The 57,671-nt window shown below is 35.0% G+C and carries 58 protein-coding genes, 1 pseudogene and 1 other annotated feature (1 of these 60 cut by a window edge); of the genes and pseudogenes, 24 read left to right on the forward strand and 35 right to left on the reverse strand.

Features of this window, described 5'->3' with window-relative positions:
- Positions 1–264 precede the first annotated feature (264 nt).
- From panF to AC2CGN_RS18990, 3 genes are all read right to left on the reverse strand, one after another.
- Positions 265–1,710, reverse strand: coding sequence for a sodium/pantothenate symporter (gene panF / locus AC2CGN_RS18980; protein WP_484515565.1), 1,446 nt, complete (start codon positions 1,708–1,710; stop codon positions 265–267).
- A complete protein-coding gene (locus AC2CGN_RS18985) occupies positions 1,710–1,973 on the reverse strand; it encodes a YhdT family protein (RefSeq protein WP_286926823.1) in 264 nt (87 codons plus the stop codon). The genes panF and AC2CGN_RS18985 overlap by 1 nt, the downstream gene beginning before the upstream one ends.
- Before the next feature lie 113 nt (positions 1,974–2,086).
- Positions 2,087–2,716 carry a type 1 glutamine amidotransferase family protein gene (locus AC2CGN_RS18990; RefSeq protein ID WP_484515567.1) on the reverse strand — a complete coding sequence of 210 codons (630 nt, stop codon included), beginning with the start codon at positions 2,714–2,716 and terminating at the stop codon, positions 2,087–2,089.
- Positions 2,717–2,975: 259 nt separating this feature from the next.
- Here AC2CGN_RS18990 and AC2CGN_RS18995 point away from each other — a divergent pair, with 259 nt between their 5' ends.
- Positions 2,976–3,353, forward strand: coding sequence for a VOC family protein (locus AC2CGN_RS18995; RefSeq protein WP_484515569.1), 378 nt, complete (start codon positions 2,976–2,978; stop codon positions 3,351–3,353).
- A gap of 72 nt (positions 3,354–3,425) precedes the next feature.
- Here AC2CGN_RS18995 and AC2CGN_RS19000 read toward each other — a convergent pair whose 3' ends face one another.
- The gene (locus tag AC2CGN_RS19000; RefSeq protein WP_484515571.1) at positions 3,426–5,120 is read right to left on the reverse strand and encodes a methyl-accepting chemotaxis protein; all 1,695 of its coding nucleotides are present in this window, start codon (positions 5,118–5,120) and stop codon (positions 3,426–3,428) included.
- A 545-nt stretch (positions 5,121–5,665) separates the two neighbouring features.
- On the opposite strand from AC2CGN_RS19000, the gene AC2CGN_RS19005 reads away from it, so the two are divergent.
- Positions 5,666–6,217: a sigma-70 family RNA polymerase sigma factor gene (locus AC2CGN_RS19005; protein ID WP_429981939.1), complete on the forward strand. Its 552-nt coding sequence runs from the start codon at positions 5,666–5,668 to the stop codon at positions 6,215–6,217.
- A complete protein-coding gene (locus tag AC2CGN_RS19010) occupies positions 6,214–6,792 on the forward strand; it encodes a hypothetical protein (RefSeq protein ID WP_429981940.1) in 579 nt (192 codons plus the stop codon). Before AC2CGN_RS19005 ends, AC2CGN_RS19010 begins: the two co-directional genes overlap by 4 nt.
- 66 nt (positions 6,793–6,858) lie before the next feature.
- On the opposite strand, the gene AC2CGN_RS19015 is transcribed toward AC2CGN_RS19010, so the two are convergent.
- Complete coding sequence (locus tag AC2CGN_RS19015) at positions 6,859–7,677, reverse strand: alpha/beta fold hydrolase (protein ID WP_484515574.1); 819 nt, start codon at positions 7,675–7,677, stop codon at positions 6,859–6,861.
- A gap of 215 nt (positions 7,678–7,892) precedes the next feature.
- Entirely contained in the window at positions 7,893–8,873 is a 981-nt protein-coding gene (locus AC2CGN_RS19020) for a diaminopimelate dehydrogenase (protein WP_484515576.1), read from the reverse strand.
- A gap of 282 nt (positions 8,874–9,155) precedes the next feature.
- On the opposite strand from AC2CGN_RS19020, the gene AC2CGN_RS19025 reads away from it, so the two are divergent.
- A complete protein-coding gene (locus AC2CGN_RS19025; protein ID WP_429979948.1) occupies positions 9,156–9,479 on the forward strand; it encodes a hypothetical protein in 324 nt (107 codons plus the stop codon).
- Positions 9,480–9,657: 178 nt separating this feature from the next.
- Here AC2CGN_RS19025 and yeiL read toward each other — a convergent pair whose 3' ends face one another.
- The gene (yeiL, locus tag AC2CGN_RS19030) at positions 9,658–10,320 is read right to left on the reverse strand and encodes a transcriptional regulator YeiL (RefSeq protein WP_429979949.1); all 663 of its coding nucleotides are present in this window, start codon (positions 10,318–10,320) and stop codon (positions 9,658–9,660) included.
- A 95-nt stretch (positions 10,321–10,415) separates the two neighbouring features.
- On the opposite strand from yeiL, the gene AC2CGN_RS19035 reads away from it, so the two are divergent.
- Complete coding sequence (locus tag AC2CGN_RS19035) at positions 10,416–11,567, forward strand: MFS transporter (protein ID WP_484515578.1); 1,152 nt, start codon at positions 10,416–10,418, stop codon at positions 11,565–11,567.
- 54 nt (positions 11,568–11,621) lie between these two features.
- Here AC2CGN_RS19035 and AC2CGN_RS19040 read toward each other — a convergent pair whose 3' ends face one another.
- Positions 11,622–12,797 (reverse strand): oxalate decarboxylase family bicupin, encoded by a 1,176-nt coding sequence (locus AC2CGN_RS19040; RefSeq protein WP_484515654.1) that lies wholly within the window; start codon positions 12,795–12,797, stop codon positions 11,622–11,624.
- A 190-nt stretch (positions 12,798–12,987) separates the two neighbouring features.
- On the opposite strand from AC2CGN_RS19040, the gene AC2CGN_RS19045 reads away from it, so the two are divergent.
- The gene (locus AC2CGN_RS19045) at positions 12,988–13,557 is read left to right on the forward strand and encodes a GNAT family N-acetyltransferase (RefSeq protein ID WP_286924940.1); all 570 of its coding nucleotides are present in this window, start codon (positions 12,988–12,990) and stop codon (positions 13,555–13,557) included.
- A 129-nt stretch (positions 13,558–13,686) separates the two neighbouring features.
- On the opposite strand, the gene AC2CGN_RS19050 is transcribed toward AC2CGN_RS19045, so the two are convergent.
- From AC2CGN_RS19050 to AC2CGN_RS19070, 5 genes and pseudogenes are all read right to left on the reverse strand, one after another.
- Positions 13,687–13,956, reverse strand: coding sequence for a GNAT family N-acetyltransferase (locus tag AC2CGN_RS19050; protein WP_286924941.1), 270 nt, complete (start codon positions 13,954–13,956; stop codon positions 13,687–13,689).
- 15 nt (positions 13,957–13,971) lie between these two features.
- A complete protein-coding gene (locus AC2CGN_RS19055; protein ID WP_286924942.1) occupies positions 13,972–14,178 on the reverse strand; it encodes a (4Fe-4S)-binding protein in 207 nt (68 codons plus the stop codon).
- Positions 14,179–14,470: 292 nt separating this feature from the next.
- A complete protein-coding gene (locus AC2CGN_RS19060) occupies positions 14,471–15,217 on the reverse strand; it encodes an alpha/beta hydrolase (protein WP_484515581.1) in 747 nt (248 codons plus the stop codon).
- A gap of 87 nt (positions 15,218–15,304) precedes the next feature.
- Positions 15,305–15,724: a DUF981 family protein gene (locus AC2CGN_RS19065; RefSeq protein WP_484515583.1), complete on the reverse strand. Its 420-nt coding sequence runs from the start codon at positions 15,722–15,724 to the stop codon at positions 15,305–15,307.
- Positions 15,725–15,746: 22 nt separating this feature from the next.
- Positions 15,747–15,986 (reverse strand): annotated as a pseudogene (locus AC2CGN_RS19070) (LysR family transcriptional regulator); the annotation flags it as partial.
- Positions 15,987–16,192: 206 nt separating this feature from the next.
- On the opposite strand from AC2CGN_RS19070, the gene AC2CGN_RS19075 reads away from it, so the two are divergent.
- The gene (locus AC2CGN_RS19075; RefSeq protein WP_484515585.1) at positions 16,193–16,939 is read left to right on the forward strand and encodes an SDR family NAD(P)-dependent oxidoreductase; all 747 of its coding nucleotides are present in this window, start codon (positions 16,193–16,195) and stop codon (positions 16,937–16,939) included.
- Between the two features lie 136 nt (positions 16,940–17,075).
- On the opposite strand, the gene AC2CGN_RS19080 is transcribed toward AC2CGN_RS19075, so the two are convergent.
- On the reverse strand, positions 17,076–18,509 hold the full coding sequence (locus AC2CGN_RS19080; protein ID WP_429985399.1) for an aminotransferase-like domain-containing protein: 1,434 nt from the start codon (positions 18,507–18,509) through the stop codon (positions 17,076–17,078).
- Positions 18,510–18,617: 108 nt separating this feature from the next.
- Between AC2CGN_RS19080 and AC2CGN_RS19085 the strand changes: the two genes are divergently transcribed.
- On the forward strand, positions 18,618–19,220 hold the full coding sequence (locus AC2CGN_RS19085) for a LysE/ArgO family amino acid transporter (protein ID WP_429985400.1): 603 nt from the start codon (positions 18,618–18,620) through the stop codon (positions 19,218–19,220).
- Positions 19,221–19,775: 555 nt separating this feature from the next.
- Here AC2CGN_RS19085 and ileS read toward each other — a convergent pair.
- The 7 genes from ileS to AC2CGN_RS19120 form a co-directional block, all read right to left on the reverse strand.
- Positions 19,776–22,868 (reverse strand): isoleucine--tRNA ligase, encoded by a 3,093-nt coding sequence (gene ileS / locus AC2CGN_RS19090; protein WP_484515588.1) that lies wholly within the window; start codon positions 22,866–22,868, stop codon positions 19,776–19,778.
- Positions 22,869–22,926: 58 nt separating this feature from the next.
- Positions 22,927–23,167 (reverse strand) — a binding site (T-box leader).
- A gap of 292 nt (positions 23,168–23,459) precedes the next feature.
- On the reverse strand, positions 23,460–23,864 hold the full coding sequence (locus AC2CGN_RS19095) for a hypothetical protein (protein ID WP_484515590.1): 405 nt from the start codon (positions 23,862–23,864) through the stop codon (positions 23,460–23,462).
- The gene (locus tag AC2CGN_RS19100; protein WP_484515592.1) at positions 23,857–24,597 is read right to left on the reverse strand and encodes a hypothetical protein; all 741 of its coding nucleotides are present in this window, start codon (positions 24,595–24,597) and stop codon (positions 23,857–23,859) included. The genes AC2CGN_RS19095 and AC2CGN_RS19100 overlap by 8 nt, the downstream gene beginning before the upstream one ends.
- Before the next feature lie 75 nt (positions 24,598–24,672).
- On the reverse strand, positions 24,673–25,620 hold the full coding sequence (locus tag AC2CGN_RS19105) for a DUF3221 domain-containing protein (protein ID WP_484515594.1): 948 nt from the start codon (positions 25,618–25,620) through the stop codon (positions 24,673–24,675).
- Positions 25,613–26,131 carry a sigma-70 family RNA polymerase sigma factor gene (locus AC2CGN_RS19110; protein ID WP_429987383.1) on the reverse strand — a complete coding sequence of 173 codons (519 nt, stop codon included), beginning with the start codon at positions 26,129–26,131 and terminating at the stop codon, positions 25,613–25,615. The genes AC2CGN_RS19105 and AC2CGN_RS19110 overlap by 8 nt, the downstream gene beginning before the upstream one ends.
- A 20-nt stretch (positions 26,132–26,151) precedes the next feature.
- Positions 26,152–26,514: a hypothetical protein gene (locus AC2CGN_RS19115; protein ID WP_484515596.1), complete on the reverse strand. Its 363-nt coding sequence runs from the start codon at positions 26,512–26,514 to the stop codon at positions 26,152–26,154.
- 125 nt (positions 26,515–26,639) lie between these two features.
- Positions 26,640–27,086: an Lrp/AsnC family transcriptional regulator gene (locus AC2CGN_RS19120; protein WP_286924953.1), complete on the reverse strand. Its 447-nt coding sequence runs from the start codon at positions 27,084–27,086 to the stop codon at positions 26,640–26,642.
- A 140-nt stretch (positions 27,087–27,226) separates the two neighbouring features.
- Here AC2CGN_RS19120 and AC2CGN_RS19125 point away from each other — a divergent pair, with 140 nt between their 5' ends.
- Positions 27,227–27,811, forward strand: a complete 585-nt coding sequence (locus tag AC2CGN_RS19125; protein ID WP_429985409.1) for a DJ-1/PfpI family protein — start codon at positions 27,227–27,229, stop codon at positions 27,809–27,811.
- A 512-nt stretch (positions 27,812–28,323) separates the two neighbouring features.
- On the opposite strand, the gene AC2CGN_RS19130 is transcribed toward AC2CGN_RS19125, so the two are convergent.
- From AC2CGN_RS19130 to AC2CGN_RS19140, 3 genes are all read right to left on the reverse strand, one after another.
- The gene (locus AC2CGN_RS19130) at positions 28,324–29,877 is read right to left on the reverse strand and encodes a DUF6612 family protein (RefSeq protein WP_484515598.1); all 1,554 of its coding nucleotides are present in this window, start codon (positions 29,875–29,877) and stop codon (positions 28,324–28,326) included.
- 192 nt (positions 29,878–30,069) lie between these two features.
- A complete protein-coding gene (acnA, locus tag AC2CGN_RS19135) occupies positions 30,070–32,775 on the reverse strand; it encodes an aconitate hydratase AcnA (RefSeq protein ID WP_484515600.1) in 2,706 nt (901 codons plus the stop codon).
- Positions 32,776–33,358: 583 nt separating this feature from the next.
- Complete coding sequence (locus tag AC2CGN_RS19140; protein ID WP_484515602.1) at positions 33,359–33,673, reverse strand: DUF4288 domain-containing protein; 315 nt, start codon at positions 33,671–33,673, stop codon at positions 33,359–33,361.
- A gap of 282 nt (positions 33,674–33,955) precedes the next feature.
- On the opposite strand from AC2CGN_RS19140, the gene AC2CGN_RS19145 reads away from it, so the two are divergent.
- Complete coding sequence (locus AC2CGN_RS19145; RefSeq protein WP_429981948.1) at positions 33,956–34,402, forward strand: GNAT family N-acetyltransferase; 447 nt, start codon at positions 33,956–33,958, stop codon at positions 34,400–34,402.
- A 403-nt stretch (positions 34,403–34,805) separates the two neighbouring features.
- Here AC2CGN_RS19145 and AC2CGN_RS19150 read toward each other — a convergent pair whose 3' ends face one another.
- The 4 genes from AC2CGN_RS19150 to AC2CGN_RS19165 form a co-directional block, all read right to left on the reverse strand.
- Positions 34,806–35,534, reverse strand: a complete 729-nt coding sequence (locus tag AC2CGN_RS19150; protein WP_484515604.1) for a CPBP family intramembrane glutamic endopeptidase — start codon at positions 35,532–35,534, stop codon at positions 34,806–34,808.
- Between the two features lie 216 nt (positions 35,535–35,750).
- Positions 35,751–36,500 carry a GNAT family N-acetyltransferase gene (locus AC2CGN_RS19155; protein ID WP_484515606.1) on the reverse strand — a complete coding sequence of 250 codons (750 nt, stop codon included), beginning with the start codon at positions 36,498–36,500 and terminating at the stop codon, positions 35,751–35,753.
- Positions 36,501–36,623: 123 nt separating this feature from the next.
- The gene (locus AC2CGN_RS19160) at positions 36,624–37,979 is read right to left on the reverse strand and encodes a serine hydrolase domain-containing protein (protein ID WP_484515608.1); all 1,356 of its coding nucleotides are present in this window, start codon (positions 37,977–37,979) and stop codon (positions 36,624–36,626) included.
- Positions 37,960–38,457: a MarR family winged helix-turn-helix transcriptional regulator gene (locus AC2CGN_RS19165; protein ID WP_429987456.1), complete on the reverse strand. Its 498-nt coding sequence runs from the start codon at positions 38,455–38,457 to the stop codon at positions 37,960–37,962. The genes AC2CGN_RS19160 and AC2CGN_RS19165 overlap by 20 nt, the downstream gene beginning before the upstream one ends.
- A gap of 589 nt (positions 38,458–39,046) precedes the next feature.
- On the opposite strand from AC2CGN_RS19165, the gene AC2CGN_RS19170 reads away from it, so the two are divergent.
- The 7 genes from AC2CGN_RS19170 (at position 39,047) to AC2CGN_RS19200 (ending at position 45,003) form a co-directional block, all read left to right on the forward strand.
- Positions 39,047–39,274 (forward strand): hypothetical protein, encoded by a 228-nt coding sequence (locus tag AC2CGN_RS19170; RefSeq protein WP_484515610.1) that lies wholly within the window; start codon positions 39,047–39,049, stop codon positions 39,272–39,274.
- Between the two features lie 788 nt (positions 39,275–40,062).
- Complete coding sequence (locus AC2CGN_RS19175) at positions 40,063–40,467, forward strand: VOC family protein (protein ID WP_429987458.1); 405 nt, start codon at positions 40,063–40,065, stop codon at positions 40,465–40,467.
- Between the two features lie 670 nt (positions 40,468–41,137).
- On the forward strand, positions 41,138–41,440 hold the full coding sequence (locus AC2CGN_RS19180) for a PadR family transcriptional regulator (protein ID WP_054770725.1): 303 nt from the start codon (positions 41,138–41,140) through the stop codon (positions 41,438–41,440).
- Positions 41,437–41,880, forward strand: a complete 444-nt coding sequence (locus tag AC2CGN_RS19185; RefSeq protein WP_429981955.1) for a hypothetical protein — start codon at positions 41,437–41,439, stop codon at positions 41,878–41,880. Before AC2CGN_RS19180 ends, AC2CGN_RS19185 begins: the two co-directional genes overlap by 4 nt.
- Positions 41,881–42,089: 209 nt before the next feature.
- Entirely contained in the window at positions 42,090–42,287 is a 198-nt protein-coding gene (locus AC2CGN_RS19190) for a hypothetical protein (protein ID WP_286924965.1), read from the forward strand.
- 590 nt (positions 42,288–42,877) lie between these two features.
- A complete protein-coding gene (locus tag AC2CGN_RS19195; RefSeq protein ID WP_054770727.1) occupies positions 42,878–43,219 on the forward strand; it encodes a hypothetical protein in 342 nt (113 codons plus the stop codon).
- Positions 43,220–43,590: 371 nt separating this feature from the next.
- Positions 43,591–45,003, forward strand: a complete 1,413-nt coding sequence (locus tag AC2CGN_RS19200; RefSeq protein ID WP_484515614.1) for a VanZ family protein — start codon at positions 43,591–43,593, stop codon at positions 45,001–45,003.
- 82 nt (positions 45,004–45,085) lie between these two features.
- Here the strand turns inward: AC2CGN_RS19200 and AC2CGN_RS19205 are convergent, their stop codons facing one another.
- Both AC2CGN_RS19205 and AC2CGN_RS19210 read right to left on the reverse strand, forming a co-directional pair.
- On the reverse strand, positions 45,086–45,481 hold the full coding sequence (locus AC2CGN_RS19205; RefSeq protein WP_429987460.1) for a DUF2178 domain-containing protein: 396 nt from the start codon (positions 45,479–45,481) through the stop codon (positions 45,086–45,088).
- Between the two features lies 1 nt (position 45,482).
- A complete protein-coding gene (locus AC2CGN_RS19210; protein WP_484515616.1) occupies positions 45,483–45,689 on the reverse strand; it encodes a helix-turn-helix transcriptional regulator in 207 nt (68 codons plus the stop codon).
- A gap of 367 nt (positions 45,690–46,056) precedes the next feature.
- On the opposite strand from AC2CGN_RS19210, the gene AC2CGN_RS19215 reads away from it, so the two are divergent.
- From AC2CGN_RS19215 to AC2CGN_RS19230, 4 genes are all read left to right on the forward strand, one after another.
- A complete protein-coding gene (locus tag AC2CGN_RS19215; protein WP_484515618.1) occupies positions 46,057–46,200 on the forward strand; it encodes a YjcZ family sporulation protein in 144 nt (47 codons plus the stop codon).
- Positions 46,201–46,361: 161 nt separating this feature from the next.
- Positions 46,362–47,015: a pentapeptide repeat-containing protein gene (locus AC2CGN_RS19220; protein ID WP_484515620.1), complete on the forward strand. Its 654-nt coding sequence runs from the start codon at positions 46,362–46,364 to the stop codon at positions 47,013–47,015.
- Between the two features lie 194 nt (positions 47,016–47,209).
- A complete protein-coding gene (locus AC2CGN_RS19225) occupies positions 47,210–47,782 on the forward strand; it encodes an AAA family ATPase (RefSeq protein ID WP_484515622.1) in 573 nt (190 codons plus the stop codon).
- A 715-nt stretch (positions 47,783–48,497) separates the two neighbouring features.
- On the forward strand, positions 48,498–49,364 hold the full coding sequence (locus tag AC2CGN_RS19230; RefSeq protein WP_484515624.1) for a hypothetical protein: 867 nt from the start codon (positions 48,498–48,500) through the stop codon (positions 49,362–49,364).
- A 304-nt stretch (positions 49,365–49,668) separates the two neighbouring features.
- Here AC2CGN_RS19230 and AC2CGN_RS19235 read toward each other — a convergent pair whose 3' ends face one another.
- The 3 genes from AC2CGN_RS19235 to AC2CGN_RS19245 all read right to left on the reverse strand — a co-directional run bounded on the left by AC2CGN_RS19235 (position 49,669) and on the right by AC2CGN_RS19245 (position 51,207).
- On the reverse strand, positions 49,669–50,184 hold the full coding sequence (locus AC2CGN_RS19235; protein WP_429981961.1) for an SRPBCC domain-containing protein: 516 nt from the start codon (positions 50,182–50,184) through the stop codon (positions 49,669–49,671).
- Between the two features lie 30 nt (positions 50,185–50,214).
- Complete coding sequence (locus tag AC2CGN_RS19240; protein ID WP_429981962.1) at positions 50,215–50,559, reverse strand: ArsR/SmtB family transcription factor; 345 nt, start codon at positions 50,557–50,559, stop codon at positions 50,215–50,217.
- A gap of 279 nt (positions 50,560–50,838) precedes the next feature.
- On the reverse strand, positions 50,839–51,207 hold the full coding sequence (locus AC2CGN_RS19245) for a DUF6713 family protein (RefSeq protein WP_429981963.1): 369 nt from the start codon (positions 51,205–51,207) through the stop codon (positions 50,839–50,841).
- A 611-nt stretch (positions 51,208–51,818) separates the two neighbouring features.
- On the opposite strand from AC2CGN_RS19245, the gene AC2CGN_RS19250 reads away from it, so the two are divergent.
- A complete protein-coding gene (locus AC2CGN_RS19250; protein WP_484515627.1) occupies positions 51,819–53,525 on the forward strand; it encodes a methyl-accepting chemotaxis protein in 1,707 nt (568 codons plus the stop codon).
- A 224-nt stretch (positions 53,526–53,749) separates the two neighbouring features.
- Here AC2CGN_RS19250 and AC2CGN_RS19255 read toward each other — a convergent pair whose 3' ends face one another.
- Positions 53,750–54,763, reverse strand: a complete 1,014-nt coding sequence (locus AC2CGN_RS19255) for a S66 family peptidase (protein WP_484515629.1) — start codon at positions 54,761–54,763, stop codon at positions 53,750–53,752.
- 307 nt (positions 54,764–55,070) lie between these two features.
- Between AC2CGN_RS19255 and AC2CGN_RS19260 the strand changes: the two genes are divergently transcribed.
- A complete protein-coding gene (locus AC2CGN_RS19260) occupies positions 55,071–55,532 on the forward strand; it encodes a GNAT family N-acetyltransferase (protein ID WP_429981966.1) in 462 nt (153 codons plus the stop codon).
- Between the two features lie 54 nt (positions 55,533–55,586).
- Here the strand turns inward: AC2CGN_RS19260 and pdxR are convergent, their stop codons facing one another.
- On the reverse strand, positions 55,587–56,993 hold the full coding sequence (gene pdxR / locus AC2CGN_RS19265) for a MocR-like pyridoxine biosynthesis transcription factor PdxR (RefSeq protein WP_484515632.1): 1,407 nt from the start codon (positions 56,991–56,993) through the stop codon (positions 55,587–55,589).
- 140 nt (positions 56,994–57,133) lie between these two features.
- Here pdxR and AC2CGN_RS19270 point away from each other — a divergent pair, with 140 nt between their 5' ends.
- A protein-coding gene (locus AC2CGN_RS19270) for an FMN-binding negative transcriptional regulator (RefSeq protein WP_484515634.1) crosses the window boundary here: on the forward strand, positions 57,134–57,671 show its 5' portion. It continues 89 nt past the right edge of the window; only the first 538 of its 627 coding nucleotides appear in the window; the start codon lies at positions 57,134–57,136; its stop codon lies off the right edge, out of view.

Consider the following 57,671-nt stretch of genomic DNA (forward strand, 5'->3'; position numbering starts at 1 on the left):
CATGATGTTTTTTGTGCGAAAGCGTAGTGCTAACGTAGCGGCAGCAACATGATGTTTTTTGTGCGAAAGCGTAGTGCTAACGTAGCGGCAGCAACATGATGTTGGTCACTCAGTTGTCTGTTGTTGTTGTTGCTGTCGCTTCACTTTCGCACAGATAAAACCGTGTTGCTGTCGCTTCGCTTTCGCACAGATAAACAGTGTTGCTGTCGATTCACTTATTCTCATAAAAGTGCTTTCGATACAACAAACATTTGCTGAAAGAAGTTAAATAAATAACTTATCTTCCTTAAATTTATGATTTGTTAATAAACTTACAATTACAAAGATGAATAAAGAAGCGACAATTGGGATAGTCACAGTATGCATTCCGAAGACAGACGGGTAAAAACGATCAATAATAATATATAAAATCATGCCTGAAAACATTGACGCAATAGCACCGTACTTATTAGCCTTCTTCCAATATAGTCCTAATACAACGGTCCAAATAAAGACCGCTTCAAGTCCACCAAAGGCAAATAAATTCAACCACACTAATAAATCTGGTGGATTCAACGCAAAAACGATAACTGCTAAACCGATAACAGTCGTGACAATAAAGCTGGCCCGCTTAATTTCTGTATCATTGGCTGTCGGTTTTATATAATTTAGGTAAATATCCTTCACAACAGTGGAGCTTACAAGCATCAATAAAGCGTTGACCGTTGACATTGTGGCTGCCATTGGTGCAGCTAAGACCACACCTGCTAAAAATGGCGGTAAAACCTTTAAGGTCAGTAGCGGCATTACCTTGTCCCCAATCTCAATTCCTGGTAAAACCGGGCGTGCTAGAACACCAATTAAATGCATTCCAAACATGATTGTCCCAATGGCAATAGTGCCAATGATAATGGCTAAATGCATGCTTTTTGAATCCTTATAGCTCATGGCACGAACTGCGATTTGTGGAAGCCCAACAACGCCAACACCAATTAAAATCCAAAATGTAGAAACATATAATGGCGTTAATTCTCCGTCCGCACCAAATGGAGAGACGAAATTTGGATTTTCCACAACAAGTGATGCCATAATTCGATCGATCCCTCCACCAGCAACAATTGTCCCAATTAATAATATAATCGTTCCAATAACCATAATAGAGCCCTGCACCGTATCTGTTAATGCAACAGCACGAAAACCACCGATGATGACATACACTAAAACGGAAATGGCAAAAATAAAGAGTGCTGCTGTATAGTTTAAGCCTGTTAATGATTCTATAAGACGTGCACCACCTACCCATTGTGCCATCATAGCAGAAAATAAAAAGACAATAATACTAATTGCTGATAAGATGACAATTACATGACTTTTATAGCGCTCTCGTAAAAAATCAATTAATGTAATGGCATGATAACGTCTTGCAAGAATGGCAAATTTCTTCCCTAAAATCATTAGCACAAAATAGCCGGCAGGAAGTTGTGCCATTGCTAGCAATACCCAACCTAGACCTTTCGTGTAAGCAACGCCTGGACCACCAATAAAACTACTTGCACTACCATACGTTGCTATCATGGTCATCGCTAAGAGAAAACCGCCCATTTCACGACCACCCAGAAAGTACTCCTGCAAAAATGAATTGGAGGAACGTACATGCTTATTAGCCCAGACGCCAATGCCAAAGATAATAACTAAAAATAATAGCAGTGGAAAAATAACTTGCCAATGCATTATCGATCCACCTCCTCATCCTCAAATGGTACCTCTTTGAAGAAGAGTTTCATCACAAGCCAAATGAGAAGTATCATAAAGCCTGTCCCTGCGATACAGCTATAGAAAAACCATGCAGGAAAACCGAAAACATACGTATAGGTTGTCGGATCACCAGAACCTAGACCATAGGCAAAGCCAAACCAAATGGCAAAGTTGATAATGACAAGCACGACACCAATAAGCGCCTCGCGATGCGCAATTTTAAAGCGTTGATCTTTCAAAATAAAGTCCCCCTAACCTACTCTATTTTACTGATATATATCCATTATGGGAACCTTTGTGAAAAAATAATTGCTGGCAAGACAGCGATCATCGCTTTTATTCCTTCCATTTGCTATTCAATAGAATTCATTAAATCAAAAAAGTATTTTGGTTCTTGTGTCTGATACAGCTTAAACCATGCATGTAATGTTTCGGGTGCAAATACATCCAGCAATTTCAATACATGTATGGAAAATTCCAAAGGAGCTATTCCTGATGCAGTAATTAAATTACCATCAGTTACGGCTGGTTTTATTTCATAATATTTTTCTCCACTATAATTAGGACAAACCATTTTTAAATATTCTAGATGATTGCTAGTGTGTCTTCTAGAGTCCAATAACCCCTCATTTGCCAGTCTCACTGTTGCACCACAAATTGCAGCAACAACAATTCCTTCCTTTAAAAATGTAGATACCTTTTTCAGGATGGGGTCATGTATCGATTCCATCCAAGTATTTCCTCCTGGAAGTACAAAAACATCTGAATTTTTTAAAATACACTCATCAATAGAAACGCTTGGTATTATTTTCAATCCTCCCATTGTCGTAACAGCATTTTTATCAATGCCTACTGTAATCACCCCTAAAGGTACTAGTTCCTTTTTAAAATACCTTCCTGAATTTAGTTCAGCAATTAAATAGCCTACCTCCCAGTCTGACATTGTATCAAATACATACAAATATACGTTTGCGTTCATCATAGACACTTCCTTTTGTAATTAATATCCCAATTATAAAAAAACATTACTGACATCCGCTGTCAGTAATGTTTTCAGTTGGTTCATATAGAACAATGAGAAAAAATTTTTTACGTCGTGCTTTACATCGTATTTCCAACTTTATACAGCAAACCTCTCAATTAATGGTACACAATACAAAAAAATGAACTGCGCAAGTTAGACTTTCCAATTAAAATTCAGTAGAATGATGACAAAATAAAGATTTACGAGGGGGTTGAATATGCATATTTCACATATTGATCATTTAGTTCTGACAGTTAAAAATATTAATGAAACATGTACATTTTATACAGAAGTATTAGGTATGAATACCGTTACATTTGGAGAAGGAAGAAAGGCACTTAGTTTCGGGCAACAAAAAATAAACTTACACGAGGTAGGCAAAGAGTTTGAACCTAAAGCTACAAAAGCTACTTCTGGTAGTGCTGATTTATGTTTGATTACTGATTTTCCTTTATCTGAAGTGGTAAACCATTTAAATAAGTTAGGTGTTTTAATTGAAGAAGGGCCCATTAAAAGAACAGGAGCAGTTGGCTCCATAACATCTGTTTATATTCGGGATCCAGATGGAAATCTAATCGAAGTTTCTAACTACTAGGATCTAGTAATAAAAAAGCCACCTAACCCTCAATAAAATTTAGAGGTGTTAGGTGGTTTCACAATTTAACTTTTAATAATTAAATTTCTTTAATAAGCCCTGAAGCTCATCTGCCTGCTGAGCCATCTCCTTTGCCGAAGAAGCCATTTGTTCTATGGAGGCTAGTTGCTCCTTAGCAGTGACTGTTACATGCTCTGAACTATCCGTTGCTCTACTAGCAATACGAGCCATTTCTTCTGAGGAAGCTGTTACTTCTTCTATACTCGCTGACATTTGCTCAGTCACCGCTGAAATGTCATGAAGCTGTGTACTTACTCCTCCTATGGACTGCATAATTTTTTGGAATGCCTCTTTTGTTTCATCAACAACTTCCATTCCGGCAGCAGTTTCCTTCGTATTACTCGAAATAGCCGTAATCACGTTGGTAGTATCGTGTTGAATCGAAAGTATAAGAGCCGCAATTTGATCTGCTGATTGCTTCGATTGCTCAGCTAATTTTCGTACCTCATCTGCTACTACAGCAAAGCCCTTTCCTTGTTCCCCTGCACGTGCTGCCTCAATTGCAGCGTTTAAGGCAAGTAAGTTCGTTTGATCGGCAATGCTTGTTATCACATCAACAATATTGCCTATTTGCTGGGATTGTTCACCTAATATCCGTACCTGTTTCTCTACATGATCAGATGAATCATTAATAATTGTCATTTGCGACATCACGCGATTTAAGGAATCATTTCCCTGTGCTGCCTCTTGTCCCATTACATCAGCAGCATCTGACACAGTTGAAGCAGTTTCAGCCACTTGCTGAATACCAATCGCCATTTCCTGCATGGCTGTTAAGCTCTCCGCTGTTGTATGTAATGTCGTTTTAGAGCCTTGAGTTAAATCTTGTAGGGTTGAGGCTAGTGCTCTTGTCATTTCTGCTGATTGCTCTGACTGAGACGTTAAGGTATCAGAGGATAAATCAACCTGTTGAGATGTTTGGGCAATTTGTTGCATTAAGCTCTTTAAACTCGTCAGCATTTTATTAAAGGATTGTGCAAGCTCGCCTGCTTCATCCCTTGAATTAATTTGTAGCTGTTTTGTAAGGTCCCCTTCTCCTTCTGCTATATCTCGAAGTTGACGATTCATTTCCTGAAGTGGTCTTACAAATGCTCTTGTGAAAAGGAAGCTACCTAAAGTTGCAATAGCGGCTCCAATAAACATGACAATAAACAGCTTGCCAATAAATGCGAAAATAATCTGTTGAACCTCATCTATCGTTTCACCCACAAACCACATCCCAATAATATCGCCATTTGCATCTTTTATAGGCGCATAAAGTGTTAAATATTTTGTTCCAACAACATCCGCTTCACCTATAAATGTATTGCCTTTCTTCATTACCTCTTCAATAACTTTAGGATCAGCATCCTTGCCAACTAAGCGGTCTCCATTGAGCTGTAAATTAGTAATCAGCCCTTTTGTACCTTGAAAAATCGTTACACCACCTTCGATGCTTTCTCCTACTTCATCCACAAAATTCACTTGGTCAACCATTTTCGTATTACCTTTATAAAGCTCTCCATCTTTAATTGCCCAGTCACCTTTGAATCGTTCTTCAAGCAACAGATAACCAACCTTTGAAAGATGCGTTATACTTTGCTCGAAATTATTGCGCATAATATCCTTGACTTGCACATAGGAAACAACACCAATGATAATGCTTAAACATATAATGACTACCACTAGAAGCAAATTAAATTTTGTATTAATTTTAAATGTACGCAAAATCTCTCTCTCCTTTCTCAAATAGCTTGTAGGAATAATATGTATAAAATGTAAATCACGTTAATTAAACATGATTCTAATAATAGTTTCAATACATTATCAATAAATTAATATATTTTACATATATAAACTGTTTTTTATTGAAAGATAAAATATAATAAGGCACGTTAACTATGAAAAAATCTAGTAACACTAAAGATTTAATTGAATAATTTTTGGTTGTACAATTGGTGTAATTGCTTTCGGATACTATAGTAAGAAAAAAACTGATCATATAAAGATATGAATAATAGAACTATATTAGAAGCATGATTACTATAAAAAAAGTCTTGTAAATCTCTATTATTTAACAATAACCCCAAATACTTTAAAGTATTTGGGGTTATCCGCATTATGACAAACTGCAAAGCATTTTTATTTTTCACAACCTCCTCTTAATAGCACGACACAAAACTAGATAAATCCAAAGAAAAGTTTCCATTTTTGCGCGAGTGTTCCACAAAATTTTCGTTATAGTATGTATAACGATTATAAGGAGTGACAAAATGAATGATTTTATCCAGCGTCTTCAGCGGCATGATGAAAAAGCATTGAAATATGTCGTTGAACACTATTTGGGATTTGTAAAGGCAATTACGCTTAAAATTTTAGAAAAACCATCTGATTATATGCTGGTTGAGGAATGTGTGAATGATGTATTCCTCCTTATTTGGCAAAAAAGTAATTATTTTATTGGGGAGGAAGCGGATTTTAAAAGATGGATAGGGATGATTACTAAATATAAAGCAATTGATCTATACAGAAAACAGCAAAAGCAACTGGCAACGCTACCGATGGAAAATATTCCTCCCCTTATCGCACCAGATAATATTGAACAACAGCTAGATAAATTGTATGCGAAAGAACAATTACTTCTTGAAATCATGCATCTGCCTGATTTAGATAGAGATTTATTTTTAATGAGGTATTATCTTGAATATACAAATAACGAGATAGCAGAAATACTACATATTTCAAAATCTGCTGTGGAAAATCGCTTATATAGAGGAAAAAAAAAGCTTGCTAAAAATCCTAAATTACAGGAGTGTTGGACATGAGTAAAGAAAAAAACTTTCTAATGTTGGATATAGATGATATAACACCGGTAGAGGTCTCGAAAAATGAAAAGCAAAAGGTTATAAAAACCATCTTACAGAAGCAATTCTTACGAAAGAAGAAAATCCGTAAATGGACCATTGCATCCATTCTTGCCATCGGAATTTGTTCTGCTAGCTTAGTAAATTTTCCATCTATGGCCTCCATATTGCCAATTAAGGATGTAACTTTATCTGAAAAACTCTTTTCAAAACAGCATGAATTTATTTTTAATCGTATTTCAATTTCACAAAATACAGCGACCATTTACTTTAGCTGTAATTTAGACTTTGCTACAGAATTCATAACTTTAGACATAGTTGATAATTTTGAAAATCATTATTATGACACATCTGAAACATTGACGAATAAAATAACTGATAATTCCTCAAATGGTAAAGTAATTTTAAATCATTTTGAGGCGAATGCATCCTCCATTTTCATCACACCAATCGTTCATACGATGGATAAAGAAGGAAATGTCACGAAAGAAAGATTGGAGACAATAGAAATTAAAATAGATTCTAATGAGAAATGAAATATAGAAAAGAAACCTGTGAATTTATTGAGCACTTAAGTCAATAAATTCATAGGTTTCTATTTTTTATTCAGTAAATTCCACTACTCTATCCAACCATTCATCAATAAGGCTATTGAACAAATTAGCTTGTTCAATTTGCAAGTTATGACCAGCCTTATCTAAAATCGTAAAGCTTGCTCTAGGGAATTTTTCAATAATATCAAATGCATCCTTATATCCAACCATAGAATCCTGTTTACCTAGTAAAAATAAGCAAGGTTTTTCAAATGACGTTTCATCAACAGGAAAGGAAAAGCTATAGTTTTGCAGTACTTTTTCTAAAAAGTTCACGTCAGCTTTTTCTTGTCCTGCTACTACCTCATTCATGTATCGGTTACAATGATGTTCATCTAAAACAACTAGATGTGAGCTATAATCTTCTAGCTCCTGCTTCGTCAATGTGGATATAAATTCTTTATCAGACAGGATAATCCTTTGCTCTGGTACTGTTCTTTTTTGCTTTTCTGGAATAATTAACGGACAAATAAATGCAGCCCCTAAAATTTCTTCTTCATTATCCCTCATAATTCCTCGAACTAAATAACCACCATAGGATTCCCCTACTAAAAGATAGGGTTCATTTGGTATTAGGGAATGGATTACCTCTATTACAGCCTCTAGCATCTCATCTGAATTAAAAATTTCTTCATAGTCTGTCGTCTCTCCCATTCCTGGAAGGTCAATATAGATTCGTTTCCAGCCTTCCCTTTCGATAAAAATGGGCTCCATACACCCCTTCATTAATCTATGATCTGGCGAATATCCATGAAGCATAACGATTGGTATTCCCTCTCCAATCATTTCATAGTAAATATTAGCCTTACTAACGTGGCAAAATGGCATAGTTGCTCCTCCAAAAAATATTGTTTTCACTAATATATCATCTATACCCAATTTTTCAAAAAAACGTTAGACTTAGGAGAGATTCTAACCATCAGTTTTGTAGTTCTATCCATCACTTTGGCTTTTCTCTTCATCAGTTCATTGATCCTATCCACCACTTTCATTTTACAGTAAAAAACCTCGATTATCGGTAGGGAGATAATCGAGGGGAAAAATTATAATAGCCCTTTACGTAATTCAGCAGCTGATTTAGGTGATAACAGCCCGAATGGAATGTCGAATACTGTTTTCGCACCTTTGTCCCCAGCTTGGCTTAAACGATAGGCTGCACGGGCGTAGGCTACTAGAACACTTGATGTGAAGTTTGGATTACTTTCAAGTTTTAATGAGAATTCAAGAATTTGTTTATCATTAGCGCCACTTTCACCGCTGCGGATGACAAAACCACCGTGTGGCATACCAGTATGGTTTGCTTTAAATTCTTCTTCAGAAATGAAATTTACAGTTGTATTATATTCGTCGAAATAGTTTGGCATAGTCACAATTTCTTGTTCAATTTTTGCTGCATCCGCACCTTCCTCAAGGACAACCCAGCATTCACGGGCATGTTTTTCACGTGTTGTCAGCTCAGGATTTTCACCGTTACGAACGCGCTCTACAGCATCTTTAATTGGTAATGTATATTGTACAGCATTTTTTACACCTTCGATACGACGTACAGCATCTGAATGCCCTTGGCTTAAGCCATCTCCCCAAAATGTATATGTTGTACCTACAGGAAGTACAGCCTCACCAAGTACACGATTTAATGAGAATAAACCTGGATCCCAACCAACTGAAATGGCTGAAACTTTACCAGATTTTTGTGCTGCTGCATCCACTGCTTCAAAAAACTCAGGAATTTTCGCATGTGTATCAAAGCTATCAATTGTATTAAACCATTGTGCAAAGTGTGGACCTTGCTCTGGTAAATCTGTTGCAGAGCCTCCACATAAAATCATTACATCAATGTCATTTTGGAATTTTTCAGCATCATCCACTACATACACTTTGGCATTACTTGCAACGTTTACTGTTGAAGGGTCACGGCGTGTGAATACTGCTACTAATTCCATATCTGGATTTTGTGAAATAGCGTATTCTACCCCGCGTCCTAAATTTCCATATCCTACAATACCTACTCGAATTGCACTCATCAAAATTCCTCCTTACGATTACGTGACTATGTGAAAACCTTCACGTTAAATCTACTTACAATAATACTTTGTGTTAGAAAAATTCACAATAGTTTGAGTTCTGTTTTTTATCGGGAATTTATATCGGTTTTCTATGATTTTTATCAGTCAACGGCATGAATACGGTTACAAATTACTATTTTATATACTATCCTTTAAGTTTTCGTTAAAGCCTTGTAAATAAAGACTTTTTAAACCCGATATCTTGTACAATAAAATTAACGACAAAAGGGGGCATGATGAATGAAAAGTAATTTTTACTCACCAAGTACACCATGTGAACAAGGAGCATTACTTGCTTGTCCATTCCAAAATGCACAGAAATCTGGAAAAGCGTATGATACTACATTTTCAACTTCCACTGAGGTAAAGCACAAGCCATTTTCACCCAACATGCATTTTTGTACAGGAATAATTCCTTTTGACGTTACAGAAAAAACCCTCAATATGACCCCTCAAATTCAAAGAATCAATGAAATTAGCCTTTATTGTAGCGGCAAGGAAATTGCTCGCTGGTTGGTTAAAAAAAGTGAATATAATAAGCTTGAGTTTGACTTCTTTTTATGAAGTCTGTTAATTTCGTTTTCAGATCTGAGCTGATAAAATCTAATGAATCCCCTATATTTCTCAGCACTTTACTATTAAAAAGTTTCCATCTCAATGGCAGCATTATCGCCAAGGCTAAATTGTACATAGAAAAAATTTAATTATTTTTATATAGTATTTACTGATCTATTAGCTCTAGTTACTGAACTTCCTGTGCCAATCGTTGAAGACGGTCTTCATCAATAATGTAATAACCATTCTTTTTCTTTTCCAAAATCTTTTCATCACAAAATTGTGCCAAGACATATAATAGGTGCCGATAGGAAACCCCCAAATATTCACTGATTTCTGTATGCCTTTCTTTATAAATACCTTGATCTGCGGATAACTGAATAAAGGCAGCTAAACGATTTTCGAATGGATATGCCAAATTTTGTGTATATTTAGCTGTCATGTTTGTCGCCTTCTCTCCTAAAAACACGCAGAGTCTTCGTAAAAAGAGTGCATCAGCCAGGAGTTTTTCTTTACATGCCTGTGTAATAGAAAAGCAAATGGTTTCTGTTACCGTTTGGATTCCTTTCGTATATCTTGCTTCATTTAGCAGCTCGATTTCCCCCATAAAACGTGGTGCCTCTAAATATTCAATAAGTGAAACCTTACCATTTTTATGGGTCATATATAGCTTTGCTTTCCCTTCCACCATGTAATAAAGCGTATCTGGAAAAGATCCTTCTTTAAAAATCCATTCCCCTTTGTCAAATTGACATACTTCAAGATAAGGGTAAATATCAAATGAAAAGAAATCATGAATCGGGTATTTTTCTAGATAATGTAAGCGTTTTTTAGCTGTCAGTATATGCATTTTTTATTCTCTCCTAAAAAATATGAGATATCTCACATTATTGTACCGACGAACGTGCTATTATTCAACGTAGTTAATGGAGGTACGGTAAATTTATGAATAATCAACGATGGCTTTCTCAGAATTTCTTTGCATTTTTTATTACTTGGGGTATTTTCTTGCCTTATTGGACAGGCTGGCTCGTAGATGTCAAGCATCTAACTGTCTCACAGGCTAGTGTTGTGATGGGCTGTGGTCTTTTAGCTCGAGCTACTTCAAATTTGTTTTTCTTTCCAACCCTTGCTAAGTATGTGCACAATAAAAGACTTATTACAATTCTTGCGACTGGCGCACTTATAACAACTTTCCTTTACTTACCAAGCACAAGCTTTAATTTGCTTTTAATTGTTACTATTTTATTTAGTATTTTTTACCCAGCTCTTCTACCTGCCGTTGAAAGTAGTGCCGCTACATTAGTCCAGCACGGAAATGTTCACTATGGTAAAAGTCGTTCATATGGATCTTTTGGCTTTGTTATTGCGGTGTTAATTATTAGTATGCTGACAGGTGTATTTGGCAAGGATGTTATTTTTTGGAGTATGGTTCTTGGTCTTATCGGTATGCTGTTGATGCAGCAGCTAGCAACACCAAAAGAATTGCTTATGGTACCAACAAAAGAACAACGAGCAAAATCGCTGTCGATGAAAACACTATGGACTATTAAAGGCTTCCCTATTGTTTTATTCATCGTCATCCTATTACAAGGTGCACATGCTTCATATTATAGCTACGGTTATATATATTTGGGTGATTTACATGTCGATCCATTTTATATGGGGATGATTATAAACATAGCGGTTATTTGTGAAATCCTTTACTTTATGAAGGCAGATACATTATTTACAAAATGGCGCTCATCCTCTTTATTGCTTTTAGCAGCAAGTGGCTCCTCCTTACGTTGGTTACTTATTTATCTTTTCCCTAATGTTTGGGTATTCATCGCGTCACAAACCTTGCATGCAATGTCATTTGCCCTTGCGCATTTTGCCTTTATTGGCTATTTGACTAAAACATTACCGAAGGAACAAATTCCAAATGCACAAGGACTTTATTCTGCCCTAGCAATGGGATTAAGTACTGCCATTCTTACATTTTTAGGCGGTTATTTATACGAGATTTCCCCTGGTCTATCCTTTGGAGCGATGCTGATTTGTACGGTCCCGGCTATTGCTATTGTGCTTGCGACACGAAATAAATATCAATACTAAAAACAAGCAGGTGTGAAAGAGAATTTATCTTTCTTCACCTGCTTTTCGATAGATTTACCTCGGAAAATAGGAAAATCCAGGATATTTTACAACTGGCCATTTTTCCTTTCTCAATACCTTAAGGAACTCCGAGCCAACTTGTAAATTGCTTTGCACTAGCTCAGACGGAGTTAACGCCATCCATTGATTTAACGACACATCCTGGAAACGATTGCTTTTAAACATTTCAAGGAACCATAATGTTTCTGTTCCAGTATTCTCAATATAATGACCGTTAGCAAATGGCACATAACCGACGTCCCCCGCACGGTAATCAAATGTTCTGGCCGCACCATTAGCGGCAAACACTGTCATACGCCCCTTTCCTTGTAGGTAATATTGCCATTCATCATTATTCGGGTGCCAATGTAATTCTCGCATTCCACCAGGCTCAATTTCTACAAGCGCTGCCGCTATATTTTGGGAAATTGGAAAGTTAGAGGAATCTACAATTCTAACACTGCCACCTGGTGTTTTAATAGGGGTTTGTGCAAGTAGACGATGTTTAAAACTTTGAGGAACTTCACCATATGGAGATTCGACCTTTTGAGTGTCGATAGGTCCTGGCACTTTATCTTGATAAATATAGACTTGTTCATTTGGAATATGTTTAAAGGCGCTAATCGGAACACCAAAATTGGCTGACAGCACCTCTTTAGGTGTATGCGCAAACCAATCAGATATTGAAAATGTATTGAGATCTGAAAAATTACCATCATCAAATACTAGAAGAAATTCACAGCCGCCCTCAAGCCCCTGTATGGAATGAGGAATTCCAGGTGGAAAATACCATAAATCTCCCGGCCCCACATCGGCAATGAAATTTCTGCCATCTTGATCGACTGCTGTAATACGGGCATGACCTAGAAGCATATAGGACCATTCTGCTTGTTGATGCCAATGCAGCTCACGTACCCCACCAGGTGTCAAACTCATATTAACCCCTGCCAATGTCTTAGCAATTGGCAAATCACGCACAGTAATTTCTCGTGACCATCCGCCTTTATTTAAGGTCATATGTGTATCAGAAAAAGAGAATCTTAGATTTGGAATAAGTCCAGCATCTGTTTTTGGAGGGACAAGCATATCGGGATTTTCCAGGTCCCTCATAATGTCTCTTGGCCCTTTATCCACCCCTCCAGCTCCATCCTTTCGAATAGGCTGTGGAACATAAAAATAGCCCTCTGGCATATTCTCCAATTATTCACCTCTTCATAAAGAAATCGTTATTTAAAAATGTATGGGTTCTTTATCTAGATTATTCTTTTTTCTAAGCAAACGCTCAGGAAATTTCAATTTGCAATTTGACAATATTAACAAATATAGTTATTTTAAGTATGCATCTTTTTCTGTGTGAAATTGTACAAAGGAGAATTGAAGGATGAATAACGAAATTAAAAATCAGACTATTTTCAAGAATTTATTAATCGAAACCGAAAGACTCATTATTAGACCTTATCAATTGGAAGACACTAAAGATTTGTTTAATATAATATCGGAGCCAAATTTTTATGATTATATTCCTGAAACCCCACCTTCCCTAAAAGAAGTCGGGGAAATAATACAATGGTCTATGGATTGCAATAATAAAAATACCCTAGAGAAAATTTATAAATTAAATCTTGGTATTATTTTGAAAGAATCAAATTGCTTTATTGGTTTTTGTGGTCTTGGTCCCTATGATTTAGATTCTACAAAAATTGAAATCTATTATGGTCTCAATAAAGATTTTAGAGGAAGAGGGCTTACTACTGAAGCGGCAAAAGCCTTATTAGATTATGGTTTTTCTACCTTAAGATTAGATGAAATAGTGACGACGGTATTTCCCCAAAATACTCCTTCGGTAAGGATTTTAGAGAAAATTGGGATGACTAAACAATATTCCATAACAACTCCGCCTAAAGAACATCTAGATTTTAAAGGAATGGATTATTATACAATCTCGAAATAGAGATCTAAAAATATCACACCCCTGAATAGAGGTGTGATATTTTTTATTATCAAGGAACTCAATTTTTCATAGTTCTTCAGATGGTCAAATGCTTGTCCTTTGTATTTACTTTTCCGATGTTATGGATGGCTATCCTAATAATTCTTGATATTCAGGATGTTTTTCAAACTCAGCTTTTGCAAAAGGACATAATGGGATGACTTGTAATTTTTCCTTTTTGGCATATTCAACTGCTGCCTTAACTAATTGCTGACCTACATTTTGGCCTCTTAAATGTTCTGCAACATGTGTATGATCTAAAATGATTCGATTTTCTCCTACACGAACAAAATGAACCTCGGCTTCACTATTTTCTTCGTTTCCGATATAAAATGACTGAGTACCCTGTTTAATTTCCATTGCAGTAATGCTCCTTTAAATTTTATATTTTAATGCACCACTTGGGCATCTATTAATTACTTCTACCACATTTTTTACATCTGCATGATCTAGTGAAATCCATGGTTTCGCTTTAACATTGAACACCTCTGGCAATCCTTTAACACATTCAGCCGCATGTTGACAAATGTCTCCATCAAAATAAACTGTAATTTTTTCACCTCTATACTCTTTAAAACCCATATATTTCACTCCTTCTCTTTTCTACTAAACTTATTTGCTAGTTCCATAGATTCCATCCCTAAAATTTGATGCTCTATGATGGGATTATGCCTTATTTATATCAATTCGGCAAATGTTTTTTGTTTCGAAATCATAGCGGCAGCTACAATTGCACTGGGACTTAATTGATCTTAATTTCGAAATAATTATCTCAAATTAAAATATCTCTAATTCGAGATAATAGTATCATGAATATTATTGGTAGTCAATACCTCTTAACGCTATGTTCTTTCACTTTTTATCGAAATTTCGATTATAGAAAATCCATTATTTCCTTAATGATTTCATCTTGCTCCCGACCTAATGTCATTAAATGTTTGGAGTTTTCAAAGCCCCTTTTGATCTTTTTAGTAGAATGCACACGCTGATAGATGACTTCAGCACTGTGCGCGTATAGGTCCTCGTCCTTTTCGCCGTAGAAAATAGCGATGGGAATCGTGATTTTATTAAGTTGTTGCATCGTTTCTTTAATAAAATGCTGAAATGCGATCAAAGAGTCCAATGGCATGTCGTTAAACGGCTCTATTTCATTTGAAATTTCAGACGCTGATTTACCCTCAATATTTTTATATTTATAGGCATAGTCAATGATTCTTTGTTTTAACTGTGCTGGCTCCTTATCAATCGGTACCGATAAAATAATGATTCGCTCTAGCTTTTCTAATTGTGCAAGCCTCAATGTGAAAATACCACCAATGGATAAACCGATAATGGAAATTTTTTGATAGCCTTCATTCCACAAAAAATGATGGGCCTTCATCACATCTTGCCACCAATCATCAACATTGTACTGTAATAACTGCTCTGGAACATGACCATGACCACGGTATAGCGGTACATAACATGTATAGCCCTTTTCATGTAGCTTCGTAGCAACTTTCTTCATATCTCTTGTATGACTTGTGAAGGAATGTAAAAGCAATATCGCATGTCCATTTCCTTTAAGGTATATCTCTTTTGCTGGTAGAATAGTAAGCACAAAATCAGAACCTTTCTTCATGTTAATAATAATAATAGAAGGTAGCCTCATTTATGGCTACCTTCTTGTTATTTATATCATAATCACAGGACGGACTCCACTGAATCTTTATTGGGTATTGATAATTAATCCAATATGAGTGAAATAATTTAAAGCGCCGAATAAAGTGAAAAGTATACCTGTAATTGTCCAAAAAGCACCCATTATTTTCACCACAAATGATTCTCGATTCGCTAATGAGAATGGTAATAAAATAGCTCCTATACCAGTAAGTGCGTATAGACCTGAGATAAATGAAGCTTCCAGCATTGGGTAGTCTGCAAAGCGTCCTGAAATCGGTTCCTCAGGTGGTGCTGCAAAGAGTTGGAAATAGACACCTGCAATCGCAATAGAAATTAATGCAAGTCCCATTACTGCTGCGAAATAAGAAACTGGACGCGCCATTTCCACAATTTGATTTAGAATAACTTTTAAATCCACTGTGATATCTTTTGTTGTTTGGTCATTTTTCAGTAATCGGTTTGCCATGCGCCAAAGGATAATTGCCCTGCTAGTAACATGACCCCAAATGCAACAATTTTGGTAAGAGCTTAGAATTCATTACATTAATCGCTATACTATCTTCTTGAATATTAGCCAGTTCTTGAATTTCTGTTTTTGCCTCTTGCAAATCATCTAGAGCATTTTTAGCCATCTTATAAAAAATACGCCCATAATCATTTAAACGAATAGATTTCCCTTTTCGATCAAAGAGCGGCACCTCAATATCATCTTCTAAACGCGCTATCGTTTTGCTTAATGAGGTGAGATATCTCTAAATCCAAGGCTGCTTTCGACATATGTTCCAAGTCTATTTGTGTAATTTGCATTTTTCTCACCTTCTCACGCTTATTACTATAAAGAAGCTCATTCTTACAAAAGTATTGAATACGTTTTTTATGCGAAGCTATACTACGCATGTAAACAACAAATTTATACACATGAGGAGATAAAATTATGAGCATAAAAGATTTTGAAGGTCGAGTTATTTTAATTACTGGAGCAGCTACTGGTATTGGTCGTGCTACAGCGCTTGCTTTTGCACGCCGCGGTGCGAAAGTAGCAATAGGTGATGTTGATGAGCGTGCTGCGCTCATTCAACAGGATGGTGGAGAAGCTGCATTTTTTAAAACAGATGTAACTAGCTCTGAGCAATTGAAATCACTTGTCCAAAAAACTGTAGAAACATTTGGTGGGTTACATCATGCTTTCAACAATGCAGGGGTTTTAAATACACCAGCAAAATTTGTTGATATTGAAGAAGATGCATTTGATAAAGTGATGGCAGTTGACGTAAAAGGCGTATTCTTCGCTGTGAAACATGAGCTTGAATACATGATTGCTAACGGTGGCGGTACAATTGTAAATACAGCATCAGTTGCTGGTTTAATTGCTGATCCAAATATGGCTCCATACGTTACAGCAAAACATGCCGTCACTGGTTTAACAAAAGCAGCCGCAATTGACCATGCCCAAGATGGTATCCGAGTAAACGCTGTGGCACCTGGTTTAACAGAAACACCTATGACTCAAATGTGGAAAGACAATCCAGCAGTATGGGAAGAAGTTGTTTCTAACGTTCCTATGCATCGCTCTGCGAAACCAGAAGAAATCGCTGAAGTAGTAGTATTCCTTTCTTCAGACGCTGCAAGCTTCTGTAATGGTTATATTTATGCTGTAGATGGCGGTCAAGTTGCCCACTAGTAACGGGAATAATCATTAAGTCAAAAAATGATCAGGCTCAAAATTATTTGAGTACCTGATCATTTTTCCTTGGTTCATGACATGATTAGCTTATCGTATGGTTCTAAAACAGAATCTAAACTAATATATAATAGATTTATTTTTGAACCGCTTCCTCTACACATTCATACAACTTTTCCAAGCCACTCTGTAATTCTTCATAGGTTCCATAGGCATAGGACAATCGGATATGATGGGCATCCTGTGGATCATAAATATACCCAGGATTGATAAGGACTTGTCGGTATAATAGCTTAGTAAATAACTCTTTATCAACAATAGGCTCATGAAACTTTAGCCAAATGTAAAAGCCTCCCTTTGGCTTGTTCCAGTCAGCCAAATCATTGAATTTTTCTTTTAAAATAGTCTCTACATAATGTGCCCTTTTCTGTAATTTTTGGCGTAAGTCTTCAATATGCTTTTCATATTTACCAGATTGTAACCAATGTAAGACAATTTCCTGCGAGATGGCACTTGAACCGTAATCTGTTTGCATCTTTATATCTGCTAATCGTTCAATCACTGTCGTTGGACCAATTAGCCAGCCTATACGAAGTCCAGGGCTTAATGTTTTCGAGACACTTCCAATATAAAGGACTTGGCCGCTATCATCCATTGATTTTAGTGGAGGTGTTGCCGCTTCAAAGAGCAATTCATGATAAACGTCATCTTCAATAATAGGAATGCGGGACGCTTTACACGCTTCATAAAGTTGCTTTTTTTCGTGCGTTGTCCATACCTCACCAGTTGGATTGTTTAGCGTAGGAACAGCATAATAGACTGCCTGTCTTTTTCTTTTTTGTTGAGCCAATGTTTGGGCAAGTTGGTCACCTCGGTGGATAGCCATCATTTGCATACCCACTGACTGAAAGGGATGCACTGAATTTAAATAAGATGTTTGGTCCTGGAACACAATAGCGCCCTGCTCTAGCAATCCCACAGCAATCAGCTGCAATGCCTGAAGTGCGCCTGAAACAATACAAATATTTTGAGGCTTCACATGGATGCCTCTTTTTTTCACATATTCACAAATTGCAGCTCGTAGCCTGTCATTACCTTGAGGCGATGAATAACCTAACGCTTTCGGCTGCAAAGTAAGCTCCTTCAGTGATGCTTCAATATCAGCTGTTGGCAGTAAACTCGGTGCAAGCTCTCCAGTTCCTAAGCGAATGACATCATTGCGCTGTTCATATTCATTGATTAATTGAATGGTGTGATAATTGGGCTTATGAAGACTGGTGTCTATATACTTTTGCCAATTTGGTTGTGTTTGTGTAATTAACGAATGCCAGGAATTATCAGCTACATAAATACCTGAGCCAACCTTTGCCTCTAGTATGCCAGCTGACTTTAACTCTTCTAACGCCTGCTGAACGGTACTACGATTGACTCCAAACTGCATTGCAAGCTGTCTTTGTGTTGGTAGCTTCGTTCCAGCCACCCAATCTCCTCGCTCAATATGTCCTGTAATCCACTGGATAATTTGCTGCTGTAATGTCATTTCATCCTGTTTAGTAGGCCGCCAACTCATTCACATCACCTCAAGCCCTTAAAATTGGGTGGTAAAAAAACCATCCAATTGGTCGTTTTCTTTTAGTTATAACATAACTAGAATGGTTAATGAAAGGAGTGAATTTTGTTGGAAGCATTTTTTCATGGAATGATTTTAGCATTTGGACTTATTTTGCCATTAGGCGTACAAAATGTATTTGTCTTTTCACAGGGTGCAACACAGCCACATCTAGTTCGAGCCTTACCTGCGAGCATCACAGCTGCCATTTGTGATACGCTTCTGATACTCCTTGCAGTATTCGGTTTGTCTATCATCGTATTGCAGTTTGCCTGGCTACGGCTTGCCTTAATGACGGTTGGGATCCTTTTCTTACTTTATATGGGCTACACCATTTGGCGCTCTACCCCAGCTACAGCTAATAATAACGAAGCACTTCCTAGAAAAAAACAAATTTTATTCGCGCTCTCTGTCTCACTTTTAAATCCACATGCCATTTTAGACACAATCGGTGTGATTGGAACAAGTGCTTTAAAATATAGTGGCACCGATCAAATATTGTTCACCGCTGCTTGTGTAGTGATCTCTTGGCTATGGTTTTTCGGTCTTACCATCGCTGGAGCCTCTTTCAAAAAACTCGATGGCTCTGGGAAACTTATGAGTATTTTTAATAAATGTTCTGCTATCTTTATCTGGGCTACTGCTCTTTATCTTATTAATGGCATATTGTAATTTTTTACAAAAAAAAAACGCTCAGGATCCCAAATATATTGGTTACCTGAGCAGTTTTCTAGTGTTGCTGTGAGCGCTTTTTTTGGTGACCTGAGCAGTTTTCGGGTTAACCCGAGCGCTTTTCCTGGCGACCTGAGCAGTTTTCGGGCATACCCGAGCGCTTTTCCCGGCAACCTGAGCGGATTCTGGAATTACCCGAGCGCTTTTCCTGGAGACCTGAGCAGTTTTCGGGCATACCCGAGCGCTTTTCCCGACGACCTGAGCGAATTCCGGGATTACCCGAGCGCTTTTCCTGGAGACCTGAGCAGTTTCTAGGCCTACCTGAGCACTTTTACCAGCGACCTGAGCGGATTCGGAGATTACCCGAGCGCTTTTCCCGGCAACCTGAGCGGATTCTGGAATTACCCGAGCGCTTTTCCTGGAGACCTGAGCAGTTTTCGGGCATACCCGAGCGCTTTTCCCGGCGACCTGAGCGGGATTACAGGAACCCGAGAGCTTTCTCTGACAACCGAGTATTTATAAATCTATGTTAAGCATTCCTTTAAACTATTTGAACTAAAGATGGTTAAAATAAACGGTAATCTTTTCATCAAACATATCTGTCTCAATAAAACGTTCACTATGACTCTCGCTCACATAATCAATATCATGCAACAACACATTTGCTTTTAATAATGCTTCGTGTTGCTGGATAATAGACGTTACTTTAGTATTCCCAGCAATTGATATCGAAACATACTGCTCAACAGGTAGTTGCCATTTTTTACGTGTGTCTTGGATTGTTCGGATTAATTCTCTTATTTGACCTTCTTCCAATAAGCTTGCTGTAAGATGAACATTCATAAGGATTCGACATGAGGCATCTTTCGCTAAACTATATTGATCTTTTACGATGGATTCCATTAACACATGTGCCTTTAGCAACGTTAGCTGTTCTCCTTCAATCGTAATGATTATCTCATCCGTTCGCTGTAATTCATGTTTCTCCTGATCATTTAAATTCATGACGTAATCTTTTACTTTATTCACTTTTGCTCCAAATACAGCCCCTGCTGTTTTAAAGTTCAGTTTATAATGAACTGTTTCATATGCTGAAAAATCATTTGTCCATAAACATTCTTTCATATTTAGTTCATCTTTCACCAGCTCGCTATACGGCTGAAAATCTGTTAATTCTCCGTCAACAGAGACAATGATTTCGCTTAATGGCTGCTTGACCTTAATTCCCTGACTATTACGAACGCTACGCCCTAATTCTACGATTGTTAAAATAGTTTGCATTTCTTTTTCGAGCTTCGCATTAACGAGTGCTTCATTATATTTTGGGTAGTCTTGTAAATGCACGCTCTCTCCACATAATTGTCGATACAAATCCTCTGTAATAAATGGTGTGAATGGTGCTAATAATTGACAAATTGTTGTTAGTAGCTCATATAGTGTACTAAATGCTCCCCTTTTGTCCTCTGACAGCCCATTTGCCCAAAATCTTGACCGTGAACGTCGGATATACCAATTACTGAGCTCTTCCACAAGCTTTCCAATTTCACGTGTTGCCTGCGTAAATTGAAAATCGTCCATACATTTTGTCACAAATTGAATTGTATGATGTAAACGAGACAATATCCAATGATCTAATTTTGTACGTGAGCCTGTATTGTTTGCATCATACTCAAAGCCATCGATCTCTGCGTATAACTGATAAAATTTAAATGTATTATCCAATGTATCGATTAATTTTGATTTCGCATCCATAACAATTTTTTTTGAAAAGCGTTTTGGATTCCAGGGGGAACTGTCGACTAAAAATGACCATCGCAAAGCATCTGCTCCATATTGCTCAATTAATTCAACTGGTTCTAATGCATTTCCTTTACTTTTTGACATTTTCTGTCCGTGCTCATCTAAAACATGACCCAAGGAAAGAACTTTTTTATAAGGTGCCTTTCCTGTAAATAAAGTTGAAACCGCTAATAGGCTATAGAAAAAGCCTCGAGTTTGATCGATACCTTCGATGACCACATCAGCAGGAAATTGATTGTTAAAAGTAGCAGGGTCTTTAAAAGGATAATGCTGCTGTGCAAATGGCATTGAGCCACTATCAAACCATACATCAATGACTTCAGGTGTGCGTACCATCTCACCATTACATTTTGGACAACTACAAATAACCTCGTCGATATATGGCTTATGAAGCTCGACATCCTGTAAAATCCCCTTCGCTAACTTCTTCAAGGCAGGAATACTATTTGGTGCTTCTTCATAACCACAATCCTGACAAATCCATACATTAAGAGGTGTGCCCCAAAAGCGATTACGGCTAATATTCCAGTCCACTAAGTTTTCTAAGAAATTTCCGAATCTGCCATGTTTAATATGCTCTGGATACCATGTGACCTGCTCATTATTTTCTAAAAGCTTTTCTTTTAATGCTGACATTTTGATAAACCAGCTATCTGTTGCATAATAAAGCAAAGGTGAATCACAGCGCCAGCAATGAGGATAGCTATGCTCATATTTTTCCTTATCAAACAATAGTTCCTTTTTAGCTAGCATTTTAATAATGTCGACATCGCATTCTTTGACAAATTTACCGACTAGCTCTGACACCTCTTCTGTATAACAACCTTTTCCATCCACAACATTGACAAATGACAGACCATTTTGCTGAACTGCTTTATAGTCGTCTTCTCCATAAGCAGGTGCTATATGCACGATACCTGTTCCACTGTGCTCCGTCACATAATCGGCTAGTACAACAATATGCCCTTTCTCAACTGTAACGTATGAAAAAGGTGGGATATAGGACACATCCTCAAATTCATGACCATAATGCTCACTTAGCACTTCTACAGGTTCAGTAAAAACTTTGCTGACAAGCGATTTTGCTAGAATATACACCTTTTCCCCCTGCTTTACACGTACATACATAAGTTCTGGGTTCATCGCCAATGCAACATTAGCAGGCAATGTCCATGGTGTTGTTGTCCAACCAAGAAAATATTCGTCCTTCCCCTCGATTTTAAACATCGCAGTTACAGATAAATCCTTTACATCTTTATAGCCCTGTGCCACTTCATGAGAGCTTAACGATGTTTGACAACTAGGGCAATATGGTGACACGCGATGACCTTTATATAAAAGCTTTTCCTTGTGTACATGGCTTAAAATATGCCATACGGATTCGATATAGTCATTACTTAGTGTTAAATAGGGATCATTCATATCAATCCAATAACCTAGTTGCTCTGTAAAGGATCGCCATTTCTTTTCATAAGTAAAGACACTTCCCTTACATTCCTGAATAAATTGTTCAACACCATATTTCTCAATTTCCTGTTTCCCAGAAATCCCAAGCTTTTTTTCTACCCCTAATTCTACAGGTAAACCATGTGTATCCCATCCCGCTTTACGTTCAACGAAATAGCCCTGCATGGTTTTATAGCGAGCAACGACATCTTTAATCGTTCTACCAAAGGCGTGACCTACATGGGGTAATCCATTAGCTGTTGGTGGTCCTTCGTAAAATACAAATGGCTTTTTCCCAGAACGCTTTGCAACAGTAGCCTGGAATGTCCCTTCTTGCTCCCATAATGCACGAACTCTTAATTCCCTTTCAACAATTGTTTCTTTTTTCTCTTCCACTTGCATATGATTTCCTCCTATACAATCCATTTGTATAAAAGGCATACAAAAAACCCCGTCCCAAACAAGGGACGGGGTTAACCGCGAATACCACCCTAATTCTATTGACACACCGTTCAATAGCACTCAGCAACGTACAATCATACGTGTTCTTTTTAACGGTAGACACCCGGATTAACCTACTATGTTCGGCCAATCTTCTCAGAGAGGATTTTCATGTAACACTTGCACACCGACTTTCACCATAAATGTCGGCTCTCTGTAGAACATAATGAAACATTACTCTTTCTCATCAACGAATTTGTATGCTTTTATTGTCATTCATCTTAACAAAGTAATTTTTGTCTGTCAACAATTTCAAAAACCTTATAATACCATTTAGAAATTCCCCAATGCTTCTATGAAGTACTGTATGCTGGGGTTATCTACTTGTTTGGATAACATTTTGTGATACTTGCTCATCAAGCTGTGCCTGCCTTTCTGCAAGATTAGTCATGGCAAAAATTAGGCTAATAGTCTTTAAATTAGTTCCTCTCTCCGCTCACTATCTAATGAGCTAATATGTATTATCATGGATTGTATAGCCTTAATTTTTCATTATTCTTGATTCAAGTGCCATAAATTTTTTAATGGTATTTCTGCTAACTTATAGCCATATTTCTGTAACAACAATCGATCTACTGCAATTTCAGGTTGCTCCAAATAAAATTTAACGACTACGTTACAATGGGCAAGTGCTAAATGATCTGTGAAACGCTTAACATAATCATCTAAAACCTCTATATGTTCCTCTTTTATGCTGATTTCAGAAAAAATGCTCACTGATACATAGTTTGTACGTTGAATATCTTCATCAATGATAGCATCTGGCAAATCTAATTCCTCAATTGACGCCTTCCTTCTTTCATCCACAATGACTAAGCAGTAATGTATTTGCTCGATGCGGATTGACCAGATTTCCAAATCAGTCAAGCGCACAATACGTTCAAAATAATCAATCATTCTCTGTACTCCTATCAACATCCATTGTATAACTTTCTCGATAAATGCCATCTAGCTTCCATCCATCGTATAACCTTACATAAGTGAATTCCTTCTGTTCCCTATTGTCTATCGTCACAATTACCTTGCTTCTCCACGGTAAGGTTAATGCACGTACTTGTCCACCGCTCACTTTTTCTATTTGATCTGATAAACCTAGTAATGTAGCTGGGGTTATTGTATGTTCGATTAAATAAAGCTGACGGTCAGTGCTATCCTCAAAATCCTGCATTACTTGCTGATGAAAGACAATGATTTTTTTATTGGTTTCATACATACCTATAAACACCATAAAGATACTAATGATTGTGAGTGTTCCAATCCAAAGGATATGTTTTTTTCTTAAACCCCAATAATAATAAGAGTGTTGATCCTGTTTATACAAATACAAATAATAAGCGATGCAGATTGGCCAAATAAAAACCAACTGCCAAATAAGTACAATCCAAAAGATATCGCCGAAGGAAATCATAAAATAAGTACTTAAGAAATTTAATAAGCCTATTGAAGAAAATAGCTGCCGCTTACAATGCTCCAGGTAGTTACACTTAAAATGTAAAAATAATAGAGGAATAGTTAACAGAAGCGCGGTTGCAAAATCCATAAGCATAAACAAAGCCTTCACTCCCCTCATTCTTTTTTTATGTAAAAATGCTGTAATTACTTGCAATAATTGTACCTTAATTTGCCACAAAAAACAGCTTATCCTAAATGAAAATGACCCCAATTGTGAATGGGGGCATATCATTATTAATAAGCTATTTTTCTATTATTTTTCGATTTTAATTTCATCCAAATTAGCTACAAAGCCATATTTGCCAAGACGCTCTTGCATACTATAGGTAACGCTTACCATGTTTCCTACAGTAATTTTATCTTTTACTTCATGAAGGGGGTACCAAATTCCATTTTCTTTTTGATTAATCATTTCTTCATTTGATAAATATCCAATTAAATCTTTTACTTCCCCAGAAACAACTAAGAAACGATCTCCTTCAATTGCTACAACATAGCCTGTTTTATATTTTGTGCCAGACATGTATGCATCTTTTGGATCGAGTGAAAATTGGTATTTTTTCTTTAAATAGGAAATTCTATCAACATACTTTGCAGTAAGATAGTCCATCGCCTCTTTTTTAACACCTAGATAAGCATGTAGGGGGAAGGAATTCTCATATCTCTTTTGATAATCTTTAAGTAATTCATTTCTCGCGCTTCCTTTGATATTAAAAGGTTCGATATATTTTTCAAAATACTCATCCACCGACATCTCTAAATTAGCAAGGTTTTTTTTGAAATGATCATCTTCTAAATTCTGTTTACTCATTAGTCTTTCTTTATCTTCCAACTTTTGATTTATGTCAATGCCCTTACTTAAAGCATATGCATAATAAGCATCCATTTCTATCATTGTTTGAAACAATTCATTACGAGATTGTTCACTTTGAGGATTATATGCATTCAACATTGTGGACATTTCATCTTCATCTAGAATTGGCAGGTCATTTGAAGATAAAAGTAATTTATTATCTAATTGTAATTGTGAATAGAAAAACAACACTATACATGCTGTAAAAAAGACGGAAATTACACTATATTGCCATCGCCAAACTCTTTTTTTATTGTCACGTTGTTCTATATGCTGCACAACATTTGCCATAACCCTCTTTTTACTTTCCGATAAATCCCTTATTACCGTCACATCCACTTTACTCATGCAGTAGCACCTCCCACTCAATATGCTGTAGCTTTGGCTTTAATAGCTCTCTTCCACGACGCAGCCTTGTTTTGACTGTGCTCTCTGGAATACTTAATAACTCGGCAATTTCCGCAACAGGTAATTCCTCAAAATAAAAATAAATTAGAACCTCACGCTGTTTTAATGGTAGAGCTAAAATAGCATTTTCAATTAATGCTTGTTCATCTTGCTGAACAAGCATGTCCCTTCTTATCACAGCTTGCTTCGCAAAAATTTTCTGTTGCACCTGAATTTTACGGTATGTCCAGCTACGTAAATAATCTTTACTTTTATTGGTGACTAGTTTTGATAAATAAGCCCGCAATTCTCCACGTTCTTCGTAGTTTTGCTGATGATCATAAAACTTAATAAATACATCCTGAACGATATCTTCTGCACATTGTAAATCTCTTACATAGTAAAAGGCTAGTCGAATTAGTCTTTCTGTATGCTGTTCCATAATTTTTTCGAGTTCATTAATCTCAAGCAACTTCACTCCCCCTCTCTGCCCTATAAACGGTGCTCACAAGCTAGAGGTTTGCATTTTTTGAAATTTTTCCTCTTCAAAGCTGACAGAATGATTCCCACCTTCAACTGGTTTCTGGTAGTCTTTTCAGTCACCTGAGCAGGTTTTTCCCTTACCTGAAAGATTTTCTTGGCTGTCCGAGCAGGTTTTCTCTTTACATGAGCAGGTTCCTTGGCTACCAGAGCAGGTTTTCCCCTTACCTGAGCAATTTCCTTGGCCACCCGAGCAGGTTTTCCCCTTACCTGAGCAGGTTTCTTGGTCATCCGAGCAGGTTTTCCCCTTACCTGAGCAGGTTTCTTGGTCATCCGAGCAGGTTTTCCCCTTACCTGAGCAATTTCCTTGGCCACCCGAGCAGTTTCCTTACCTGAGCACATTCTTTGGCTACCCGAGCGGTTTTCTCTTCAACTGTGTAGTTTGCCCGCGGAATTTCTTGCCTGTGCAGTTCCCCTTAGACACTTTCCCTTCCCTATTCTTATTTATCTAACTTTTCATTAAAAAATGGAGCTATGACTTTCTTTTCTGTTGAAGATAGCACAATATTAGTTGAAGGTGTCCCATAAGGCATTGCCTCATCGATAAACCGCTCCAATGTTTCCACTGAATATGTAGCAAGCTTCACAATATAACTAATCTCCCCAGCAACCCGATAACACTCCAAAACATCTGGGTGGTTATTGCAGAAATCCGAAAGACTTTTACAATCAATCGATTTAAACAAAATAATGGCTTGAATCGTGCGTTTCATTTTTTTTAAATTAACTTTTGCTTTATACCCCTCAATCATTCCCTGCTCTTCCAACTTTTTAACACGCTCAATAACAGCTGGAGAGGATAGATGAACGGATGCCGCTAATTCCTTCATCGAAATTTTGGCATTTCGCTGTAATTGCAATAAAATATCTGTATCTATTTGATCCATTGGTATCCACCTTTTTTTATTAATTTGATTTAAGAAAATTCCTTATATTATAAACTGGATTCTCATAATTACATTATACAACTTCTGTTATTGTGAAACCTCGTCCTCTAAAATAAACATATAAAGGAGGCATAATCAGCATGACAAAAGTTTTATTATTATTAGCAAATGGGTTTGAGGCTGTTGAAGCGAGTGTTTTTACCGATGTACTAGGCTGGAATAAATGGGAGGGTGATGGATCAACAGAGGTAGTGACTGTCGGTTTACATCCACAACTGCAATGTACATGGAATTTTAACGTAGTCCCAGAAAAATTGCTTCATGAAGTTTCATTAGAGGAATTTGATGCTCTTGCTATCCCAGGAGGCTTTGAGGAAGCGGGTTTTTATACAGATGCCTTCAGTCAAGAATTTCAAGAAGTTGTCCATTACTTTGATGAACATAAAAAACCAATTGCCACGATTTGTGTGGCCTCACTTATTTTAGGCCATAGTGGCATCCTACAAAATCGAAGAGCTACCACCTATAATCATTCAACAAGTAAACGTTTAGCACAGCTCCAATCCTATGGTGCAGACATTGTCAACGAGCGAATCGTCCAAAATGAACATATTATTACTTCATCCAATCCAGGTACTGCATTCGAGGTAGCTTTCTCCTTACTTGAAAAGCTGACATCAATTGATAACACAAGGAAAGTAAAGGATCTAATGGGTTTTAAATAATAGTAAGTCACCAAGAATCACCGTTGAAAAATTTACGGTGATTCTCTTTTTTTGTTTAAAACATAATCATTACTACCATATTGTTATCATCTCTACCTATATGGGATTTGGAAATAATTCATAATAGCCCTCATAATAAGTTTTGCCTTTAGTGGAACACAATTTAAAGTAAAGTAAAATAGTAGCGCTTTTTTTATTCCTAGTACAATTCAAGAAAGTTTACTTAAAGAGAGTATGATGTGGTGGAACGTCTGCTTGCCAAAAATCCATTGGTTGTAATGCCGTATTATGTAAATTTTATTTGTTAAGAGGATATATAATTTATTAAGATTGAGGAAAGGGGATTCATATAAGTGGATTTGTATTGATTTACACATCGGGGCAAAATCACCCTTTAAACAACGTAGCCACCTAGCACCGATTAAGTCGATACTAAGTGGCTACATATTTTCTATCATTCATGATCGGGAATAATCCACTATCATCGGTTTTACAGTTTCACTGTACCAATTTTATTTATTAATTGAAGAAACTAGCTCTACTTCCTTCGCTGATAATTCTGATAAATCCTTTGCATTTTTCAGCACGTCTTGTGGGATAGTAATTGTAGACAGTGTATTAAATGCATCGTATTTGATGGCTGATTTTTGGTCAACTTTTATTTTTACATCTGCCATATTCATTGCTAAAGTCATATCAATTTCAATATTTTTCATATCAAATGTCTTTTTATCAATCGTTAATTGATACTTTATATTGTCAAATGACATATTATTCAATGAAGCTAAAATTTCCTCTGTCCCTACCTGTACTTCCGCTGTATCTTTTGTTGCTGTTTCACCTGCTTGTACTTCTGCTGTATCTTTTGTTGCTGTTGCCGCTCCTGTTTCCATCATTGGTAATAGAGATGAGATTTGGTCTTTAATTAGTTTTGTAAACTTTTCACCATCTGCATTTAATGTCAAAACATAGGCATTATCTGTTTCTTTTAATGTGAAGTCTTTCGCAAATTCTTTTAGCATTTCAAGCTGGTCAGCTGCACTTGCTTGCACGCCCGCTTGTTCAAGTATTGCATCATACATATCAGTTGGGAACTTAAGCCAAGCGCCTTGTGTTGCCTCATACATATACATTCCATCTTTAGCTGTCATGTACATTTTTATTGGCATTTCCATTTTTTCGCCGCTTTCAGGCTCTGTCATAGCAACTGTTCCCTCTACGAAAAATTGCATTGGATCAACCACAACATCCATTGACATTTTGCTAGATGTGTTTGTTTTGATTGTTTCCTTTCCATCATTCACTTGTATTGCCTGTGTCATCGTCATGCTAGCTTTCATGCTCTTCACATCTTGTTGTTTAGCTAGTGCCTTATTAAATACTTCTTCTAATGTTAAAGCGCTTGGCTGTGGTGTTGATGGTGTTGATGGTGTTGATGGCGTTGATGTTGCTGCCAATGTATTGACAATTAAAGTAGCTAATTGACCACGTGTTACTTTTTCATTGACACCGTATTCTGTAGCAGAAACCCCTGTTGAAATTCCTGCCTCATATAGTGCTGTCACAGCTTTAGCATAGGAGCTACCTTCTGGAACATCCACAAACGGACTTTTACCTTTTGCATCTAAGTCTAATGCTCGTGCAATCATCACAGCTATTTGTCCACGAGTCACAGTTTCGGAAGGACGGAATGTATGATCATCATACCCCTTAACCACACCAGTTGCTGTTAATTTCTTAATAGCATTGTAATATTCGTTTGATTTGTTAAGATCTTTAAAGTTTTGTTTTTCTACAGAAGCTGTATCCGCTGTCGCAAGTCCAAAAGCATTGACAAGTATTTTGGCAACTTGACCACGTGTTACAGCTTGTGAAGGTTTAAATGTACCATCACTATAACCATGTAAAACACCTGCTGTATAAAGTGAAGAAATTCCTTCAAAATGTGGGTGGTCTTCGCTTACATCTGAAAAAGGGCTTGCCGCTGATGCAGGTACCGCTGCTACCGCTGTTACTGCTAATGCAACTGCAGTTGTTGTATACAATTTTCTTTTCTTATTTTTCATCTTATGATCTCCTCTACTAATTCCGTTATGTATGTATAACATTATTAATTATAAACAAATTTATGATAGATTGCTATATGTTGGAGCAATTTGAATAATTAATGTTTATAGTTGTAGAAAATTTGTAAACTTTTAAGCCTTTGGAAATACAAAAAAACCGACCTCCAAGGAGATCGGTTTTTTTAAAAATGATTACTCAGCAGCTTTTGCGCGTAGAACCATTTGTAGAATACCACCGTGACGGTAGTAATCTACTTCTACTTCTGAATCGAAACGAGCTAAAGCTTGGAAAGTTTTAACTGTGCCGTCTTCAGATTTAGCAGTTACTGTTAAGATTTCACGTGGTTTTACATTGTCAGTAATGTTTACAGAGATTTCTTCTTTACCAGTTAAGCCTAATGTATCAGCAGATTCACCTGACATGAATTGAAGTGGAAGAACACCCATCATGACTAAGTTAGAACGGTGGATACGCTCGTAAGATTGTGCGATAACAGTTTTCACGCCAAGTAGGAATGTACCTTTCGCAGCCCAGTCACGAGAAGAACCCATACCATAATCGTTACCAGCAAGTACGACTAAGCCAGTACCTTGTTCTTGGTATTTCATACATGCGTCATAGATGTACTCTACTTCGCCTGTTGGCCAGTAAGTAGTGAATCCACCCTCTGTACCAGGAGCAACTTGGTTACGGATACGGATGTTTGCAAATGTACCACGCATCATTACTTCGTGGTTACCACGACGAGAACCGTAAGAGTTGAAGTCACGGATTGCAACACCGTTTTCAATTAAATATTTACCTGCAGGTGTATCTTTACCGATTGCACCAGCTGGAGAAATATGGTCAGTTGTAATTGAGTCACCGAACTTCGCCATAATGCGTAAGCCGTCTAAGCCTTTAATAGCTTCTGGCTCTTTTGCAAGACCTTGGAAGAATGGTGGGTTTTGGATGTAAGTTGATTTGTCATCAAATGTGTATAGAGACTCAGTTGATGTTTCAATTGCATTCCATTTTTCATTCGCTGTGAATACAGTTTCGTATTCTTTTTGGAATAATTCACGATTAACAACAGTACCTAATACTGCGTTAACTTCTTCAGTTGATGGCCAGATATCAGCGAAGAATACATCGTTACCATCTTTGTCTTTACCGAATGAATCTTTTTGTAGATCGATATCCACTGTACCAGCAAGTGCATAAGCAACAACAAGTGGTGGAGAAGCTAAGTAGTTAGCTTTTACAAGTGGGTGTACACGACCTTCAAAGTTACGGTTACCAGAAAGAACTGAAGTTACGAATAAGTCATTTGCTTTAATTGCATCTTCGATTTCAGGTAATAATGGACCTGAGTTACCGATACATGTTGTACAACCGTAACCTACAGTGTTGAAACCGATTTGGTCAAGGTATGTTTGTAAACCTGAATCTTCAAGGTAACCAGTTACAACTTTAGAACCTGGTGCTAAAGAAGTTTTTACCCATTTAGGCACTGTTAGACCTTTTTCTACAGCTTTTTTCGCTACTAAGCCCGCAGCAATTAATACGTATGGGTTAGATGTATTTGTACAAGAAGTGATAGCAGCAATTGCAACAGCACCTGTTGGAATTTCTACATCGCCTTCAGCGAATTTAGCTACAGAAGTTTTTGCGAATTCATCTTCTGTTAAACCGAAACCTTGTGTACCTTGTGGTGCCACTACTGCTTCTTTATAACGAGAACGCATTTGAGATAGTGGAATTAAGTCTTGTGGACGTTTTGGACCAGAAAGGTTTGGTTCGATTTCAGCTAAGTTTACTTCTAATACGTCAGTGTAAACTGGCTCTAATGTTGGATCGAAGAACATGTGGTTTGCTTTTAAGTAAGCTTCTACAACCGCAATGTGCTCTTCGTCACGACCAGTTAAACGCATGTAGTTTAATGATTCTTCGTCAATTGCGAAGTAACCACATGTAGCACCATATTCAGGAGCCATGTTAGAGATTGTCGCACGGTCAGCTAGTGGTAATTTAGATACGCCAGGTCCGAAGAACTCAACGAATTTACCAACTACGCCACGTTGACGTAATACTTGTGTTACTTTTAATGCTAAGTCAGTAGCAGTTGTTCCGTTTGGAAGATCGCCAACTAATTTAACACCGATAACTTCTGGAATTGGGAAGTATGAAGGTTGACCAAGCATACCTGCTTCAGCTTCGATACCACCTACACCCCATCCAAGAACACCGATACCGTTGATCATTGTTGTATGAGAGTCAGTACCTACTACTGAATCTGGGAATGTTTCGAATGTGCCATCAGCATTTTCGTTAACGTGTACAACTGGAGCTAAGTACTCTAAGTTTACTTGGTGAACGATACCTGTTGCTGGTGGTACAGCACGGAAGTTATTGTAAGCAGTTTGAGCCCATTTTAAGAAGTTATAACGCTCAGCGTTACGTTCGAATTCAAGGTCCATGTTTGCTTGTAATGCAGTTGAATTACCATATTTGTCAACTTGTACAGAGTGGTCAATTACAAGGTCAACTGGAATAGCAGGGTTGATTTTGCTTGGGTCTCCACCCATTTCTTTCATTGCAGAACGAAGAGATGCAAGGTCAACAACTACTGGTACACCAGTAAAGTCTTGTAATACTACGCGAGAAGGTTTGAATGGTACTTCAGCTTCTGGATCAGCGCCGTTACCCCATTTTGCTAATTCGTTTACGTGCTCTTCTTTGATTACATACGCATCATATTGACGTAAAACAGATTCTAATAATACTTTAATTGAGTAAGGAAGGTTTGAAACTTTTGCAATGCCAGCTTTTTCAATCGCAGCTAAGTCATAGTAATTGTAAGTTTTACCATTTACTTCGAATGATGCGCGGCTGTTGTGTAAATTACCTTGTGCCATTTGCGGATCCCCCTAAATATCTTTTTGAAAAGGCCTGTGTAAAGCAACTTTTCTCCAATACCCATGATAACGTATTTATATTCATAAGTAAATTACATTAATATTATCTTTTTTGATAAGCAATACTTATGACCTTGGTTTCTAACCTAATGTTTCTAATTTTAGAGATATGCATAAGATGAAGGGTTTGCAGGAAGGATATTTTTTATACCTTTCTTACTAAATGAATCTAAATGTAGTTAACTGGGGTACGAATTGAGGTACACGTTATTTCTTTAAAAGTGTACCTCAATAATAAATAGACATAAATCTTTTCATCTGGACAGGCTATTTAATAGTAAAAATATAACAAAAAAAACTGATTTACAACAACTTATAATTTTTGTAAAACCAATATCATATTTTTTACGTTTTTATATGCGTATTTAACCATTGCTGCATCAATATTTATCATTCTTACTCATAGACTGTGGATAGTGAAGCTATTCAATCTAATGAAGAGCAAATGAATAAAGCTTTAGATGTAATCACACAAAAAAGCCTAGGCTCTAAATTAATTGAGTTCCTGGGCTTGGCTTTACTCTTATTTGTCTAAAGAATATTTTTCAATTGCTTCTTCTGCTGTAGTAGAAGGATTTTCAAATATTATATATCGACTGTAAACCTCTTTTAAATTTAAAGACTCACTTAAATCGTCAACTAATTCAAATACATCTAATATCTTAACAAATTCTACTTTGTTGATTCCACCATCAGCATTTTCATATGTCTCTGGCTCAAAATGTTTTTTTACGATGCTACATACCTCTTCTGAGCTTCTTCCTTTAATTAAGAAAATTCTCTCTTCAAATATCTTAGCAGGATTTATTGTAGATGTCGCTGTCGATTCAAATAACAATTTAACTGAGAATAGATTATACAAAAAACCACCTCTTTTTATATAATATATAATCTTAATGAGAAATACAGAATTTATTTTTTAAAAAGGCCATCTGTCAGTAGTTTTTTTGCCTTCTTAGCAGCATTACCAGCTTTTTCAATTTCATTAAGAGTTTTATCTAGATATTCGATAGGAAATCCTATTTCAGATTTTTTTAACTTTAAGATTTATAATATAAGTAAATTATGGAATTTAAATTATATTTACCAAAAAAAGTGAATTACCGGGGGGGGAATTATCATGTTAATTAGAAGTGCAAAAGATAAAGATTGTAACATATTAAGCGATTTAGCCTATAAATCAAAAGCCTACTGGGGATATACAGAAGATTTTCTAAAACAATGTAAAGATGATTTGACTGTAACTAAAGAGTACATACGAGAAAATCCAGTTTATTTAATGGAGAGTGATAACAATATAGTAGCATTTTATAGCTTTACTATTAATGAGCGGAAATTAGATGCATTATTCATAGATCCTAATTATATCGGTAAAGGATTAGGAAGAACGATATGGGATCATTTATTAAATAAAGCAAAGGAGTTAGGAATAAACGAATTTACGCTTGATAGTGAACCTAATGCAGAAGGTTTTTATTTAAAAATGGGAGCAAAGAACATTGGCTCCACTCCATCTTCAGTGTTCCCTGACCGCCATCTTCCTTTAATGAAAGTTAAAGTGTTTTAAAATACATTAATAAGTAAGACAAAGAAGGCGATTTGAACTGCACACCGTCAACTAGACAGTGGAAATAATAAAAACTGTATTAAGCGGCTTAAGCCCTGAATTCTAAAGGGCTCAAGCCGTTTAATCGTTTTTTGTAGCCACATACCCAAAACTTTTATTGCGAATGATTTGGTATGTCATGTTTTTTGGTTAATAATATATAACCTAACATGAACCCCATTTATTTTAAATTCTTCACTGTATTTCCTATTAGCTTGGAGGGGTCCCCCTCTCAACTACAACTAAATCAAAAAACAAAAGAAATTAAAGAATTTACATGACTGGAGTAAGAACGTGGCTGGGACAAAATGATTCGTTTTAGCCACTTTTCTATTTTTCAGTTGTTTCCCCAAAAAATCTGTATTCATGTTTGGTTATGTATCAAATGCTTATCTTCTGATTTTGAGTCACCTAATTTTGCAACATAATCTATAAGGAAATGAAAAACAATTAGGGGTAAAATTGAACCTAAACCAATATATATTCCCGAAAAAAGTATTCCAACGATTGTTGTTTTTAACACTCCTAGTAACCCTTGATAGGTATGTGCAAGTCCAAACAATAGCGAAGAAAAGAATATAATTAACCAAATTGAAAAACTAGGAAATATATAAGATAAAGCAAAGATTAAAAAACCTCTATATATAATCTCTTCTGTGACTCCTGCTGTTAATGAAACATAATTCCAGAGCTTTTTCTCTTTACTGGTAACTGGGATTATATCAGAGAAACTTACTGTATTTAATTGTTCTTCTTTCGCTTGTATGAATTTGGTTCTAAATTTATCACTTAAATGATAGGCAATGAAATAATATAAAATACTTAATAAATATAGTATGGCAATAACAAATATCGAATAAGTTATTACATTTCCTAATGTTTTTGTATCGATATTTGGATAAGCAAGTCCAATATCTTTAAAATCTAAATCTGTAAAAAACACTAATAATATTATTGAAATAGTAGGAATCCAAAGCCCTATTATAAGTTTTATATAATAATTTAATCTTGCATTCGGGTTTTCTCTCACAGCAAATTTAAATTTTTGATAACCGAAGTATCCTATAAATGGTTCGTATATTAAAGTAAACATAATTATTAACCATAGACCAAAAACCACAAATTTCGCCGCCTTTTTATATTATTTGACTATTTAATTTAAATTTTTGGTGCAAAAAATTTATTTAAAATATGAAAATAAAATTATTTAAATCTAAGTGGTTAAGCAATCGTGCCCTTTCGTGTAGGAACAAACAGTAGTTCATTAAGAAGATGTTTGAAGTAAGGATAACCGATTGGAATCAGTATATTAACCTAAATGATGTCTCATCCAAACATTCGGTTCAATGTAAACACCTTTATTCGCCGCCTTATCTATTTCCAATGGCACTAATCCCTCATTTAAAATATAGCTTCCTGAAGTGGGGAACTTCATACCACACCACTTTTCCCACATTTCAATTGATGCTGGAATTACCATTGATCTTTCTGCCACCTTTATAATCGAAGCACCCGTCTTATAATGTGTTCTAATCCAAGGATCAAAAGGGAAATCATCATCCCTTATCCAACTAATATATTCTTCCATAGGAATAAGTGGGAACTTGTATTTTAAGGATGGCCGAACAGGAGCTACCATATTTTTAATTCTATTTTTAATAGCCAAGCCTTTCATTTCTTTTACCATTAACTCACTGAGACCTTTCCCTCTAAATTTAGGATGAATGACAATGGCTAAGGCTGACAGTGAATTAGGAGATATATTATCTTGGTAATCTAATATTCCTTTTTCAAAGACTCCATCCCATCCTGATGGTAAGTTGTCTTCATTACCGTCCCAATCAAAAGGTATTGAATTACCACAAGCCATAGGTGTTGATTCTTCATTCAGGAGAATATATTGAAATTCAGGAAACCATGAATATAAATTACCCCAATATTTTGCTCCTATTGGATCCTCTTTCATAAACTTTGCCCATCCTATATGATGTAGCTTGTCAAATTCGTCTTCTAAATCCGGACATTCATTTAACGTTACTATGGTGTGTTTCTTATCCATCATTTATTTCCTTTCTTCATATTTACTTAATTTGGTTTAATATTTCCCTTATAAAATATCTCAAAAATTTTCTTATTTTTTAATCTTGTAAGATATAAAATCAACATCAGTTTTGTTAGTTACTTATTGACGTTCTGCAGTCCGTACTTCGGCATCATCGACAATTCTTACTAATTCCTTACTGCCTTCTGTTGTAAAATCAACATCTATTGATAGTCCTCTTATGAAGAAACTTTTCTCTGTTTTAGCGTACAGTTCGAGTTTCATTGAACCAGGAAACTTGATAAAGAGTCTGTTATTCTCTAAAAAAACATGAATAATTAAATCTGGATGCTCTGTTAGTGCATAATTACCGACAAGACGTTTTAAAATGTCTAACGAAATAACTTCGGCACGTTCTAAAGGAGGTTTTTCCTCAGCAAGTTCATAAGGCTCATCGAAAGCAGCTTGCTCAATTGCAAGTAATATATGTTGGTCAAAATCGAAATCTTGTTCTTTATTTCTTAGTACAATAATGACAATATCATGATTGATGAAGCGTCTAAGGCTTGTAACATAACCTGGCCAACCACCACTATGCCAAATTATTTGACCTTTTTTCTTATCATTCTCCAAGATCCAACCAAAACCATATTTAAATGGTGTTTCAGTTTTTGTCACCGCTGGTTTATAAGCTTCTTGTAGTAATTTATCATTGATTAAATTCCCTGAGCTTAGAGCACGCTCATAAAGATAGAGATCCCTAACAGTTGATTGAATGCCACCATCACCAAGCATTCCATCTAAATAAGTAACCATTTTTGACTCCTCAAAATCATCTGCCAATATATACTTACCTGCGTACACATCGTAGACATAACCGTATGCATAATCATCAATCTCAATACTCTCTTTTCTAACGCCAATGGCTTGAGTGCAAGTCATATTAAGTGGTTTAAAAATGTTTTCTTGTAAAAAAGCAGAAAAACCCATGTTAGTTACACGTTCCACGATAATTGCAAGTAAAATATAGCCAGTATTACTATATTCAACACGCTCATTCGGTGCAAATAGACGGTCAGGTTTGTATTTGGTTAAATACATGAGTAAATCATCATTGTCAGCGATTTTCGTTTTGTCCCAATACTTTTCAAATAGATCTAAATAATCAGGGAGTCCACTCGTGTGATGAAGTAAATGTCGAATCGTAATGCCTTCATAAGGAAGATTAGGTATCCATTTTTGGACTGCATCATCAAGATTTAGCTTACCTTCCTGAACGAGTAATAAAATTGCGGTTGCTGTAATTGGCTTGGAAACAGAAGCAAGGTTGAAAACAGATCGTGATGTTAATGGACGATATGTTGACAGCTCAGCATCACCGAAAGCTCCTTCGTATAAAATCTCGCCTTTTTTAGCGACAAGAACTGTACCATTTAACAATTCTCTTTCCTTAATATCATTGAATAATCTTTCTAAGTTAACCTTTGTGTTGGTCAAGATTAGTCTCCTCCCAATTTTGGTTTGTACATTTTTTTTCTACAATCTTACTTAGCTTTGTAAGAATTTTTTTAAGTTCTTCCATTTCACTCAATTCCATTTCTGAGTAAAAACGATTAACAATTTCACGGTTTATTTTTTCTTCCTTTTCATAATATCGAAAGCCTTTATCCGCTAATTGTACAAGTATTTCCCTTCTATTCTTAGGATTTATCATCCTCATTAAGTAATTCTCATTTTCTAGCTTCGTAACAATTTGGCCAACAGCACTTGATGTTATTTTCATTAGTTGAGCAATTTCTCCAATAGAAATTGCTTCAAATTTTTTAACAATATCCATTAGAATCATTTGATTATTAGAAAAATCGTCATCAAGTAAGGATTGATATTCCTTAATGATGATTTTATTCATTTCATAATGCATCTCGTTAATTTCGGTAACGAGTTCAAATAATTTATCTCCATCATTATTTTTCATGTATTCACACCCTCTAATATTAAAATCAACTTCATAATAAATTTAAATTAATTATAAACACAACTTTAATATAAAGCAAGATTAATTAATGAAACAAGAAATTAATCTCAATCGACTTACCAACTATAACCATTTATAATCCTTTTTTATCTTCCTCCTAAACTCCCTTCTAAATTTAGGATAGGCATTCACACGTTCTAGCATTCTAGCTTTAGAATAAAGATTATGAAAAAATTCCCTTCAATCTTTTATCTGCAAATGCAAAAACTCCATTTTTGAAAAGATTGTTCAAAATGGAGTTAATCATTCTAGATTTTTATAAAAGAATTGATCAATTAAATGAGCCTTATTAAACCAAAGCTTCCGTTAGCCATCCATAGCGCAAAATCAACGCTACGCAACTGAAAATGAAAGATTTTTACGTTCTTTCATGGAAGTTTAAGTACAATCTTTCACAAGATAAGCGGCAATTTACATAAATTTCTGATAAAAAAATCCTCTCAAAGAATAAATAAAGAGCGATAACTTATTATAAAGTCCCCTATAAGATAGACACTTAAAAAAATCTCTCTTGCAGGGTACTTTTTTTATGATGAACATAACAACATCAAGGACAAAAAATACTCAAGGCACATCCTTATTTAAAAGCATTAGTGAAAAAGGGATAACATACACAGATGAAATTAAGGCAATAGCGATTGCGGAATATGAAAAAGGAAAATGTTCACATAAAATCTTTGAAGATGTAGGCTGCGATATCGACCAAGTAGGGATTCATCGAGCAAAATCAGCTTTAACACGATGGGTGGGCCTATGAGGAAAAAGGTGTGACAAGGCTTGAAGCAAATATCATTCGGAACGACCACTTGAACGCAATTAACGTTGGATTATTCATGCGAAATTAAAAACTGATTTCTAATTATTTTATTCCCCATATTACACCATTCATTTTTTACTTTTTATATTTTATGAAGAAGAAAAATCCAGATAAAAATAATGCAACAGTAATTTTTATTAAAAGACTTAAATTGGTTTGCATATTAAGAATAAGTAACAACATTAGAAAGAAAAAAACGGATGCCCAAAATACTCTATCTTTTATTAATTTGTTTATACTATTCATTAAAAATCACCCCAATATTAGTATCTCATATATGTAATATACATATAAATTTATAAAAAATTTTTAATTTTCAGTTTTTGCCCACACTGTTAGTACATATTTGAGGCTGTCCCAAATTAAGATTTTTTAAATCTAATTATTTAACAAGTCAATCTTTTTCTTCAATAACCTACCTTCCCTTCACATGTTTTAAATACTCTTGTCTTTACTTTCTAATACTTGTATTATACTGAAAATATCATTCATATGGTTGCCTTTTACATCACCATTTTCCTTTATTTCGGTTAGAAAGTTTTCTTCAGCATCCATGCTATATAACAGTCTTTTTTAACATGATATTCCGCACGCTTCTTCCTACACTCCATACTAAATCCCCTGTCCAAATTTTTTTCGGTTTATATTTATTCCTTCTAAACTAAATTGATATAATATTTTAATGAACTATTTAAAGGAACATCTATCCATTGAAAAGAGGTATTTTTATGAAAAAAAGTTTTGTCCATCATTTATGCATCCAAACTAATACATACACCGAATCATTAAAATTCTATACGGACGTACTAGGTTTTAAAGTAGTACAAGAATCACCCGATTTTCATGGACGAAACTTTAATACATGGATACAGTTAGGCGATTTTTATATTGAGTTGCAAACCGGAAAACAAAATGAAATGCTTAGTGACGTAAACACAAATTCTCAGGGTCTAGTTCATTTTTGCTTATGGGTAGAAGATTTAAAATCAGAGGTATCTCGACTACATGAATTAGGTACCGAATTCTTACTAAAGAACAATGAGTTCATTTACCATGTTGAGAATGGTAGCTTATGCAAAATAAAAGCACCTGAAGGAACAATTGTAGAGCTTCGTAACAATAAAGGTATTTAAATACCTACATTTCCCTAACGATTCTAAATCCTTATTTAAAAATCATTTTGTTTCTATAAAAACCCATCTAATTTCTCAAAAACTGAAAAACTAGCACCCCCTTTAAGCACCCTATAGTTTGGGCATTTATCCCTGTATTGAAGCACCAAGCATTTAATTTCAACTTTATTCCCTCCTGCCTGCCCCAAACAGGCAGGAGGACTTTTGGGTACGGTTATCTAGATGCTCCACCTAATCTTGTAGAAGGAAGAAAAGTAGTTTGACACTATCCAAATAGAATATGGGATTACAATATCAACTTAGCTAGACAATAGGATGCTAAGCAAATCCTCTCATGTATTATCATTTCTTTTACAAATACCTCATGTTGAATTTACTTCTAATGGGCCACGATGAGCTACAAACATTTTCATGGGAATTCTTCCTGAATATAACCTTTCTAACATACTTAAGTCTATTGCATTACCTGATATATCGCTAAACTTTTCTGTTTGATTTCCAAATCCAATTTTTAAGAAAAGAGTTTTTAGTATTGATGCTTATAATTTTTATTTCAGAGGTGAAGTTCCATTAAAAACTTAAAGAAGTTGCATAAATTCTAAATTGCAGTTATTATTACGTTATACGTTATATCGCCAAACGTAATAAAAGTTTTAAGGGAGGTATTGTAATGAAAAAGGATAGATTCTCCGAGCCCTCATTGTTTATTTTGATTAGCCTGGCAGAAAAAGATTGTCATGGTTATGCGATTATGGAGGACATTGAAAAAAATTATAGTATTAAGTTAGGCGCTGGGACTTTATATGGGGCAATTACTCGTTTGGAGAAAGCAGGATATATTCAAGTCCTTGAATCAGATGATCGTAAAAAACCTTATAGGCTTACAGATGAAGGACGTGAATATTTAAGCAATCAAATCAAAGAAATCCAAGCAGTAACTGCACTCGGAGCAAAAAGGCTTGGCTTAATATGAAGTGGTTGATTTATTTGTATCCAAAAAATTGGAGAAAACGATACGGCGATGAAATAATTGATTTATTAGAACAAGAAGATTGGTCATTCTTTATTATTATCGATTTACTGAGAGGAATTGTTGATGCATGGAAAATCGAAATAAATGAACGACAAGTTTTTGGCATTCGTATGAGTAATATGTTATTGCTTATCAGTTTGATGAATATATTTATTATTCTACAATACAGATCATCACAGGGGGTTATTTTATTGGAACAAATTACTTTAATTATTGCAATGGCATCATTTTTCTTAGCTGTTTCTATTTTCATTGTGAATCTTTTTAAAGAAGGTTTTCAAAAAGCTTTTTCAATCAGAACTAGATTATCAAAAATGTGTCTCGGATTTATGGGCTTGTATGGATTGAGTTTTATAGCATTTTTAGTGTTAGCAAATTAATTCAAATAGGTTTAATAAAATGACCAAGGCAATTGATGTCTTGGTCTACTAGTATCTTAACAAGTACAAGAATCCAACTGTTTGCACTCTTCACCTAATTTGCCTCTCATATGTTTGAGTACCTTAGCTGATTAGATTTACTGTAACGTTGACGAATCTACTGCCCTTATTATGATACAATTTACATAATTACACAACGGGGTGATTTCATGGAAAATGATAAATTAGTTTGTAAATTATGTGGAAGTAATACTTTTACACAAGGTGAATTAGGTGGACCTTATGCAAATGTAAGACCAGTAGACTCAATTTCAATTTTTTCGAGCTCCCCACTTATATTATCTATTTGTACTAATTGTGGAGAAGTAGCTTCAATGAAAGTAAAGAAACTTGATAAATTCAAATAGTCTCTTAATGTTTTTATAGGGTCGCTTCTAGCAGAGCGCCCCTATAACAGTTTCTTTCCACAAAAGACATTTAATATTTGATAGAAAGTATTTTTGCTATAAATAGAGAAAAGTAGATAATGGAGAAAGTCATAAATATATTCAAATTATCATATCTCTATCAGTTATATTTCTATTATTATTGTTTTCATTCACATATTTTATTGATACCTAGTCCTTACATCCTCTAACTATCTTTAATCCTCGCTTTGATTACCCTTTTATTTTATGAATAGATGCCTAATATCATTTCAAGCCCTAGAATAATACCTCCTGTCAAACCCCCTTTTTTTAAAATAATTCCATCAAACACCAACTGTATAAAATTGACACCTCACGCCAATAGGTTTTTCTACTACGGTAATACATCTTGATATAAAAGCACACCTTTATTTATAGATTTTTTTAAATATTTCTACTAATCAAACCTCATATTTCTTTTATTTTTTGAAATATGATGAATAAGTCTAGAGAGTGTAACAGTTTACTACATACTATAAAAATGTAATCTGCAGATTATCAATCTTTAGTTTGGAGGAGGTGAATATTACATGCCTTTAACTACTGGTCCAATTGAAAATACAGGAAATCTACCAGCTAATGCCACTAGCGTTCGTGTCAAAGTTCTCAACCTTACTGGAGGTTTACTGACTGGAGTTGTACGCGTTTTTAGACTCAACGGTACAAGACAATTATTATCAACAACTCCTTTTGCTGCTAATGCCAACGCTTCTACTTTTGTAACTGCAGGTGTAGGTGGTGCGTTTCAATATGAAGTTGAAATTGTTCCGAATCAAACTGGCGGATTATATAGCGTTTACGGGCGAACAGCTTCAGGTGTTATCATTGATGCCCAACGGTTAGTGAACTCAGAATTAACACAGATTCTTTAATTTTGAACAGATTGTAAAATCAGAAAAGCCTTATACTTCGGTATAGGGTTTTTCTATGCTCCAAACCTGTTCCCCTTTCTTAAAATATCTTTCGGACAACCTCTTACCCTTCCTTACATTGCATTTATTACAAGCTTCTTCACTAACCTTGAATCACACTAATATAAAACCTGTTAATTATGAAAATCCTTAAGAAAATCTTCATAAATATTCTCATTAATTATTAATAATTTCCATTTACAATAATCAATATCATTTCAAATAAAACTCAAAAAGGATTCTATTTTGCGAAATCAAATAAAAACATTTAGTTGGTCTCTTATGATATGTAGCGTTTGACAATGACCAGTAGAAAAAAGGAGCAATTCATCTTGGGTATTACAGAAATTATTAGCAATATTCGTTTTTTAATGTTACCAGTAATTATTATTATTGGTGTAGAGTTCTTACTCATTGCACTTTATTACTTTTATCGAAAACGACAATTAGACAAAAAACAGATCCCTATAAAGAAGCTTATTCTTGGTGCAATCTTCGTTGGATATATTGTTTTTGTGTTGGAGCTAACGATTATTGGTCGTGGCACTTCCCATTACATGCAAATGAATCTTCAACCATTCAGTGGTTATATTGACGCCTGGAAAAAATACTCTTTAAGAGATCTCCAAAATTGTCTATTTAATATATTAATGTTTGTTCCACTTGGAATCTTATTGCCTTTACTTATCGCTAAATTTAAAGAATTTAAGTGGCTTCTTCTTGTAGTTGTAGGTGCTACAGTGTCAATTGAAACGTATCAAACACTAACGGGAGCAGGGATTTTTGAGCTTGATGATTTAATGAACAACTCACTTGGTGGTATTTTTGGTTATCAGTTATACAGATTAGCTGCCTCCATTACGCATAACAAAAAAATAAACATGAAAAGTCTGATTGGAAACCTTGCTATACCTCTATCGATGGGTTTGATTTTTTTGTGTATGAATATTGTCTACACCCAAAAGGAGTTTGGTCATTTAGCCATAAATGCCTATACAAAATCAAATATGTCAGATGTGAAAGTATCAACCTCATTGGAATTAAGCTCAGCACCAACAGTTGCTCCAGTATATAAGAAAATCATAAAAAATGAAGACGTAGAAGACCTATTACAACAGAAATTAGGATTATCTCAGGTAAATCCACAGGATGATATGGACAGTGGTGAGATTTTAGTGGAGGGTAAAGATGGAATCCCCTATACATTGACGAAAAATGATGCAGAAGGACAATGGTGGTTAACAGATAACAATTATACGCCAGAGCAAACTTCAGTTATTGTGCAAGAAGAAAAGGCAAAATCACTAATGGACAAACTTTCTATACTACCGCAAGATGCAGAATTAACTGTACAGGAAAATGGCGAATTTGAATGGAATTTACCTGATCGTCCCGATTTAAAAAGAGATTATTGGACTGGGGATATTGAGCTCGGCCTAAAACAAGATGGCCGTGTTTATACGTTAGCCTATAGTCTTCATGAAAATCAATTTATACGAGAAGTAGATATATTGTCTCCTGCAGAGGTGTATGAACGAATAAAGAATGGCGAATTCCCTCAAATAAAATATAACGCACTTGTACAGGAGGAAGATCTTGTTATAAAAAAAGGAGACCAAATTGAAATAGAATCGATTGAACTTTCGCATATGTATGACACAAAAGGCTTCTACCAGCCAATATACAATGTTTCTGGAAAGTTTAATGGAAATGATTGGTTCACATTAATTCAAGCTAGCAAGTAATAAATACGGGAGTGCATATCCTAAATTTAGTAAAGGCCCAGACTCAAATTATTGGAGTATCTGGGCCATTCTATTTTTTAACTCAATTTTTAAATTTTCTTGAATAAATAAATTCTATTATTGGTGAAGTAACAAATGTAAGACCAACTACTAAGAGTAAAGGATAATTCTTCATGTCATTTAAATTAGATACACCCTCTGAAATAAATAATATAAGACATGCCATAATCATTAAAACATAATACCCAACCTTTGCGCTTTGAGTTTCAATATGCCTTTCTAATTCATCTTTGTCTTTTGCGCCATTATGGTCACCCCAATTTAACCAATTTAAAAGATAAGATAATGCAATAAAACTAAAAATGATAGAACCCCCATCAATAGTACCAAAACGTAACCATTTGTATAAGGTGTAGCTTACGAATGTACAAAATACTATCAAAACAATTATACCGACTAATTTTTTTGATTTATCCATTTCATTTCTCCCCATACCCATACGGTATAAATAATTCTTCCATAATGACCCCTAATACTCTTGCAATATCAAAAGCTAATTTTAAACTCGGGTCATATTTGTTATTCTCTATTGCATTAATTGTTTGTCTAGTTACATCACAACGTTCTGCTAATTTTCCTTGAGAAATATTACATTGTTCTCTAAGTTCCTTTATATTATTTTTCATTCAACAACCACCTTCATATTTCGAGGTGTAAAACATCTTTTACACCTTAATAATACCTAAAATACTAACCATATGTCATATATGTTTTAAATATGATTTTGTTCACATTGGGCTGAAGAAGCTATAATCTTTAAAATGGCAAAAATAGAAGCAGCCTCTCAGCCACTTCATCAGTTAATACATAGGGATCAAAATTACTCTATAATAGAATTCAAAAAGCTATTCGAATTTACAATTCAACTTAAACTCACTTCTACTTTTATTTTCCATCTAACAAAAATATAAATATGGATAGCTTTTAATGGTTTAACACCCCACTCATTCCCTACAACTAACATATTATAAATGTAGAAAGGAGGGATACTTTATGGGATACTATGGTGGAAATGTTGGTGGCATTAATAACTGCGGCAATTACGGCGGCGGTTATGGTTCATCATTTGCCTTAATTGTTGTTCTATTTATACTTTTAATTATTGTCGGCGCTACATTTATGAGTGGAGGATATTAACATTTCTGATTTAAGGGTCACTTCCTAGCTGGGTGACCCTTTTTTAGTGTTTTTCTTCATAGTGTACATACTTTTACTTAATATGAAAGTCTTTTCATTTTATTCTTTTTATCTAAAATTAACGTATATAATATTACTAACTTTTTGTAAGGGGTGCTAATATGTCACAGAGTTTCAAAATTGAATTACCAAAAATCTTTTCTGATCTAGAAAAAGCTAATTTTCAAGATATTTTTTATGATGAAGACCCATATTTATCATATTGTATAATTGCCGATACAGTAATTGATAAAGAAGTTGTTGAAAAATTAGTTGTATCTAAAGTTATCTTTAAAAATGCAAAATTCATTGATGTTTCTTTTAGAAAAATTGATTTAACTGATGTAATTTTTGAAAACTGTGATCTATCTAATGCAAACTTAAGTGAAGGGATCATACATAGAGTTAATTTCAAAAACTGCAAATTATTAGGATCTGACTTTTCTGAAGCTAATCTTGGAAACGTTTCTTTTGAAAATTGTATTGCAAATCTATGCAATTTTGCCGTAACCCGTTTCAAGCAGGTGATATTTGACAATTCAATATTACAGAGTGCAAATTTTTATGATTGTTCACTTAATAAGGTGAAATTTTATGAAAGTGATATTAATGATGTTGATTTTTCTCAGACATCTTTAAAGGGAATTGATATTAGTACATGTAATTTTGAAAAACTTAATGTAACCATAGAAAGTTTGAATGGGTGTGAGGTTTCCACTGAACAAGCTATTGGTTTTGCTTCTTTGTTGGGATTAAAGGTAAAGTCATTAAATTAAAAAAGCAGAAGCTGATTAGAATATTACGGCTTTCTCTTCTCCAAAAAATCAAGAAAATTTGTAGTAGTTGAAAGAGGTTAAATAAAAAAAATGCACACCTGCGAAGTGAATGTAGTTTAGTCGTATCTTTTATAAGAAAGATTGGATCTACTCTATTATTATAATAAAGTAAATATCTAGGAGGGAATCAGAAAATGATTGATAATCATTTATTTAGAGGTGATTTTATCATTATTACCGGAGGTCCAGGTTCTGGTAAAACAACTTTGTTAGATGAATTACAGGAAAATAACTATAAATATATCCCTGAAGTTGCAAGAGAAATTATTCAAACACAAGTTTCTTCCATGGGTGATGCGTTACCTTGGAAAAATGTAAAAAAATATCGTGATTTAATGTTAGATCGATCAATAGAAAGTTTTATTTCAGCATTGTCGAACCCTCAAAATAAGCCTTTATTTTTTGATAGAGGCATTCCAGATACTCTTGCTTATACTCAATTGATTAATCTTCCAATTTCTAAGAAACTTGAGTCAGCAACTAGGAAGTACATGTATAACAAGAGAGTGTTTATTTTACCCCCTTGGAAAGATATATACAAAACTGATTCTGAAAGAAAACAGGATTTTGAGGAAGCTGTAGCAACCTATAAAATCATGTTTGAAACATATAAACATCTTGGATATGAACTTATTGAAGTACCTAAATTGAACGTTGAAGAAAGAGCAAGCTTTATTACTGAAAATGTAGTATCTTGGGAGCTTTAGATAAAACATTACTTGTACTTGATTACTTCCATTGTCGTCATTCCTCGTTTTTTTCCATTGCCTCTTATGCGCTTGAACAAGACAAAATCCCCAGAAGCAATAGGTGTAGACGTTAAAATTACCAACTTGTGCATCTACCATCTTGATTTTGGATATAAATTTTATCGTACTTTAATTACTTATTTTAAGCTAATAGATTTAACGAGTGCAAATTCAGTAAAGTAGTTGGATACTGGAATATTGATTTTAATTGGACGAGCTTTTTACTGTTGCTTCTATATCTATCATCATAAAAAGCTTATATATTTCATCTACTTTTACATTCCCCCTCTTGTTTAAAATTCTCAACAGAAGCGTTTGTTTACTGGACTTATTTAAAGCAGTAGGACTTTTGTTTTTGTTCTATGTATCTAATTATGGCAATGACGAAGTTGAGGAATGCACTTTTAAATTTCTTTTTGCAACCCAAGATTGAATTGCTTTGGTTTTATTAGTTATTGAGATAATTTGTTTAGTTAAAAAATTCATCCTCCTCATTTTATAAAGCGAACAAAAATAGTTCAGTTTTTCCATCCTATACTTACAAATAAATAAATTTTTTATTTTTTGAATTTTTTAACCTAATTTTAACCTTAATAGTTTATATTACCAATTATGGAATTTATAAATATGGTTTTGTTAATTCCAAAAACAATTTTTTTAGGAGGCTTATATTATGTCAAATCAAGATTTACAGATGGAAAGCTGGTTAACAGTAAATGATGTTTCCCTTCATCAAAATATTCAAACACCACTTTCTTTCGACCTTACTTCCTCTCTATTAGATGCAGCACCTGTCCAAGATACTATAAGTGGAGGTTTAATTATTGGTAACACACAAAACGAAGCTATCGATGCCAATAATAATGTAAAAAATGCACTGCAAACATACGGTCGTTTTAGTAATGAGGTCAAAGAATCTGCTCAAGTAAGTCCGATTGTTGGATTAACAACTATACTTGATATTGCAAGAATAGTTTCCAATTACAACCCGGCTTTGCCCACTGATCAAGAAAATGATGAAACTAAAAAAGCAAGAGTTATTGCATACAACCAATATATTACGAAGGTGTTGCAAAATCCTTTAATGCACTTAAAAAGCAACTATGAAAAAAAATACACAAAACGAACTTCTAACTGGAAGACAGCTATTGAGGAAATCAGTAATTTATATGATGGCATCACAGAAAAAGATAAAGAGAAAATTAAAAATAGTTTACAAGCTTTAGCAGAAGCTGCCTCTTCAAGATCAAATCAAGCCAATACAGAAAATATATTTGCTCAAAATGTTATTGTGTGCAAAGATGAAGAAATTGAATTTTGTATTTATTCAAGTTCAGTTACAATGCTTTATAGTGGTGGTAAAAATACCGTAAGACAGGTTGATTTCACTCTAAACGAAACCCACATTAGATTTACAAAAGAGTTATGGAGTAGATACTCTGATAAAGTTTTAGATAAACACTTAGCGTTGATAGATGATTGGCTACTTGGAATTAGTACTCCTAATAGTGATAAAACTACTCTCGCTTGCTTTGTTTAAAATATCTATCAAAGGAAACCAGATAACTAGTGGTTTCCTTTTTTCTTTGATAATCATCAATTTTCTACTTTATTAGTAAAAGATAGTACATATTAGAATATGAATGCCTTGATAAACCTGAGAGGTTCTAATACAGGTGATTATTTAACTATAAAAGGCGATGCTTTTATTCAAGCATCGCACTCGTAAATTTATTTTTTCTATTACTTACTGCAAAGTGTTTTAAATTACCTGCAAAATTATAATTTATCGAAATCTTTTGCGCAAAAACATTAAAGTTTTCAGGCTACACTTTTTTGATAATTTACTTCAGTGACTGAATAATCTCATCTAAACGATCCCAAGTTTCTGTAATTCCTTGTAACATGCCCATATCCATAACAGTCTTAAGTGCCTCGGCAGACACGTATTCTGCACGGTTTATCAGCTTAGTCTTGCCATTAAAATCGATGAATTCCAATGTCATCTCGGTCGATGGCATGGAATCATTCAAATTTCCTTCAGCATCTGAAAAGTAATCAGTATAGCTAATTTTCTCTGGCTCAATAATCTCCTTATAAATCCCTTTGCCCCACGATTCCATACCAAAAAATTGACCTTGGTTTGGATCGACACATTTCATGCAGTAGTGCCAAACGCCTCCTGGACGGAAATCAACGGTGCAAACAGGAACTTCCCATCCCTTCGGCCCCCACCAGCGTTTCAGGTGCTCTGGCTCTTTAAACATTTTGAATAAGAAATCACGTGGAGCATCAAAAACGCGCTCTAGTATAAGTACACAATCATTTTCTACCCTAGATACCATTGAATTGCTTGACATTGAACTTCCTCCTTTAATCATGAAATGGTTTTATGATCTTTCTTTTTTCTGCAATTCCTTCAAATATGCATCTAGGTTATCGTATCTTTCCTGCATTACACACTGGAAGGACTGTATCCATGAATCCAGCTCTTGGAATGGCTCAGGTCGGAGCTTGTAGATTCGGCGGTTAGCTTCAGCCTGCACCTCCACAATCCCATTATCGCTAAGAACCTTTAGATGCTTTGAAGTTTGGGGCTGCCTCAATTCCAGCTGGTCGGCGATTTCACCCACGGTTAGAGGACCCTGGCGCAAGAGTTCGACAATATTTATACGGTTTGTTTCAGACAAAGCGCTTAATGTCGATATATTTACGCCTGGAATTTTCCCTGACATGTTGCTCACCTCGTCATATGATGGTCGCCTGTATAATATCATCTACATCGCACAGGCATTATCACCTGTTATTAATATAACCCATAGGGAATATTCCTGTCAAAGCATATTCAAAAGAAACCTCTTGATTAGGTTGTGCTCAATAATTTCAGATGCTTGCCAATTGACATTAAGAAGCATGTAAGATTCCCTTACCTCCATGTACGTCTACTTTCGATTTCTTTCTCCCTTTTAAAGTTATAAAAAACCACACCAAGTAAGATGTGACTTTTAAAAAAATTACCTATTAATTAAAAACAAGAAATGTACAACTGCAAGAATCCCCATTGGATAAATTATGGCTCTTGAAAATGTATTTTTAAATTCATTTCGAGGGTGTTTTTCGAAAAATAAATGTAAGATTGCATGGATAATAAAGAATAAATCTAGGAACCAAAACACAATTATCTGGTACTCGCTGAATAGTAAAGAAAAAATTATTACATATAAAAAAAGATGAAGAAACGTGAAAACTTTATATGCTTTAGAGTCCTCCATATCTTTCAGTACAATAAACAATCGCCATTCTGAGCGCCTTATGGCATCCATTTCATGCAAAAGAAATAAAGATAGGTTAAATAAGAAAAGCACAAGCAAAAAATCAGGCATGGTATACCTCCTATAACTTTATATCATCATGTTACTACAAAACTGTCGCCTCAAAATAAAGTAAATATGTCAATATGAAGTCAAACTAACATAAGCTAGGCATAGCAAAAAAACGAATACAGCCTAGCTATCACTTGTTTAAGCGATTAAAATTAAGTATGTTATAGAAAGTGTTTTTACTTAATAGGAGTCATTTTATTACAATTAAAATCAATATTAAATTGCTCTATTTTTACTACATAATCACCTATTCTTCTATTCAACTCCTTTCTTCATTATAAGACCAGATTTTGTTTTTTTACTATCTAAATCGAAGAAGCAACCTTTCCGAACATCCCCTCTTTATTATTATTTTTCTAACGAATCTAGAAATACATAGTTTGTATTTTGTTTAGTTTTTCAATTCCAATTAAGGCTTTCTTTCCTTCAGTAAACATCATTGCCAGTAATCCTTAATTTTCGTAATAAAAATTTCGCAATTTACTCTTCTCTTATAATAGATTTAGATGTAGTATATTATTACTAAATCAGATTTACTCAATATATTCAAAGTTATACTTTTTTTTCACAATAATTTTTGAAGATAGTTGGGCCTATAGGAGGATAAATTTTTGAAAAACTTATCAATTGGAAAGAAAATGCTAACACTTATTACATCTGCGGTTATTTTTCTGCTACTTATTTCAGGAGTTGGTTTTTTCTACATAAAGGATATGGCGGATAAATCCAGCAAGATGTACAACGAGTCACTTTTGCCAATTCAATACATAGGTGAAATTCGAACTGACATTCGTGCGATGGGTTCTTTCGTTTTAGAGCTCATGATTACAACGGATGCAGATCGTAATGCCGACCTACAAACAAACATCTCAAAGAGGTCTGAAACTATTAAAGACTCAATCGTGAAATTCGAGGCCTCTTACAATGGAAATGAAGATGAACAAAAACTGTTAGAATCTCTTAAATTCAATGTCGATGGTTATTTTAATGCCATGGAAGAAGTTATTGATTTGGCTGGTCAGAACCAAAACATCGAAGCCTATTCTATGTTCATTACAACCTTAGCTAATTTTAGTGAGAATATGGCAAATGATGCACGTAATCTTATGACTCTATGTTCTGAGGATGCCGATAAGCTTAATAAAGAAAATGAACAAAGTCTATTCACTACTATGATGATGACTATCATTCTCTCTGTTTTGGCCGTTATTTTCTTTATTACATTGGCAACATGGATTGCACGTTTAATTGTAAATCCAGTTAAAGAATTGCAGGCTAATATGTTAAAGGTTGGCGATGGCGATTTGACTGTGGAGGGTACCTATTCATCAAAGGATGAAATTGGTCAATTAACCCAATCATTTAATACAATGATAAATAATATTAATAATACAGTAACGAAAGTCACTGAAACTGCTAATCATGTCGCTGCAGCATCTGAAGAATTGAATGTTAATGCAGCAGAAACTTCAAAAGCAACAGAATTGGTTGCAAATACAATGGAAACCATCGCTCAAGGATCAGTAGAGCAACTCAATAATGTTTCTAACACATTCAATACCGTCAATGAACTGTCAACAGGTGTTCAACAAGTGGCTGGAAATGCTCAAGCTGTAAGTGAACTTTCAGGGGATTCATTATCCCTGGTAATAAATGGTATAAATGCCGCGAATCAAATGAATCAACAAATGAAGGACATCACAGATCGTGTAAAAGGGTTATCTGAAATTGTGGACTTGTTAGGACAACGTTCAAATAAAATTGGTCAAATTATTGATTCAATTACAGCAATCGCTGAACAAACTAATCTTCTTGCCCTGAACGCCGCAATTGAAGCTGCACGTGCTGGCGAGCATGGGAAAGGCTTTGCTGTCGTTGCAGATGAGGTTAGAAAACTAGCAGAGCAGTCTGCTGTTTCTTCAAACCAAATTGAAGTGTTGATTTCTGAGACACAGAAAGATACGCTTAGGGCTGTTGAATCAATGAAGTTAGTAACATCGGAAGTGACAGAAGGGATTAAAACAACGGAAAATACACGTACAACTTTCGCTTCAATTCAAAATGCAATTCAAAGTGTTACAACACAGGTAGAAGAAGTGTCGGCAGCAGTCGAGGAAATGGCTGCGGGAACTCAGGAAATTGTTGGTAGTATGAATACAATACACTCCATAACTAAATCTACTACTATTGGAGCAGAGAGTATGTCTGCTACAACTGAAGAACAAATGGCATCAATGGAGGAAATTTCATCATCTGCTAATGCACTTGCAAACTTGGCAGAGGAATTAAGAGACCTGGCATCTCAATTCCGAGTTTAATACAATCATCATTTGCAGCACCACTTTTAACATTTTAATTTGATTTTACATTTTTTCCAAAATAACAATATCAGTTATATAAAAAGAAGCGGCTAGATTCTGTTTTTGATCTATACCGCTTCTTCTCTATTAGCTCTCCCTGTTCCTTAAAATCTGTGAAGTGGTATATGGTATAGTACTAACCCCTCTGAAATCGCTTCATATCCACATTTATAGAGCATGTATCATATAAAATATTGTGAAATCCTCCCTTTCCCACTGCACAATTCCACTTCTGCATATGCTCCGTTTATAAATGTTATTTGTGGGGGCACATGTCCACAGTCAATATCATAAATTATGGGTACTTGAAGCTCCATAGCTAGCTCCTTGTAAACATCTTCAACTGTATAATTTCCTACTGTGGTATTTGCCTGGCTTCTGCCAAACATAATACCCGAACAATTAGTAAACCATCCAGCCAATTTCATTTGTACAAGGGATCTACGTAAATCGGTCGTTGATAATTCGCAATTTTCTAGAAACCATAAAATAGGTTCATCTTTAATATAATTTTCTTTAAAGTTTTGAACCTCACCAAATCTTGTCCCAATTAAATGTCTAATAGTATCAATACATCCACCAAGTAAACGCCCCTGTATTTGAACAAGATTATTTGAAATTGATTTCCATTCAGTTTTTTCTGTGAAATGAAAAACATATGGAGTGGGTTGATCAAACTGCCATTCCTTTTGATATTGCTCTGACGAAAGTTGTAGTATCGATTCCCCTTTTTTCAGAGAAAGAACTGACTCCCACATTGCTGTCTTATTATCAGAATACTCGCCTCTTAAATCTATATAATTTGTTCCATGTGCAGTAGCAATACCTGTTTTTAATGTGATCGCCAACAATAAAAGACTAATATCTGAGTAACCTAAAATCCATTTCGTTTGAATATTATCAAAGTCAATAAATTCAAGAGTTTCAATAAGTAGCTCCCCTCCCCATGGTGGAATAATAATATGAATATCATCATTCATCATCATTTCATTAAACTCTTCAGCACGCTTTGATGCAGGTGCAGATTTTGCTTTATCTTGAGTCCAAGCAGTATCTCCACAAATCACAGAATAGCCTTTCCTCTTTAAACGATTACATGCCGTTTTCAATAATTCATGCAGTTCAGTGGGTACTCCAGAAGAAGGTGCTGTAACTCCAATTGTTATCTCCTTTTCTAAAAATGGATATTGAATCATATGTATCACCCTTGTTTTCGTATTAGTCTAACATAAAAAATTGGATTTTCGATAAAAGGAATACTCTAGCAATAATTTTTCTTGTATTAATAAGTTATTATTAGAAAAATCAGCAAAATACATTTCTTCACAAATATCGTACCAAATATCAAAAAATTTAATCCTACTGGAGATTATATAGTAGGCAAAACCTTGAGGAGTATAATATTTATATTAATTACTTATCATATTGAAATTTTATATCTATAAATCAACCAATAATCTAAAATATTACTTGAAGTTATTAAAAACTTAATGGAGGTATAACATGAAGATAAAGATAGCAACAGTAGATGAAATTGAACAAATTGAAATTTTATACCAAGAACTATTTTTAGAAATGTCTATCTTACAACCTAACTATTGGAAGCCTGCAAAACAAGATGTCGAGTTTATTAAAAATACAATTAATGAAAAGGGATCAGATATCCTAATAGCCGAGATAAATACTCAGGTAGCCGGCTTTCTACTTGTTCAAGAAACAACTACTCCCCCATATTCATGTCTAGTTCAACATAAATATGCCTTTATTACTGATGTCATTGTTGGAAAATCCTTTCAGAATCAAGGAATTGGTTCAGCTTTGCTATTAGAAGCGAAAAATTGGGCTCAAGATCGCAATTTAGATTACTTGGAGCTCAGCGTATTAGCTGAAAATACTGGTGCTATTTCTTTATATGAAAAACATGGTTTTAAAGATATGAACCATACCATGCGTTTGGAATTTTGATGATTAGTAAGGAGCTGTTTGATACAGCTCCCAATTTTGACTGACAATCAACTACTATTCAAACCACGCTATATTTAAAAGCTCAATCCCTTTAAAAATAGAAGCTTCATCTAAATTTGCAAAACCAAGTAATACTTTAGCTGATTGATTTTTTTGAGGGTTGGCATAAAAAACTGAAGTAGGATAGATGATGACCCCTTGCTCTCGGGCCGTTTGAATAAGCTGTTTTTCTGTCATATGATTGTTCGGTTCAAGAAGGATATGCAAACCGGAACCAGAGCCATATACCTTGACATCATCGTTCATCACTTGATGAATTGCATTTAATAAGGCAAGATGTCTTCCCTTGTAAATATTTCTTGATTTATTTAGATGCCTTTCCCAATGGCCACTTTCCATAAATAATCTTAAAGTATGCTGATGGAGCCTTGACACAGTTTGAACATAGAAATTGTTCTTTTTATAAAGATTAATTAACTCCATTGGTAAAACCATATAGCTTAATTTAATAGAAGGAATTAATGATTTCGAAAATGTACCCATGTACACTACATTTTCATAGCTATCTAATCCATGAAGAGCAGGTATAGGCTTTCCGCTATATCTAAACTCACCATCATAATCATCCTCGATTATATAAGCGTTCTCTTCTCTGGCCCATTCCAATAATTCCATCCTTCTGGTAATGGGCATAACAATTCCTGTTGGAAATTGATGAGAGGGTGTTACATAGACAGCCTTTACTTTACTTTTTTTAAGATGATAAACACTAATGCCACTATTATCAAGAGGTATTGGCTGAATATGTATACCACTATCCTCAAACAAATACCGAACCCGATAATATCCGGGATCTTCCATACCATAGACAACATCTCTTCCAATCAAATTACATAGGAGTCCAGTGAGATATTGTAATCCAGCTCCCACAATAATTTGCTCTGCGGAACAACTTACACCTCTAGCCTGATAAAGATGTTGAGAGATTGAATTTCTTAATTCAGACTCTCCTTGAGGATCTCCATACAAATATAAATAACCATGTTCTTCATTTAAACTTTGTAAACTTAATTTCCGCCATATTTTATAGGGGAAATCCTTTAAATTAATATCACCATAATTAAAATCGTATTTTACTTTTACATCTTCCAACTCTTGATTAGAGCTAGCTGCCAAAATATCATTATCTATTTGATTATTCTTTAGAAAGAAATCCTTTTCTAATTCCACCACATATATTCCATCTCTTTCTTTACTAATAACATAGCCCTCTGCGATAAGTTGCTGATAGGCAGCGTCAACAGTGTTTCGACTTATATTTAGATGTTTAGCTAAGTTTCGTTGAGATGGCAATTTACTATTTGCACGAATATTCCCTACTTGAATTTCATTTTTGATAAATTTGTATAGCTGAAGATACAGCGGACCATCTTTATGTAAAATTGGGGTTATTTCAATCATTTTATTGGCTCCTTTAAAAATAACATTATTGGCACTTTGATAGGTGCCAATGAATGATTATAATTAAATCTATATTGTGAGATGTAAAATGTAAAGGTTTTAAGGCATTTCACTAAAAAATCAGAGAGAGGGCGATTTCTATGTTTATTCCTAAATATTACAAAGTAACCGACGTAGAGGAAATTAAAAAATTTATTCGTTTAAACGCTTTTGCTACAATAGTTTCTATAAAAAAAGGTAGACCCATTGCTACCCATTTACCACTGCTTCTCAGCAAACAAGGTGATGATTATTACCTCACAGGGCATTTAGCATATGGAAATCCTCAATGGAGAACTTTTCAAGAGATAGATGAGGTACTAGTTATGTTCCAGGGGTCTCATGCCTATATCTCGTCTTCTTGGTATGAACAAGAAAATGTTCCAACATGGAACTACCAATCAGTACATGTATATGGAAATGCTGAAACCTTTGAAGGCAAAGAGCTCGAAAGAGATTTGTCAAATTTACTTGAGAAATATGAAAAACATCGTGAGCATCCCGTATTATGGGATACACTTTCTCCCCAATTATTAGAACAAGAAATAAAAGGAATTGTTGGTGTAAAGGTTAAAGTACAAGAAATACAAGCTGCATATAAATTAAGCCAGAATCGAAATAAAGAAGATTATTCAAATA

Source organism: Lysinibacillus sp. DFXJR4 (genome assembly GCF_057196045.1).

Excerpts from the sequence above, each read along its gene's own strand:
- panF (WP_484515565.1), bottom strand. The coding sequence starts at position 1,710 with ATGCATTGGCAAGTTATTTTTCCACTGCTATTATTTTTAGTTATTATC.
- AC2CGN_RS18990 (WP_484515567.1), bottom strand. The coding sequence starts at position 2,716 with ATGATGAACGCAAACGTATATTTGTATGTATTTGATACAATGTCAGAC.
- AC2CGN_RS18995 (WP_484515569.1), top strand. The coding sequence starts at position 2,976 with ATGCATATTTCACATATTGATCATTTAGTTCTGACAGTTAAAAATATT.
- AC2CGN_RS19005 (WP_429981939.1), top strand. The coding sequence starts at position 5,666 with ATGAATGATTTTATCCAGCGTCTTCAGCGGCATGATGAAAAAGCATTG.
- AC2CGN_RS19010 (WP_429981940.1), top strand. The coding sequence starts at position 6,214 with ATGAGTAAAGAAAAAAACTTTCTAATGTTGGATATAGATGATATAACA.
- AC2CGN_RS19015 (WP_484515574.1), bottom strand. The coding sequence starts at position 7,677 with ATGCCATTTTGCCACGTTAGTAAGGCTAATATTTACTATGAAATGATT.
- AC2CGN_RS19020 (WP_484515576.1), bottom strand. The coding sequence starts at position 8,873 with ATGAGTGCAATTCGAGTAGGTATTGTAGGATATGGAAATTTAGGACGC.
- AC2CGN_RS19025 (WP_429979948.1), top strand. The coding sequence starts at position 9,156 with ATGAAAAGTAATTTTTACTCACCAAGTACACCATGTGAACAAGGAGCA.
- yeiL (WP_429979949.1), bottom strand. The coding sequence starts at position 10,320 with ATGCATATACTGACAGCTAAAAAACGCTTACATTATCTAGAAAAATAC.
- AC2CGN_RS19035 (WP_484515578.1), top strand. The coding sequence starts at position 10,416 with ATGAATAATCAACGATGGCTTTCTCAGAATTTCTTTGCATTTTTTATT.
- AC2CGN_RS19040 (WP_484515654.1), bottom strand. The coding sequence starts at position 12,797 with ATGCCAGAGGGCTATTTTTATGTTCCACAGCCTATTCGAAAGGATGGA.
- AC2CGN_RS19045 (WP_286924940.1), top strand. The coding sequence starts at position 12,988 with ATGAATAACGAAATTAAAAATCAGACTATTTTCAAGAATTTATTAATC.
- AC2CGN_RS19050 (WP_286924941.1), bottom strand. The coding sequence starts at position 13,956 with ATGGAAATTAAACAGGGTACTCAGTCATTTTATATCGGAAACGAAGAA.
- AC2CGN_RS19055 (WP_286924942.1), bottom strand. The coding sequence starts at position 14,178 with ATGGGTTTTAAAGAGTATAGAGGTGAAAAAATTACAGTTTATTTTGAT.
- AC2CGN_RS19060 (WP_484515581.1), bottom strand. The coding sequence starts at position 15,217 with ATGAAGAAAGGTTCTGATTTTGTGCTTACTATTCTACCAGCAAAAGAG.
- AC2CGN_RS19065 (WP_484515583.1), bottom strand. The coding sequence starts at position 15,724 with ATGGCAAACCGATTACTGAAAAATGACCAAACAACAAAAGATATCACA.
- AC2CGN_RS19075 (WP_484515585.1), top strand. The coding sequence starts at position 16,193 with ATGAGCATAAAAGATTTTGAAGGTCGAGTTATTTTAATTACTGGAGCA.
- AC2CGN_RS19080 (WP_429985399.1), bottom strand. The coding sequence starts at position 18,509 with ATGAGTTGGCGGCCTACTAAACAGGATGAAATGACATTACAGCAGCAA.
- ileS (WP_484515588.1), bottom strand. The coding sequence starts at position 22,868 with ATGCAAGTGGAAGAGAAAAAAGAAACAATTGTTGAAAGGGAATTAAGA.
- AC2CGN_RS19095 (WP_484515590.1), bottom strand. The coding sequence starts at position 23,864 with ATGATTGATTATTTTGAACGTATTGTGCGCTTGACTGATTTGGAAATC.
- AC2CGN_RS19105 (WP_484515594.1), bottom strand. The coding sequence starts at position 25,620 with ATGAGTAAAGTGGATGTGACGGTAATAAGGGATTTATCGGAAAGTAAA.
- AC2CGN_RS19120 (WP_286924953.1), bottom strand. The coding sequence starts at position 27,086 with ATGGATCAAATAGATACAGATATTTTATTGCAATTACAGCGAAATGCC.
- AC2CGN_RS19125 (WP_429985409.1), top strand. The coding sequence starts at position 27,227 with ATGACAAAAGTTTTATTATTATTAGCAAATGGGTTTGAGGCTGTTGAA.
- AC2CGN_RS19130 (WP_484515598.1), bottom strand. The coding sequence starts at position 29,877 with ATGAAAAATAAGAAAAGAAAATTGTATACAACAACTGCAGTTGCATTA.
- acnA (WP_484515600.1), bottom strand. The coding sequence starts at position 32,775 with ATGGCACAAGGTAATTTACACAACAGCCGCGCATCATTCGAAGTAAAT.
- AC2CGN_RS19145 (WP_429981948.1), top strand. The coding sequence starts at position 33,956 with ATGTTAATTAGAAGTGCAAAAGATAAAGATTGTAACATATTAAGCGAT.
- AC2CGN_RS19150 (WP_484515604.1), bottom strand. The coding sequence starts at position 35,534 with ATGTTTACTTTAATATACGAACCATTTATAGGATACTTCGGTTATCAA.
- AC2CGN_RS19155 (WP_484515606.1), bottom strand. The coding sequence starts at position 36,500 with ATGGATAAGAAACACACCATAGTAACGTTAAATGAATGTCCGGATTTA.
- AC2CGN_RS19165 (WP_429987456.1), bottom strand. The coding sequence starts at position 38,457 with ATGAAAAATAATGATGGAGATAAATTATTTGAACTCGTTACCGAAATT.
- AC2CGN_RS19170 (WP_484515610.1), top strand. The coding sequence starts at position 39,047 with ATGATGAACATAACAACATCAAGGACAAAAAATACTCAAGGCACATCC.
- AC2CGN_RS19175 (WP_429987458.1), top strand. The coding sequence starts at position 40,063 with ATGAAAAAAAGTTTTGTCCATCATTTATGCATCCAAACTAATACATAC.
- AC2CGN_RS19180 (WP_054770725.1), top strand. The coding sequence starts at position 41,138 with ATGAAAAAGGATAGATTCTCCGAGCCCTCATTGTTTATTTTGATTAGC.
- AC2CGN_RS19185 (WP_429981955.1), top strand. The coding sequence starts at position 41,437 with ATGAAGTGGTTGATTTATTTGTATCCAAAAAATTGGAGAAAACGATAC.
- AC2CGN_RS19190 (WP_286924965.1), top strand. The coding sequence starts at position 42,090 with ATGGAAAATGATAAATTAGTTTGTAAATTATGTGGAAGTAATACTTTT.
- AC2CGN_RS19195 (WP_054770727.1), top strand. The coding sequence starts at position 42,878 with ATGCCTTTAACTACTGGTCCAATTGAAAATACAGGAAATCTACCAGCT.
- AC2CGN_RS19205 (WP_429987460.1), bottom strand. The coding sequence starts at position 45,481 with ATGGATAAATCAAAAAAATTAGTCGGTATAATTGTTTTGATAGTATTT.
- AC2CGN_RS19210 (WP_484515616.1), bottom strand. The coding sequence starts at position 45,689 with ATGAAAAATAATATAAAGGAACTTAGAGAACAATGTAATATTTCTCAA.
- AC2CGN_RS19215 (WP_484515618.1), top strand. The coding sequence starts at position 46,057 with ATGGGATACTATGGTGGAAATGTTGGTGGCATTAATAACTGCGGCAAT.
- AC2CGN_RS19220 (WP_484515620.1), top strand. The coding sequence starts at position 46,362 with ATGTCACAGAGTTTCAAAATTGAATTACCAAAAATCTTTTCTGATCTA.
- AC2CGN_RS19225 (WP_484515622.1), top strand. The coding sequence starts at position 47,210 with ATGATTGATAATCATTTATTTAGAGGTGATTTTATCATTATTACCGGA.
- AC2CGN_RS19230 (WP_484515624.1), top strand. The coding sequence starts at position 48,498 with ATGTCAAATCAAGATTTACAGATGGAAAGCTGGTTAACAGTAAATGAT.
- AC2CGN_RS19235 (WP_429981961.1), bottom strand. The coding sequence starts at position 50,184 with ATGTCAAGCAATTCAATGGTATCTAGGGTAGAAAATGATTGTGTACTT.
- AC2CGN_RS19240 (WP_429981962.1), bottom strand. The coding sequence starts at position 50,559 with ATGTCAGGGAAAATTCCAGGCGTAAATATATCGACATTAAGCGCTTTG.
- AC2CGN_RS19245 (WP_429981963.1), bottom strand. The coding sequence starts at position 51,207 with ATGCCTGATTTTTTGCTTGTGCTTTTCTTATTTAACCTATCTTTATTT.
- AC2CGN_RS19255 (WP_484515629.1), bottom strand. The coding sequence starts at position 54,763 with ATGATTCAATATCCATTTTTAGAAAAGGAGATAACAATTGGAGTTACA.
- AC2CGN_RS19260 (WP_429981966.1), top strand. The coding sequence starts at position 55,071 with ATGAAGATAAAGATAGCAACAGTAGATGAAATTGAACAAATTGAAATT.
- pdxR (WP_484515632.1), bottom strand. The coding sequence starts at position 56,993 with ATGATTGAAATAACCCCAATTTTACATAAAGATGGTCCGCTGTATCTT.